The organism is Flavobacterium sp. N1719 (assembly GCF_025947045.1).
In the GTDB taxonomy this organism is placed as follows: Bacteria; Bacteroidota; Bacteroidia; order Flavobacteriales; family Flavobacteriaceae; genus Flavobacterium; species Flavobacterium stagni.
In genome coordinates this window covers 1,960,829-2,018,499 of record NZ_CP109993.1, presented here as the reverse complement: position 1 = coordinate 2,018,499, position 57,671 = coordinate 1,960,829, and the positions used below count along the sequence as shown (strand labels likewise).

The following is a 57,671-nucleotide window of genomic DNA, read 5'->3' as shown; positions in this document are numbered from 1 at the left end:
CAGCCATGGGAATTTTGATTTTAGATTTTAGAATTTAGATTTTAGAATATTGAGTGCAAAAATAAGGAATTGGGATTAGAGAAAAGAGAAAAGAGAAAAGAAGAAAGAGAAAAGAGAAAAGAAGGTGCTTGTTAAAAACAAGTAAGGATATCTAAGGAGTGATGAATTATGAATGATGAGTTATGAAAGATGACTGATAACTGACTACTGATGACTGAAACACGGTCTTGGATTTAGTCGTAAGTCGTAAGTGAATTAGTCGCAAGTCATATTTCGTTTTAAACTCTTGCTTCTTGCAGCGTAGCGGTCTTGCTTCTTGCAACGAAGTGGTCTTGTTTCTAGTAACACTATGTCCCACAAAGTAAGGCACAATGTAACACAATGGTTTTAGTCGTAAGTGAATTAGTCGTAAGTCGTAAGTGATTTGAGTCGTAAGTCATATTTCGTTTTAAACTCACGCTTCTTGCAGCGTAGCGGTCTTGTTTCTTTCAGCGCAGCGGTCTTGCTTCTTGCAGCGTAGCGGTCTTTTTTCTTGCAGCGTAGCGGTCTTTTTTCTTGCAACGAAGTGGTCTTGCTTCTTGCAGCGTAGCGGTCTTTCCTCTTTCAGCGTAGCGGTCTTTCTTCTCCCCCAAACACCTCTACTCTATTTCGTTCAATGCGTCGTTCCAATTCGCTGACATCCAGGTTGCGGTATTCGGCGGCTTTGGCATAGATGTCGGCGATGGATTCTTCGATCGTATCGGTTTCGAGGAAGATGCGGTTTTCGGGTACGGCAAGGAAAGCTGTTTTGAGTTCGGGATTGCGGAGTAAGTATTTCCCGAAGGACAGGTAAAACCCGTGGTTGACGAGTTCTTGGGCGAGTTGGGCATTTTTGGAAAAGCCGTGTACGATGAGAGGCACGGAGAGGCGGTGTTGCTTTTTGAGGGCAATCAATTCTTGAAAGGCGCCCACGAGGTGCAGCACTACGGGTTTTTGGTACTGTTCGGCCAAAATCAGATGCGCTTCAAAGACTTGCAGTTGGAGTTCGAACGGCACCTCTATCCGTTTATCCAACCCACATTCCCCGATGGCGAGGCAACCCGACTTAATCAAATGTTGCTCCACAATTTCCATGTGTAGTGGCCAAACCGTCGCGTCGATAAACCACGGATGTATCCCAATGGAATAGACAGGCGGCGCTGGATCAAACTCCCAGGGGTATTGATTCACGAGTTCGATACCATTCGGTGTGGCGGTGTAATGGTGGGTATGGAGGTTGAACATTTTAAAAAGTTATGAATTATGAGTTGTGAATTATGAGTTGGTCGATTAAAAATAGGAAATTTAGGGAGAAAAACAAATTATGTGATGGGTTTGAGCGTGAAACTACTGATGACTAATCACTGATCACTGAATACTGATGACTGATCACTGAACTCAAAGCTTGCTAAAAAACCTTCACACCCAATCTTGTCATTACGACCATCGGGAGAAATCCCATAAGATTGGCTCCTTTTTTTCGCTTAGCGAAAAACACACTTTTATTTTTAACCTATAACACCGTGAAAACTGCATGGGATTTCTCCTTACGTCGAAATGACAAAAGGACGGTTTTTTTTTTCGCTTAGCGAAAAATACATTTTTATTTTAACCCACAGCACCGTGAAAACTGCATGGGATTTCTCCTTGCGTCGAAATGACAATAGGACGGGGTGTTTTTTTCGCTTAGCGAAAAACACACTTATTTTTTTACCCACAACACCGTGAAAACGGTATGGGATTTCTCCTTACGTCGAAATGACAACAAGACGATGTATTTATTTGATTGATAATAAACCTTTACACCCAATCTTGTCATTTCGACCAGCGGGAGAAATCCCATAGGATAGTCCCCTTTTTTTCGCTTAGCGAAAAACACATTTTTATTTTAAACTTCAGCACCGTGAAAACTGTATGGGATTTCTCCTTGCGTCGAAATGACAACAGGACGGGGTGTTTATTTGATTGTTAAAAAACCTATACACCCAATCTTGTCATTTCGACCAACGGGAGAAATCCCATAGGATAGTCCCCTTTTTTTCGCTTAGCGAAAAACACTTTAATTTTTAACCCACAGCACCGTGAAAACTGCATGGGATTTCTCCTTGCGTCGAAATGACAATAAGACGGGGGGGGATTTTTTAGCGTGCTAAAAAACCTTTCTGCAAACAATAAAAAACCCAACCACTAAACGCAGTCGGGTCTTTAAAAGCAATTGTGGTGATAGTTACTGCACGGTTACACTTCCTAAGTAAATACTGGTCGAACAATCTTCGTCGGTGGTCATAGCGAATCCAACCCAAATGTGAATGGTTTTTCCATTATAAACGGAAGGTAAAACGAAACTGGCTGTAGTAGCACTACGTGTAGCTAGATTCAAATTACAAAGGGTATTGCCCAATTCGGGTTCATAAATTCCGATGAACAATCGATCGGTAGCCTGCGCTAAAACTTGCACACTGTTGTCGGTCCAATTCAACACCACAGTATTGTTAGCCTCTGCGGTTACGGAAGCGTTTTCAAGTCCTGGAAGTGTCCCTTTGCTCAAAATCACTTTATTGTATTGCATCACAAAATCGGGATCCACGAATTCTACTGCCTCTTTGATGTGGTATGCAAAGGCTTTATTTCCTCTTGTTTTTTCGCCAAGATCACCCCCAAAGTAGCGGCTGAGGATTGGATTAAAGGGTGTTAAAAAATCAATTACGGTTGTAAACTTCATGCGTTGTTGCATTTGCAATAGAGAAGGTTTTTTACCTGATTTACGAGGTAAACTGCGTAGGATTTCTTTACCGCGCCAATTGGCACCAATTACTGTTCCTACTTTTCCATTGAATGGACCTAAAATTCCTTTTTGATAGGTGGCCATAGTTTTTAAATTTAAAGATTAATACTGATTAAAATTGTCGTGGCGTTCGAACATCCATGAGTCAAAACTAGTAGAAAAAAAGGTCGATTGTTTACCTATGACGTTAGTTGACGTACATTGACGTATTGTGACGTAATTTGATGTCATCTGACGTAATTTTACCGAACAACTAGGGGTTTTGTTCGGTATTTGTTCGGTAATGCTTCGGTACCACCCGCGAAAATACTGAGGTTCCCGCAAGAAATACCGAAGAAAACTGCACGATGACTGCACGAAAACCCTATGCAGTGTTCAGTAATCAGTATACAGTATTCAGTGTACAGTATTCAGTGTACAGTGCCAACTGATCACTGTACACTGCCAACTGATTATTCAAGTCGTTTTCGGGAATCTTCGGCGATAAGTTGGGTAATGTAATGTTTGGGATAATAACATAATCCGCCGATTTGCGTGTAGGGAATTTTCTTGTTTTTCCGCAAGCGGTACAGTGTACTTTCACTGATGTTAAACTGGCGTTTGACTTGAGCACTGTCTAGCCAGACTTCTTCGTTTGGAATTTGACGGATGATTTGGAGTAAGGTGGCGGCGAGTTCATTGATTTGCTGTTGTAAGCTATTCAATCGGGCATCATAGGGGTCCATAGAAGATTAAAAAAATAAGCGTTGTTTTCATTTTTGTTTTCGGTTTTGGTTCTCAAAATAGTGTATTGACTTTTTTTCAAAAATCATTCCATTTTTTTTGGCATACTTATCCCTATTTCAAACCCAAAACAATAACTACCAGCGCCTTACTAATCTACTTTTTGCTGGATAAAAAATAAAAAGGCTTGATTTTATTGGTGTTTTACCATTCTAATCAGCTAAAAATTGTTGGATTCCGACCTGCATTTTACTAAGATAAATCGTTTGAAAAAATAAGAAATAGGAAAAATACTTTCGTAAAATAGGGTTTTTCCTATTGAAATAATTTTTTTACCAACAGACCAAAAACTATTTTTATGGCCTAAAGTTGGTTTTTACTCAAATAAAATGCTTTTGTACTGCTGCAGACATAAGGTATTATTAGTGAAAAACAACTTTAACAAAATGTACACTTTTTGTGTACCATTATCAAAAAGTAAGAAATTACTTTTACAAGTACCGGAATACATGCCGTTGACAGCCGAAACGATTTCCCTACAAAAAGAGTAAAACCCTAACAACTCGTAATATATGCGTTCGGCAACAATTCTTCTTGCAACAGCACTCAGCTGGAGCTTTTCTGCTTCCCTGAAGGCTCAAAAAATTTTATGGGATAAAAGTCTAGGTGGCAAACAATCCGATTACCTTATGGATGCCTTACCGACTCCCGATTATGGATTCCTTCTCGCCGGTTCGTCCCTGTCGATTAAATCCGGAAACAAACAACAAACCACTCAAGGTGATTTGGACTTTTGGCTCTGGAAAATGGACGAAAAAGGCGACCAAGAATGGCAAAAAAACTTTGGCGGTAGCGGGAGTGACCTCCTCTATAGCATCACCGCATCACCCGATGGCGGTTACCTCATTGCAGGCACCTCCAATTCACCCAAAAGCTTTGATAAAAAAACAGCCTCCCTCGGAGGGGACGATATTTGGCTCATCAAACTCAACCCTCGGGGAGAAGAAGAATGGCAACTGACCCTAGGGGGAATGGACCAAGAAAAAATTGCCCAAGTCATTCCCACACGCAATGGTGGTTTTCTTGTGGCAGGCTCTTCGGCATCCGAGCCCCGTCAAGACCGCAGTCCGATGGATCCCAAAGCCCCTTCTCGATTAAAATCCGGTGCCTTGTACGGGGATTTGGATTATTGGGTAATCCAATTGAATTCCAAAGGAGAAGTGGAATGGCAACAAACCTATGGCGGTCAGTATGTAGACGAATTACGCAGTGTAGCCACCACTGCCGACGGTGGTTTTATCCTTGGCGGGTATTCCAACTCACCCGTTTCAGGAACCAAAACCGAACGCAACCGCGGTATCGGAGATTATTGGGTGATTCGCATTGATGAAAAAGGAACAGTCTTGTGGCAACGCACCCTAGGGGGCGACCAAGACGATCAATTATATACCGTATTAGTAACCCACGATCAAAACATCCTCTTGGGAGGCAACTCCAATTCGGGCAGTAGTGACGAGAAAACAAGTTCGAACCAAGAAGGAACCGACTTTTGGTTGGTTAAATTGGATACTGCTGGAAACCTACTCTGGCAACAAACCTACAATTTTGGAAAGACAGATGTTCTAACCACATTGGTAGAAAACAAAGACCATAGCTTACTGCTGGGCGGATTTGCTCAAGGGGAATACAGTCTGTTGTCCAAAGGAAAAGGAAAGTTAGGATTGGGCAAAGGCGAACCCAAAGCCAAGAAAGGAACCGATGATTTTATTGCGTTAAAAGTAAACGAAAAAGGAGAGGAAATCTGGTCTCGCACAGTGGGTAGTAACGGTAAAGAAGTATTGCGCAAAGTGGTTGAAACCCGCGATGGCGGCTACCTCATGGCTGGAACTTCATTTTCAAAAGCCACAGGCGACAAAACCAGCTCGGTAGGACGCAACGATTTTTGGGTAGTCAAACTCAAAGACGAACAAAAACCCGATACACCCAAACTCACTATTGAAGCCTCTCCCAACCCAACCTATGGGTTTACTACTGTGGTAATTGGCTACGAATTTGAATCGGGAACCGCCACAGTAGTGGATTTATCGGGTCGTGTCTTGCAGCAATTTGCCGTTAATTCCCGAACCGTTCCTGTGGATTTAAGCAGCCTACCCGAAGGAATCTATGTCGTTAACATCAAAACCGATAAACAGAGCGACGGCGTAAAAATTATTAAACGAACTTCCAAAACTAACTAAGAGCCATGAGAAAATTCATCGTTACCCTTTGCTGTGCCTTCCCGTTCTGGGGTATAGCACAGAATCCAGAAATAAAAACAGAATTACCGAATATTGTACCTCCTTCACCTACAGTTGCTGCATTAATGAAATTTGAAGAAGTGCCCGTGAGTAATTATACAGGGGTACCCGATATTTCATTCCCAATATATAGTACAACGGCAAAAGACAATAAACTACCTATTTCCATATCAATTAAGTACCACACTGGAGGGATATTAGCTGATGAAAAAGCAGGTGAAATGGGATTGGGATGGAGTCTTTTTGCTGGAGGAACTATATCCAGAACTTCCAGAGGATTACCTGATGAAATCTATGTTTTACCGGGAATGAGTACAGATGGTTCGATAGGGATTTATCATGATGATTTGACCAATGGGCATCGCAATCAATTTACTTATTTTTTCGACAATGTATTGAATGAATATAAAAACTATTATAAACCTTTAACATCAATGACGCAAGCAAATATTGACATTGGTAATGAATTTTTATGGATGGTAACTAATAAAGGAAAATTTGATACGGAATATGATTTATGGCAATTTAATTTTATGGGGAAATCTGGTAGATTTTACATTAAAAAGAATGCTCAAAATCAACTAGAAATTGTACCTCTAGATGACTACAGAGTAAAAATAGTAAATACATATTCTACCGACTCTAATTCTAGATTTCAACCCTTGAGTTTTACCATTTATGATGAAAGTGGTTATAAATATGAATTTGATGTTATTGAGACCTCTACTAATTTTAATGCTACACAACAAACTATTATATCAGGAATTTTCACCGATATCTCATCATTAAGTTTAGTTGACAGTTCATCATTAAGTGTTGAAAGGCCTTTTTCTAGTGCTTTTCATTTATCAAAAGTTTATGATGTGAATAACAATTTACTTGTTGAATTATTTTATGATGAACCTAAATTAGAAGGATTTAATCAAGTCACAATTACCAATAATTATTACGCTGAATCTGATATTTTTACATTTAATGCTTTATTTGGAGGTTGTTTAGATTTACCTCCATTAAAACTAATCTCAAACTCTTCTACCAATGTAAATGTTCGAAAATTAAAAACAATTGATATTAAAGGAAAAGCATCCGTGACATTAAATCGTTCCGCAGAAAGACAAGATACCAATATTCGTTTTGCTAATACCACGGAAAAATTAGATGAGATAGTGGTGAAAGATTTACAAAATACTATCATCAACCGATTTACATTTGATTATACCTACACGACTGTTTTGGATACCCGAATGCAATTGGGTGCCTATCATGAATATGGCAAACTCAATAGTAACCCTAAAACAACTGCATTCAGTTATAAAATTAATGACTCCCAAGGAAAAGAAATTGCAAAAGACTATTGGGGCTATTTTAATTTAATAAACACCTGTTCTTTGACAACTGATTCCTATAAAAATCCTAGTCCTGAATTTGTGACTTCCGACGTGCTTTTTAAAATTAAGTATCCAACTGGCGGGTCTGTATTGTTTGACTATGAATCACATCAATTTAGTCATATCGGAGATGAACCCATCACTGATTTTAGCTCGAATTTATCAACTCATGTATATTTGGATATTGAAAATTATATTTTTCCTATCACTTCGGCAAATGCAGGAAATAATCAATTTAATGCTACAACAAGAAAAATTGAATCTGCTCCTTATCCAAGAAGAATTCAACTTTTAATGACTTTTGGTGATTACGGAAATACCAATTTTTCAATTGGAAAAATCATCAACAATTCATTTATACCCCTAGAAATGATTAATTGTTCAGAAACCAATCAAAGTTGCTGTATTGATTTTTACCTAGATGCTAATGTAATGTATGGAATACGTTGGAATAATCTAAATACGAATTACAATTTTACAGATGCTGTCGCAATTAAATTTTACAAAATTAATCCAGTTAATTTTTTATATGGTGGAGGTATTCGTATCAAACAAATTGGATACTTTGATACTGACATTACTGAAGTTTATTATGAAGATCAATTGACTTCACCATTACCTACAAAAGAGAAAAAATTTAATTATAATTTTTTTGAAAATTCTTCCCAAACCAGTGGGGCTTTAGCATTTCCATATCCTTTATATCATTATTCAGATAAATTTATGACAAGTATAAATGTTTTTCCATACTCAAGTTTACCTACTTATTGTGGGGAGAATAAAATGGAACATTTTTTTGATGTTTACACCGATTTTAACAATAGAGCAACTGTGAAAACACAAGGCTCTGAGGTAGGGTATAAAAATGTAACAGTATTTGAGTCTGCAAATGGGAAAACTGAGTTTACTTATACCTCACCCATAGATTTTCCTGAACAAGAAGTACCTACGGGAGTTCCATTTTTACCGACTAAAAATATAGACTTCAAAAGAGGTTTGTTATTAAAAGAAGAAGTTTTTACAAACAACAATTTAAAATTAACTTCAACTGTCAACAATTATACTTTTGACTATCACGAAGAGATAACTGGCATCCGATTTAAAAAACCAGTTGGTGAATGTTACACTGGGAAATTACCTGCACTTACCGCTAATTATGGAAATTATAAAGCCTATGTCGAAAGTCCTAATACTTGTGTTAAATGTGCAAATAATATATTCACCAGCACACTTTCACTTTGTGGATTACCTTTAGATTTAAACAAGCCTAAGATTCTACCTTTCCCAATTTATGAAACCTACGGCTGGGCAAAACTCGAGTCCAAAGAAACCAAAAACTACTTCTACGATGCCAACAATACACAAAGTGAGGTGGTTACTCGTGAGTCTTTTCAGTACAATCCACTAAACAAAATGATTGCCGAGCATAAAGTCATCAATAGTCTGGGCGAAGAAACCAAAACTACCTACAACTACCTTACTGATCCTGTTGCCTTAGCCCAAAACCGAATTGCAGAGATTGAAGAAATTCAGGTGGAAAAAGAAGGGGCTCCCGTTAGTCAAAGTAAAATTGTTTACAGCAACACCTTTGCTGGCAACCCCAATGTTCACCTACCCTCTGTGATTCAAACGGCCAAAGGAGGTCTCGCCCTGGAGAATAAAATTCGGTACAACCGATACGATACCTATGGCAATCCGTTGGAGGTGCAACAAGAAAACGGCATGCTGATTTCCTATATCTACGGCTACCACAACACCCAAGTGGTCGCTAAAATTGAGAATTTAGCTTATACGAGTATTCCGGCCAACTTGATTACCGCCATTCAAAATGCGACCGATGCTGCTACCTATTCAGAAAGTGCTGTACTTAGTGCTTTAGATGCCTTGCGCAACGATAGTGCGCTAGCCAATAGTATGGTGACCACAGTAACGCATATCCCACTAGTAGGCGTGAGTACCATGACTACCCCAAACGGTATTCGCATAAAATACCATTACGACAGCATGAACCGCTTGGAGAAAGTCACCGATCATGAGGGTAATATTGTTACCGAAAACAGTTATAACTATAGACCTTAATCCTAAACGCCATGAAAAAATACAGTCAACATCCAAAACCTTCTACAATGCGTACCCTAAGCATTGCGTTATTCGGTCTATTGTGCTCGGTAACTGCCCTAGGGCAAACCCCTTCAGAGAACTATGTAAAGACCAAAACCTATAAAAAACCCACTACCCTAGTGCCCAACCCGGGGCCTACAGAAGTGGTCGAACAAGTCACCTATTTTGACGGACTCGGACGAGCTATTCAAAAAGTAGACGGGCGTCAAAGTGAATCAGGTAAAGACATTGTCACCCACATCGAATACGATGCCTACGGTCGACCACAGTATGAGTATTTGCCCTATGCATCCAATCGTAATACCCTGGAATATGTGGATGGTGCTACAGCCAAACAAGAGACGGAATCTGAAGCTTTGTACAACGGTGAAATCGTATACAGTCGCAAGTTTTATGAACCCTCTCCGCTAAATCGGGTCTTAAAACAATCGGCTCCAGGAAACGTTTGGGAAGGTCATGACAACGATGATAACGACCATACCATCAAATTTGTGTACCGCGCCAATGAGGATAATGAAGTGCGCTTTTTTAAAGTAGAACTCACCTATGATTCCAATCACAAACTGTATGTCCCCACGCTCAATGAAGATGGATATTACCGTGCAGGGAGTCTATACAAAACCATCACACGGGATGAAAACTGGACTTCGGGAGACAACCATTCTACCGTGGAATTCAAAAATACAGAAGGGCAAGTGGTGCTAAAACGCACCTACAATGCAAACACCGCCCACGACACTTATTATGTGTACGATGTCTATGGCAACCTCACCTATGTGATTCCACCCAAAGCGAGTATAAGTCCCGCCATCAGTGCGACACAAATGGAAAACTTGTGCTACCAATACCAATACGACGACCAAAACCGTATGGTGGCCAAAAAACTACCGGGTAAAACATGGGAGTTCATCGTATACGACAAACTCAGTCGGGTAGTCGCAACAGGTCCTGCCTACAATCCTTTTGGTACCGGACATCTGGGTTGGATGCACACCAAATACGATGCCTTTGGTCGCGTGGCGTATACGCTTTGGAGAGAAGCAGAGAATGTAATTAATGAAGATAAACGGCATACTTTACAAGACCAATACGATAGTTCGACAACACTCTTTGAATCGCTCACGGGTTCCAACGTAGACAGCTATGCCAATCCCTATTCAAGTTCGGTCTTTCCACAATCCGATTACCTCTTACTTACGGTTAATTTCTATGATACCTATACCTTCCCTGGTGCGCCTGGGTCATTACCCGCACAGGTTGGAGGCAATACAGTACTCACCAATTGCAAAGGACTCCAAACAGGGTCATGGGTGCGCGTATTGCTTGACCCCGGGTCAACCATTGGAGAAACTTCCCATACGCTTTACAACTACCAAGGAAAAGTGTTGAAAACCCACCGCACAAATTACCTAGGCGGGTATACCATTACGGAAAATCAAATTGATTTTATCGGACAGCCACTGGAAACCAAAACCTGGCACCGCTTGTCGTCGATACAAAACCCCGTTAATGTGCAAGAAAAATTTGAATATACCCCCGAAGGCCGTCTCAAAAACCACACCCATACTATCAACAACCAACCCACCGAAATGTTGGTAGCCAACAAATACGATGCGCTAGGGAAGTTAATTCAGAAAAATGTGGGAGGTACCGACTTAGTCAACTACAACGGTTTACAAGTGGTAGATTTTAGCTATAATATCCTCGGATGGATGACGGGGATTAATGATGTGGATGCATTAGCCCAACCGAATGACCCGAATGACCTCTTTGCTTTTAAAATCAATTATACCGATGTAGAGGTAAGCGGTATGAACGGGGTACAACCCTTGTACAACGGCAACATAAGTGAAACTTTTTGGCGCTCGTACAACGACAATGTGAAGCGCGCCTACGGGTATACCTACGATGATTTGAACCGCATGGACGAGGCGTTTTACCAAAAACCCGGACTCACCGCTGCCAACATCAACAACTACCGGGAAAAGCTTACGTATGATGAAAACGGGAATATCCTAACCCTAAAACGCAACGGGAACTTGGACAATGGTATTCAAGAAATTGAGATAGATGATCTAACCTATACCTACCCGCAGGACAGTAACCAACTCCTCAAAGTCACCGATGAGACGTTGCACCCTTCGGGATTTGAAGACGATAGCACCGACGGGACGTTGGCTACCGACACCACCGATGATTATGCCTATGATAGTATGGGGAATATGGTCAGTGATGAAAACAAAGGGATTCAAGAAATTAAATACAACCACTTGAATTTACCTACCTACATTGACCTTGGCGGCAAAGGGAATATTTTGTACATTTACGACGCTACGGGGCGCAAAGTGCGCAAGCTCGTGCAAGATGACGTTCTTACACAAAACAAGCAAGTGGATTATGCCGATGGCTTTCAGTATGAAAACAACATCCTTCAGTTTTTTCCAACGGCTGAAGGCTATGCCTCACGCTTAACAACTAAAATTGAGCAAAGTGGCGTACTTATTAAAATCCCGATCGAAGAGTTACCCGAAGACCAGTTTAGTTATGTATATAACTATACCGATCATTTAGGCAACATCCGATTGAGTTATAGCTTAGATCCTGATACCCAACAGTTGAAAATTGTGGAGCAAAACCATTACTACCCCTTCGGGATGCGCCACACCAACTACAGCGGCGGCCGCATGGTCATGGTCAAAGACGAAGAACTCAAACGCATGGCACCGGCTACCGAAGAGTTTTTGACGTATAAGTATAAGTATAATGGCAAGGAGTTCCAAGACGAACTGGGGCTTAACTTCTACGATTACGGCGCACGGAATTATGATGCAGCGTTGGGGAGATGGATGAATATTGACCCGAAAGCAGAAACATCAAGACGATGGAATCCATATACCTATTGTTATAATAATCCTTTGCGTTTTGTTGACCCTGATGGGATGCAAGCCACATGGAAACCAGACAAAAATGGTAATTTGATTGCTGAAAAAGGAGATAATACTAAAACGTTAGCTACATATCTTGATACAACTGTTGATAAAGCTGCTAAGTTCAAAGAGATAAAAAATGGCAAAACTACCGATAAGGAGATGGGTAAAGATCATGACTATAAAGAAGGAGATGTCGTAGTTCTTGATAATAATATGACAGATGATATTAAACAATATCAAGAGACAGGGAATGTTGAGAATTTACAATGCCATGAAGCAGTTTATCCAGCTGTTAAAGGATTAGAAATTGACGAGAAAAATGCTAAAGTACATAACTCTTTAGATAGTATTGTTGAAGGTTTAAGTGGTAAAACTGCAAGTGATTTCGCAAGTGGATACAGTCAAAGTGATTCTTCTACTGGTGCTGTATTTGGTAAATCAATAACTGTTTTTGGAGACTCAGCACATTCAGCAGTATATTATGGTACTAGTAAAGATGGTACTAATTATTATTATTCCAAAAATGGTGGAGCGGGTCCACCGTCAATTGTAAAAGAAAACGAATTAATAAAACAATATGGAGAAGCTAAATACTTTCATCCTAAGTCTTAGTTTGTTACTAATAGGATGTAACAAACAAAAAAGCATCAGTGAAGATAAAGCATTACTGATTGCTTCAGGCTATAATTCTGAGAAAAAAATTTATAAATATAATTTTATTGACGGTACTATAAAAGACATTGATAGCATAAACTTTAATGATTCAAAAAATGAGTTTAAATTCAAATCTAATTTAAAAAGCTTATTGACTGAAAACAAAATTTTTTCATCATTCGGAGCTATTCTAGATTTGAATGAAAGAAAACTATCTTTAGTAGATTCATTAGGCTATAAGATTGCTAACAAAGGACTTCTTTTAAAAAGAGACAAAAACGTTATATATTTCTACAATTTCATTTCAAAAAATATTGTTAGATATGATTTGGAATCTAATAAATTACTTTTTGATGTAAATGTGAAGAAGTTTGAACTTCAATATTTCAATTCTTTTCCCTGTATTGATTATATTTCTACTGATTTAAAGCACTTGATTAAAGTTATCCCAACAGGAAATTTCGGTGCAAAAAAAATGCAGAACTCCTCTTTTAATATTCTTCTAAAAAATCTCTCTACAGGTGAAGAAAATAAAATCGTTAATTCTGTTAATGGAACTTTAATGTCAACTGCTTCAAGTACAATTTCAATGCCTTCTGTAAAATGGCTAAATGAAAATGAGTTTATTTTTTCAAATTTTAAAAGAAATGGAAATTCAGCTATGTGTTATATATTGAAGTTCAATATTTCAAATAATCAAATTACGAATATTGGAAAAATTGATTCCATTCCTTTTTCAACATCAAACTCTATTTTTGAATTTGATGTTTATGGGAACTTGTTTTTCTTTAGTCAGAAAGGGGTTTTTCAAGTAGATTTTATTAATAATAATTTGTCTCAAAAAATTAAATTTAACTTAGGTGATAATTTTTATGTCAATGTTAAAGATGGTCTTAAATGCATCTATTTCGATAACGAAAAAATTTATTCTGAAACAAAAAATGAAAAATTTGAATTATTTAACAATGATTATAAATCCGATAAAAACTATATTGCTTTAAAAGTAACTACCAATAATAACGATGTTAATTTAACTAAATCAAATAATTTAAAAATTTGGAGTAAAAGTACTGGAAAATGGACATTGATTAAAGAATCTGAAATAGTTTCGATATTGGGTTGGAAATAACACCCCGCTCCGCAAAGTGTTCATTTGATGCACAATGCTCTGCATCCCGATAGCTATCGGGACCCGACTTTGCGGAACAAATAATACAAAACCACCTTCACGGGTGGTTTTTGTTTTTATAAAGAAGGATTGAATGAAAGTCGGCACCCTAGCCCAGATCGAAATGTAAAGCCCGGAAGACGGTACCGTAGTTTTTTGTTGCCTAACGAAAGCGACCAACGGAAGCTATCGTATGGCTTACAAAAACACGGTAAAGGCTGAGGACTTGAAATGTAGAGCTGGAATAGCTTCAAAAAAACACAACATCCGCGGATGGATGACGGGGATTAATGATGTAGATGCATTAGCCCAACCGAATGACCCGAATGACCTCTTTGCTTTTAAAATCAATTATACCGATGTTGAGGTAAGCGGCATGAACGGGGTGCAACCCTTGTACAACGGCAACATAAGTGAAACCTTTTGGCGCTCGTACAACGACAATGTGAAACGCGCCTACGGGTATACCTATGATGATTTGAACCGCATGGACGAGGCGTTTTACCAAAAACCCGGACTCACCGCGGCCAACATCAACAACTACCGGGAGAAACTTACCTATGATGAAAACGGGAATATCCTAACCCTAAAACGCAACGGGAACTTGGACAACGGCATTCAAGAAATCGAGATTGACGACCTAACGTACACCTACCCGCAGGACAGTAACCAACTGCTCAAAGTCACCGATGCGACCTTACACCCTTCGGGATTTGAAGACGATAGTACTGACGGGACTTTAGCCACCGACACCACCGATGATTATGCCTATGATAGTATGGGAAATATGACAAGTGATGAAAACAAGGGAATTCAAGAAATTAAATACAACCATTTGAATTTACCCACCTACATTGACCTTGGCGGCAAAGGGAATATTTCGTACATTTACGACGCTACGGGGCGCAAAGTGCGCAAGCTCGTGCAAGATGACGTTCTTACACAAAACAAGCAAGTGGATTATGCCGATGGATTTCAGTATGAAAACAACATCCTTCAGTTTTTTCCAACGGCTGAAGGCTATGCCTCACGCTTAACGACAAAAATCGAACAAAGTGGACAATTAATTAAAATCCCAATCGAAGAATTACCCGAAGACCAGTTTAGCTATGTGTACAACTACACCGATCATTTAGGCAACATCCGATTGAGTTACAGCCTCGACCCTGATACCCAACAGTTGAAAATTGTGGAGCAAAACCATTACTACCCCTTCGGGATGCGCCACACCAACTACAGCGGCGGCCGCATGGTTATGGTTAAAGACGAAGAACTCAAACGCATGGCACCAGCTACGGAAGAGTTTTTGACGTATAAGTATAAGTACAATGGGAAAGAGTGGCAGGATGAGTTGGGGCTTAACCTATACGACTATGGAGCGAGAAATTATGATGCGGCGTTGGGGAGATGGATGAATATTGACCCGTTGGCGGAGAAGTATAGAAGGTGGTCGCCTTATAATTATTGTATGAACAATCCTATTTACTTCATCGACCCTGATGGGATGCAAATCTCAGATGGTATATATATTGATAAAAAGGGTGAAAAAATAGGAGAAGATTCTAATGGTATTTCTGACGGAAGGGTATATGTTGTAGATGGAAGTGCTAAAAGAGAAGTAGTAAGAAGTACTGAACAAGGAAAAACAATTGAAACTTCTGAATTAAATGGAAAAAATGTTTATGAATTAGCATCTAATGAAGATAGACAATCACAATATGAAGGTATTTTTAAAGATTCAGAAGGAGTAAATGATAGAGAATTTGCACAAGTAAATATAAAAGTTGAAGGTAAAGAAGATCCTGAAATTATTAAAAATGAAGGTGACGTGGTTAATCAAGGAGATACCGAAGCAACAGTTGAACCTCGTTATGGACCTCGCTTACGAGAAATAATAAAAAAATATAATACAAATGCATATGTAACCTCCATAGTTCATACACATAATGTTGATTTTGTAAAAATCAATGGCGACTCCTCAATGAATGGAGAAGGAACTCCTAGTTATCCAAACGACATTCAAAAAGCTAAAGATAATCCAGATATTAAATATTCAGTAATAAATAGGAGACAAAATGAAGTACATGTTTTAAATTCTTACGGCAATTACATAACCATTAGTACAGATGTTTATTTCAAAAAATATTAAAATTATTTACATGACAAGGTTCTATTTTTTTTCTTTGATAATGTTGATGAGTGCTTCTGCTATTTCACAAAATATCACACAAATATATTCTAGCGATTTTGCAAAATTACAAAGTGAAATACGTAAAGAAGTAGGTGTAAAAAATATACCAATCATCAACTATCGTAATTTAACAAAAGATGATCAGCCCTATTTTTTACTGATTGTAGGGAATGATGATTATCAGAAGTTTTTGCAAAATGTCAATATATATGATACTATTCGAATAGTTTATTTAGATCAAATTGATTTCAAAAAAATAGAATTTCCAGTATTCAAAAAATTGATAAACTTAAAAGCTATCAAGATAAACAATTGTAAAAATATTGACCCCGAAAAGTTAATAGCTAACTTGGTAACAGCTGAAAAACTTGTACAATTACATTTTAAAAATTTGAATTTTAAAGATTGGAAACTCGATGTTAATCCGTTAGTTAAATTAAAGGTGTTATCTTTTGAAAATTGTAATTTGAAACATTATGGCACTATTTTATTGAACTTGGATGAATTTTCAATTTTAAATACAAAGAAAACACTTGACCTAAGTAATTTATTCATCAAAAGCGTCAAAAATGTAATTATTCAAGGATGTAAATTAGAGTGTTTTCCATATAGTTTATCGACTTCACAAGGATTGGAATACTTAGTATTGTATAACACTAGAATAAAAACAGAAATGGTATCGGAAATAAGTGGTTTCAACGATTTAAAATGTATAGAAATCACTTATTGTAATTTAAAATTTAACAACATAAAATTTTTAGACACCAATGAAGAAGTATACCTGATTGATAATTATAAAGTTACAATAATTGATTAGGATATAAAAAATATTGACTAAGTCTGCGCTACCCCCGATGGCGCGGATTTATTGCACGGAAGATCGCCCAGATGGCGCGGATTTATTGCACGGAAGATAGTGCGGATTTAATGCACACACGATAGCGCGGATTTTCAATCCGTGCCCACAAAGTGAAGAAACAAAACCCCGATGGCGCGGATTTACTTCGTCTGTTCGGCTAAAGCCTCGAGTGCAATCCGTGCCCACACAGTTAATTAAGTAACAATTGTAAATAAACCACCTTCACGGGTGGTTTTTGCTTTTATAAAGAAGGATTGAATGAAAGTCGGCACCCTAGCCCAGATCGAAATGTAAAGCCCGGAAGACGGTACCGTAGTTTTTTGTTGCCTAACGAAAGCGACCAACGGAAGCTATCGTATGGCTTACAAAAACACGGTAAAGGCTGAGGACATGAAATGTAGAGCTGGAATAGCTTCAAACCATACTCCTAAACCGCTGTACCATCTCCAACATTTGAGACCTAAACAGGTATGAAACGATTCAATGTGTTTGCTGTATTAATTTGATAAATCGCATAGTGTAAAAAAAATCAAAACTATTCACTACCTTCCCTTCATGGTACAATACAAAAAGCCAATCACCTATCTCATTGTGGGACTCGCCGTATGCCTCAACATATTGTTATTGGATCGGTTGGTGCTTCCCCGCAAGTTTGTGCCCGCGATTGTGGAAGCAACCATGATGTTGGAATACGAACATGAGTCGCGCTATGGTGGACATTCACGCACCTTTATTGGGGAAATGTATTTTACGGATCTAGGGCAAACGTTTAGCTTGGAACGAGGCAATATTGACACACCTTTTGTTGAAGTAGAAGAAACCTTTTTATTTCACAATATTACCGGAGTTAAAACGATTAACGAAGATTATTCGGAGGGATTGATCTCAGGCTTCAACGGATTAAAATTATATTTTCTGGGGATACTTGCGTTGTCGCTGAATATTTGTGCGGGACTGCTGTTGGGGTACAAAAAGGCCAACGAGAATATTCTGTGGAATTCGATTTTGTTTAACGGATTTCTGCTATTTGTCTTGTCGGTTTTGTATATTTATGTCAGTTAAACAAACCCTAAACCAACTTCCCATGAAAAAAAACAAACTAATTTACTGGACTACCACTACACTTATCGCCCTATTTGAAGGTGTGATGCCGGCACTGACTTCACAAACGGAACTGGCCAAGGAAGGGATTCGCCATTTGGGCTATCCCGAGTATTTCGGAAATGCCTTGGTGGTTTTTAAAATCTTGGGCGTACTTGTTTTGGTCATTCCGCAAGTCCCCAAACGTTTGAAAGAATGGGCCTATGCCGGATTCACATTCAACTTTCTATTTGCAGCCATCAGCCACGGTGCAGTTGACGGCATGAACGGGCAAACGTTTTTCCCATTGGTGGTTTTGGGGATATTGCTGCTTTCGTATCGCTCGTATCATCAATTGGAGAGATGAGCTGCTGAGTTGCTGAGCTACTGAGCTACTGAGCGTTTGAATGCCAATTCAAACATAAATCGTGAATATAATCCAATTATGAAAAATTGTATCTTACTTCTTATTTTTTGCTTTATTTCCTGTAAAGAAACTAGTCAATCAGAGATTGAAGTGACTTCAGCTAGTGAAAAAAAAGAAGGAAAAAAAGTATTTGAATATTACAAAGATGATGATTTAGAGAAAAAATTAGAATACATTAATTTATGTAATAAGTTGTATCTAAATCAGGGCTGGTATTACAATGAGAAAAAGGAATTAGTCCTTGAAAAAAGTAATTTCTTTAAAACTACTATTGGGAAAACCAAACTTAAAGTAAAGGATACAACTTTAGTTAAATTTTATTTTAAGCCGATTATAAAAAATAGCATTCGTGTATTGTTATTATGTCAGAAAAAAATTGACAATTATTGTGAAATAACCACATGTAAAAAATTTGACACCCTATATTTTAAAAATAATAGACTTGAATATGTGCATAGTTTTGCAAAACCTGGAAAACGTAATGTTGGAGGCTATATTTTAGAGATCAGTCGTACAATGAAAAAGAAAAAAGGGAAAGATTACTTTCAGGAACGTAGGGTTTATTTCAAAATCCCTTTTGAAGTTGTGGATTAACCTACCACTCTGCAAAGTGTTTATTTTATGCACGATGTTCAGCATTTCGATTGTAATTGAGATGCACAGAGAGGGGACATAATTTAAGACGATAATGAAGAATATTGTAGAAGATTTAATTTACATAATGCGTTCTGAAAATGAAGACAAATCTAAGTCTGCAATTACCTATTTAGGTTTGTTAGTTGAAAGACACATTCAAGATAGATATAGCGATATAGATTATCTACATCTATTCCATAATGATATTCAAATCTATAATCTTAAACTTAGTGAAAATGATATTAATTCTATCTTAGAAACTGTGTTATTCGAATTATTTCATCACGTTAATAAAAACGCTGTTTCATTAGCATGGTGCCTTGGTAAATTTCATGATAAAGACATTTTATCAGATTTTTTAAAGCTTTTTGAAATTTATAAAAATGATGATGATGTTTTTTTACAATTATTGTTTTCATTAAATTCAATTTACGATTTAAGAGAAATAATGAATACTTTAAATTTAGAATTAAAAAAAATTGATTTAAGTAAATTAGAGAAATCAAAAGAATATCTTATAGAGTTATCTTCAATTTTCCAAAACTTAAAACCTTTTTATTCTGACACCCACGGTGGCGCGGATTTAATTCACAGACGATAGCGGGGATTGTGAAAGTTGAATTAATTGAAATACAAAAGTAAATACGCTAAAACCTTCTTCTTTTGAAGAATATAGTAAATAATGTTGCTCAAAGTCAGCTCCCGATAGCTATCGGGATGCGCAGTGAGTAATTATAAAAAAACTCTAATGAAAAATATACAAGTCTTCATCTTACTTTTAATAGTATTTAATTCAGGATACGCTCAATTAAATGTCCAAAGTGTATTTAAATCCCTACTGGTCATTGATGGTTCTATTGGAATGAAATCTGATTATACACTTAAAAAGTGCTTGGATTTGGTATTGGATGATAACATTCAACTGGATATTAAAGAATTAAATTCGTGTGTTAAAGATGACTATTTAAACCGCTATTCCCTTTATTTATTAGATGTTGAAAAAGATACTGTCATTTCCAATTCCAACACCTTATTTTATGTAAAAAACAGTTGTACAAAATATGCACTGGTGATTGATCATATTACCAAAACATATTATCGAATTGGTGGGTTTAAAGGAAATGATTTATTGCAACTTCTATTTAAACTTAAACAAAGTAGTGGAAAAAGTTACAAAAATGTAATTGCTGACTTGGATGAATGTCAAAATAGTGAGATCAATTTTAAATGTATGTTTGAGGGCTTGAACGATAGTCCGAAAAACTTATGGAAATACCCCTGTTTAATTCCTTGTACAGCATTTGTTATTTCTCATGATAGAGTAAAATAATGTTGATTCATAATTAAAAAAGAGCTACTTCTTTAGCATACACCTTTCATGAATACCCCACCCAAACGACCTAACAAAAAGAATACCTCACTTTGGGATAATGCATTGTTTCTCTTTTTCATCGGACCGTTGTTGTATTTATTTATTGTGGCGTTGACGGGAAATTCGATATTTTATGAGAAAAGAAATACTTCAATACACAGCAAACGGAAAGTCTTTTTACTTTCAGGTGGTGCTCTTTTTTATTTTATCCTCCTTTTATTGCTTTTAGGAGATGAATTTAAACAAAGTAGATAATCTTGTTTGTTGTTGGATAGTACCATTTCAAATTTGAAAATTGTTTTTAAATATAAAAAAAGTTAAATTTGAAATAAAACAAACACCTATGATACGACGAATCGGTGCCGTACTCTCCGGAATAATAGCGGCAGTACTCTTATTTATGGTCGCGGAATCCATTAATAATTCGCTCCATCCCTTTCCTAAAACATTAGATCTAAAGGATACGAAAGCCGTTGGCGCTTTTATGGAAGCCCAGCCCATCGACTTTTGGTTATTGGTTTTGGGTGGCTGGCTTGTGGGTTCGATCGTTTGCGGCCTTTTAATTCGGATCATCGGTCGCACCACTTCATTACGCTCACCTTTGATTGCGGGCATTGTATTAACGCTTTCGGCGGTGCTGAATTTTGTGCTATTGCCCCATCCCACTTGGTTTATTGTATGTGGTTTGGTGTTATTTATTCCGGGAACGCTGTTGGGCTTTCGTTTGGTGAAACAGGGAGAGTAAACACATTCACATATACCCGCTTTTAGTTTGGAAACACCTTTACGCCATTCCCGTTCGTTGAATGCCATAGTCTACATCACTTTTGGATGCATACTGTTGCTGTATTTTGATTTTTTTCATCCTGAGGCAACCGTCCTACCTGAACAATCGATTCAGTATTATGAATACCAAATTAGTGGAGCAAGTTACCGTTCGCACAGAAGTTATGAAAATGTTTATCTCGTGACGACAGCAAGTGGAGAAAAATACCGCTTTTTCTTTCCACCCGATTTGCCTGAAATCAATCCACAAGCCCCTATTGCACTGGTAAAAACAGCATGGTTGGGCAAACTAAAAACGATTCGTATTGCTACTACCGACTATTCGGTTTCTTTCCTCACCCATCCCGCTTGTCTTTTCGTGATGGCTCTCTTTTTGGGTATTAGTTTTGCCTACCGGGTGCGACCCAACAATAGAAATACTGCTTTTTTAGGCATTGCCGTGACTTTTGTATATTTGGGTATGTTTGCCTATTTGTATTTTAACTAAAATCAATTTTTACAAGATGACACCCCACTCCTTTTGGACCCTAGTATTAAAAATCATCGGCATTTGGATGATTGTAAACGGTTTATTCTTTTTACCCCAATTCGTTGGTCCCTTTTTGTATGGCCACAGTGGTTACGATTTCGAGGATTTGAAGTTACTTTTGGCCGTCAATTTACTCATCGTGGTGATTTTTATCGCCGTCATTCGGTTGTTTTTGTTTAAAACGGACAGCCTAATTCGTTATTTTCGATTGGATCACAACTTTCAAGAAACCACCTTTAGCCTAACGCTTTCAGAAGTGACCGTACTCCGTATCGCGCTGATTGTCATGAGCGGCATGGCCTTGCTTGACAGTATTCCCGACTTTTGCCGCAACTTGTTTGAATTTACACAACAAAAAATACTGTTTAAAGACTATCCCAACGCCCATTGGTTGGTATTTCAATTCATAAAAAGTGGTCTTGCTTTATGGGTACTCAGCAATTCACGTAGGGTTGCAGGATGGGTAACACAAAAAGCGAGGGAGGATTAAGCGGGGGATTGACTTAATGTCTGGAGATGATAGCTATCGGGATGCGCAGCGGTTTCAGTCCGCATTATCGGGGTTTAGCTTGGCTTATGTCTAAAAAAAAATTAAATATGGTAGTTAGAGAAATAGCAATATATCAAAAAGAAGGTGATAAGCATATTGAAAGTTTCGAAATTGATTTATCAGTTGAAAAACTAATAAATATTTTAGATGTAGATACCGATAAAGACCCAAATGTTTATATGGTTTATGCTATAAACAAAGCACAATTATTACAACTGCAAAAGTTAATCCCAAATTTAAAAGAGATTAACTTTGAAAATGTTGAATTGTTTTATGAAAGTTTTCAAACAAAATAATCAATCAATGTTGTAAAGATGTATAGGAGACGGGAGGCAATACTCGTCTTTTTTAAATTCATTCCCCTAGTCCCGATGGCGCGCATTTCACTTGCATCAAAATGAAAAGGACGGGATAATTTCTTCACTCCTTTTCTCATTAAATTTCTGGCACGGAAATTGTGTTTGGTTTTGCAATTAAAAATTACACTAAACCACTGAAAACCAATCTTTATGAAAACCTTTACTTTATCCATCGCCTTCTTTATTTCCGGTTGGTTTACTTGCCAAGCCAACGGGTACCAATGTTATAATTACACCGGTACTGTAGGCAAAGCTTCCATCAACTTATCGTACCAAATCACACCCGATTATTTTGGTGAAGCGGCAAAAAAGAACTTTAACATTAACGGTGTATACAGTTATACCCAATACAATACTCCTATCCGTTTGGAGGGCATACTGGATGCAAACCAACAAACGGTAACCTTGTATGAAATGAACAAGGAACAACGCACTGCCACATTTATTCTTTCCTTACAAGATCAAAAAATTAGTGGTACGTGGACTAAAGTTGGAACTACCACTTCCCTACCCGTGCACTTGCAATTGACAACTTCACTCAACGACACTGCAACGAACGCAACCGAAATCCCGCAATTTGATTCGCTTCCCGACTATTATTTCGTGGGTGTTTATACTAAAAAAGTGGGAGCCACTCAGGCTGAAATGACATCCCTGAAAATCATGCGTAAAAGAGACCACCGCCTTTTTCAAGAAATTTCATTTACCGATGCTACGGTTCCAACCGGGAATTTAATGACGGTGATTTATGATCAAATTGAGGTGACTTCGCCCAAGGCTAAAAATTTTACCGTAGCCAACCAATACGGCCGTACAGGTGGCTATTGGAACATTGTTTGGAATTCCAAAACCCAACGTTTTGAGAAAGCAGTTGAACCGATTGGTGATTAAGAGCTGCTGAGCTACTGAGCTGCTAAGCTACTGAGCTTTTGTACTGTCTATAAAAATACTACCACCTACACGGGTGGTTTTTTTATATAGTAGTATGGAGATCTCTATTTTATTTCACGATGTATGGCATTTTTTTAATCTATGCATACATTACTAAAGACTACGGTCTAACGTCTAAAGACTAATTGCTATTCACTACCTTTGCCTCATGTTGCAAAAAGCCCTTCAAAAATACCTTGCTAACTTTAAAGGATTTTCCCGAGAAATATGGATCCTGACGCTGATTACCTTTATCAATCGCGCGGGTACCATGGTCTTACCGTTTTTATCCAAATACTTGAAAGAAGACTTGCATTTCAATTACGAGCAAGTTGGATGGATTTTATTTTGGTTCGGTGTGGGTTCGATGGCCGGCTCTTGGTTAGGCGGCAAACTCTCTGACAAAATCGGGTTTTATAAGATTATGGTGTTTAGTTTATTCACCAGTGGCTTGGCCTTTTTTGTGTTGCAATACGTCAAAACCTTCAACGCTTTATGTGTGGCTATTTTTGGCATCATGGTGATTGCGGACATGTTTCGTCCGGCCATGTTTGTATCGATCGGTACGTATGCCAAACCTGAGAATCGCACACGGGCACTGACCTTGGTACGTTTGGCCATTAACTTGGGCTTTGCTGCGGGTCCGGCACTGGGCGGACTCATCATTATGGGGATGGGCTACCAAGGTTTGTTTTGGGTTGATGGCGCTACGTGTATTCTTGCTATCGGAATTTTTGCTGTATTGGTCAAAGAGAAAAAAGCGATCAAACTCCACCCCGATGAAAAGGCTGCCTTGGAAGCGGAGCGCAAATCGGTGTTTACGGACGGACCGTTTTGGTTGTTCTTGTTCTGCTGTGTGATTACGGGTATTTTATTCTTTCAATTGTTTACCACGATTCCGCTGTACCATCGCATCCAATTTGGACTTACCGAATTGCAAACGGGATTGCTACTCACCTTTAACGGTGTGCTTGTTTTCTTTTTGGAAATGCCCATTGTTAGTGCGGTGGAGCGCAAAAAACTGGATAAAGTTAAGATTGTCACTTGGGGTTGTTTCTTTATGAGTATAAGTCTGTTTTTACTTTTAATTCACCAATGGGCGGGCATCTTACTCGTCATGATGGTGTTTATGACTTTTGCGGAAATGTTTGCTTTCCCCTTCTCCAATTCGTTTGCGATAAGTCGGGCCCCCAAAGGACACGAAGGCCGCTATATGGCGATATTTACGATGAGTTATTCGGCGGCCCACATACTCAGTGCCAAAATTGGAATGACCGTTGTGGACCATTACGGCTATGCCACAAACTGGTTAGTCATGGGTATTTTAGGATTGGTTGGTACGGCCTCTGGCTATATAGTCTACCGCATGGTACAGCAAGAGAAAGCGAGTCATCCAGAGCAGGTTCGTGATATCCCGGCAAATTTTGAACATCCTGCGGAAGGTGGCGAGCGGGAGATATAAATTTTAGAATTTAGAGTTTAGAATTTAGAGTTTAGAGTTTAGAATTTAGAATTTAGAGTTTAGAATTTAGAATTTGGGATTTTATTATTGGAATTTCCTAATTGGAATTTGAGATTTTAACAATTGGAATTTCCTAATTGGAATTTGGGATTTTAACTATTGGAATTTAAAACTTGAGTAAACTCCCACTTATCACAAGTATTTCCTTTTTATACCCTCCAAGGATGCATGGCTAGTATTCCATTCCGTTAAGATTTGTTGGCGGAGGGTGGCTGGGTTGCCTGCATAGTAGCGCAACCAATTGTCTTCTCCTAAATGCTGGCGCACGATTTTGAGTCGTTTGAGGGTTTCTGGCGCGGTACGGAAAACCGTTGACTCAGGAAACACTTTGCTGTCTTTATGGTAATAATGAGCGGTGCGGAGATCAAAATCAATTTCGATAGCATACAAACAATCGGTATCATTATCGGGTAAAAAAGCGGTCCAAGGTGCGTAGCCGACTACGTTGCCCGAATAGCGTTTGGGACCTTGGGTTTCTAAACGCCATTTGCAATTGGCTGCCCTTCCCCAATGGTTGGCCACACGATAAACACCCTCTTCTGTAAAATAATACCGACTCCCCGACTTGCTGGTGTATTGGAGCTGGAGCGACTCCAAAACAGTGGCATCCACTTCCTGAAACACGCAATAGGTATGTTTGTGAAAATTATGTCGGGTATAGGTTTTACGGGTCATGGCGCAAAGATACACAATCCGTTCAAACCCCTATTTCTAAAAAAATAGTTAAATAACTATAAAATTAGTTTGTCAACTAAAAAAATAGTTGTAAGTTTGATTCATCAATTAAAAAACGAAATCCATGCAAAAGTTAACCAACAAGGAAGAAGAGATCATGCACATTTTATGGAAGCTTAAAAAAGCTTTCGTAAAAGAAGTGATGGCGGAAATTACCGAAGACCAACCGCATTACAATACCTTATCGACAATCATCCGTAACTTGGAAGACAAAGGGTATGTGGGACATACAGCCTTTGGGAACACGCACCAGTACCATCCGATCATTTCTTTGGAAGAATACCGCAAGACGTTTATGAAAACGGCTTTAGCGAATTACTTTGACAATTCGTACAAACAAATGGTTTCCTTTTTTGCAGAAGAGGAAAAAATTTCAGCGGAAGAGTTACGGGAGATTTTAGCTTTAATCGAAAAAAAGAAATAGTATGGAAGCGCTTTTCATTTACTTATTGAAATCGGGCGGACTCTTGGCTACCTTTTTCCTGTTTTATTATTTGTTTTTGCGAAAAGAGACCTTTTTCAAAAGCAACCGTTGGTTTTTGTTGTCAGGTTATGCGCTATCAATGCTCCTTCCTTTATTGACCATTACCAAAACGGTTTGGATTACCCGACCTAAACTGACAATAGACCAACTCATGGCTATGGCAGCGCCGGGTGTAGCAAAAACGACTCCCCCACCTACTATGGATTGGAGTTCGGTTGTATTAGTCATTTACATAGGCATCGCTATGGTATTTATTGGTCGTTTGGTGTTCCAACTCTTTTCTGTTTTCTCTTTTTTAAAACGAAGAAATAGTGCCCAACAAGATGCTGTTAAATTGGTGGATGTCAATGAATCGGTAGCTCCGTTTTCCTTCTTTAATTATATTGTGATTAACTCCCAATTGTATACCGAAGAAGAACGTCAGAGTATTTTACTTCATGAGCAAATTCACAGCCAACAGCGCCATTCCATTGACGTACTTATTGCCCACATTATTTGTGGTTTATTTTGGTTCAATCCCTTTGTTTGGGCCTACAAAAAAGTGCTTTTACAAAATTTAGAATACATTGCCGATCGCGAAGCTATGGCGTTATCTGGCAATCCAAAAGCGTATCAAAAAGCTTTATTGAAAGTGGCGATTCCCACCCATCAATTGGCCATTACGAATCCCTTTTATCAATCATTAATCAAAAAACGAATTCTTATGTTACATCAAAATCAATCCCACCAACGCAATTCTTGGAAATACACATTGATGATTCCAGCCCTAGTTGCATTTATTTTCTTGTTCCAAATTAAAACAGTTGCCCAAGAAAAAGAGACTCAAATTATTGAGCGAAATGACAATCAAAACATCATTCAAATGCGTTGGGACAAAAACACCCCCGACTCAGAAATGGAAAGTGATGTGAAAGCCATGAAGGAACAGGGCGTAACGGTTAAATATTCCAAAGTTAAACGCAACGAAAAAGGGGAAATCACAGGTATCAAAGTGAGCTACGAAGATAATAAAGGAAAAAAAGGGCAAACCCAAGTAAGTGGTGACGAACCCATCGCTCCAATCGTGTTTTTCAAATCGGACGATCACATTGGTTTTGGCACTCCAAAAATGAAAACCATAACGGTAACCAAAACTTTTTCCCAAGACGAACCAGGTGATGTTCGCATAGAAAAACGCATTATCCGTTCTGATGACGGCAGTGAAATCATCACCCTGAATGGACCGGAAGACATTGATGCTTCAGTAAACGAACATAAAATTGTGGTTCGAGCGACTAATTCTGACAAACCGATGATTATAGTTGATGGCAAAGTGATGGAATTGGGATATGATGTAAATGCCATCAATCCTGAAGATATTGTCACCGTTGAAGTCTTTAAAGACGGAGATGTAGTTAAAACCTATGGCGCAGAAGCAAAAAATGGAGTGGTAAAAATTAATACTAAAAAAATCAAGGCCATTCGTGCTGAAGCGATGGAAGAAGGACGCAAAGCCATGGAAGAAGGACGCGAAGAAATGCGTGTAGAAATGAAGCGTGCGAAAGAGGAAATGCGTAAAGCCCGTGCTGAAATGGATGCCCAACAACCGGAACTAGAAAAAGCACGTCAGGAAATGTTGAAGGCCAAAGAGGAAATGCTAAAGGCAAAAGCCGAAATGGAAAAAGCCAAAGCCGAATTTGAGAAAGCGAAAGCTAACTTAAAAAAGGGATAAGCGTTAAAATACTGTAAAATACGCTCCATCGAAATTGCACTTTCTCTTAAGTTTGTAGTACCATAATAAACAACCAAAAAATTAAAGAAGTATGTCAGTAATTGTTCGATTTTTTAATTTGATTGCGGTGATTGCCGCGACATTGTTATCGCATGTTTTGGGGGCACAAAACCAACCCAAATTGATGCAAGACCGTCAGGATGATATTGTGATGACCTGGAAAAAAACAACTCCAGATCAAGAAATGAAAGACGACGTGAAAGCTTTAGCAGAACACGGTGTTACGGTTAAGTATTCGGGAGTAAAACGCAATGCCAACCAAGAGATTACGGCCATTAAAATTGAATACAAAGACCGCAAAGGCAATAAAGGTGCATTGGAATACAGCAATGAACAGCCGATTGCCGATATTGTTTTGTTCCAACAAAATGGCGAAATCGGATTTGGGAAACCGAATCAAGGCAACGACATCTTTGCCATGAATGACATCTTTGGACGTTCTTTTGGTGGAGACAACCTCTCGCCTTTTGGCAAAGGATTCCAATTGGATCAACTCCCTGATATGAAACAATACAATTTCAGCTTTGGTGACGGTGAGGGTTTTTCGGGAAAATCAAAAATGATAATCCAAGAAAACGGAAAGAAACCGTTGGTTATTGAAGATGGAAAAGTGGTTGAAGGCGGTGATGATTACACGAAAGAAGAGTTGGACGAAATTTTGAAAAACAATAAAATGGAGTTCAAAGGACTTGGTAATATGGAAAATTTAGAATTCGACTTCCGCAACGAAGAAGGCTTGGAACAGTTCAAAGAAAAAATGAAAGCATTGAAAGGTGACCTCCAAAAAAATCAAAGCGACGAAGACGATTTGGAAAAAGCAAAAGCCGATATGGTGAAAGCCAAAGAAGAAATGGTAAAGGCCCGCGAAGAATTGGAAAAAGCGAAAAAAGCGCTGGAAAAAGAAAAAGCACCTGCGAAAACGAAAAAAGGATAAATGAAAAGACCACGAATTACGTGGTCTTTTTTATTTTTGCCTAAAATCAAACCGCATGTTTAAAGTTTTGGCTAAAGTTAATAAATGGTGCTTACCCAGTTTTACCAAGCAGCAATTGGATCCAGCGAAAGCCAAAAAATGGCAATTGGCAATTTTAGCTTGGCGGTATTATGTGACGACACGCGCGCTCGATTAATAAGTGAGCACGGCAGCCACGGGATGCGGCTTCAATTTTTCGCTACCGTTTAAAAAAGAAAGTTCCATCAGGAACGAACACTGTACAATCGTTCCTCCTAGCCGCTCGACCAATTCACAAACCGCTTTGGCCGTTCCACCCGTTGCCAACACATCATCGTGAATAAGAATACGATCGCCGGGCTGAATAGCATCGGTATGGATCTCTAGACTATCCGTACCGTATTCAAGCGCATACGAGGCTGAAATCGTGGCATACGGCAATTTGTTAGGTTTCCGCACGGGAATGAATCCGGCACCCAATCGATCGGCCAACAAAGTACCAAAAAAGAAGCCCCGACTTTCCACGCCGACAACTTTATCAATGGGCTGCTGGTCCAATAAATCAACTAACGCATCCAAACATTTTGCGCGCGCTTCGGGGTGTAATAAAAGCGGCGTGATATCTTTAAATAGAATTCCCTCTTTTGGAAAATCCTGAATATCACGAATATAGTTTTCGAGTTGCATTTTTTTAATGATTTTTACAAATATACGCTTGCAATTTACACATTTATGTCTATATTTGCACCCGCAATAAAGCACTAGTTCAGACGAATGCTTTACGCAAACGGCCTCGTGGCGCAACTGAATAGCGCATCTGATTACGGCTCAGAAGGTTACAGGTTTGAATCCTGTCGAGGTCACGAATAAATCGTATAAAACAAAAAAAACGCCAAGTTTACTTGAGCGTTTTTTTTGTTTTATATGATTTTCAAAGCGGAGCTTTGAAGGATGTTGCGCAGCAAAATCCTGTCGAGACCAGCACAAATTTGAACACCATTTTCAAAAACAACCCTTTGAAGGATATTGCGCAGCAAAATCCGTTCGTGACCAGCACAAACTTGTACATCATTTTCAAAGCGGAGCTTTGAAGGATGTTGCGCAGCAAAATCCTTTCGTGACCAGTACAAACTTGCACACCATTTTCAAAGCGGAGTTTTGAAGGCTATTGCTTAGCAAATTCATCCTTTACTTTTTCACCCTCCGCTTCACTGCTTTTACCTCTTGCTTTGCAACGGGTTTAGGAACGGGAATTTTTTTGGGTATTCTTTGAGGTCCGTAGCTTTCTTCCAAAGGTTTTGCGGGTTGCAATTGCAGGGTATCCTTTATAGTTTTTACTGCAACATTTTTTGTGAGATAACCCATACTTTGAAATTCGAGTGTATCAATGGATCGGGCCTTGATGGCAAAGTGCCCATCTGCGTCGGATTGTAGCACTTGTTTTTGGTGTCGATTCACGACCAATACAAACGGAATCGGTTGGTGTAATGAATCAACAACTGTTCCTTTGACCACGGCATCGCGCTCTTCTTTTGCCAAAACAATGAGATTCACCTTAACGCGAATGGGCACTTCTGATGCATTGGTGGTAATGGATACCATCTGAGAAGTCGTTGTGGGAACGCTTGTAGGCCATTTAAAAATAACAACCCCATTTCCTGTAGCAAGAATCGGCTCTTTGGTCCAATCGAAAGTTGGCGTTCCACTTCCTTGAACAGCCGTAATTAATAAGGGTTGGTTGCCCGAATTGCGAATGGGAATAAAAGTTTGTGCCGTTTCGCCCACATACACTGGGGCTATTGTAAAGTTTCGTTTGTCAACCACCGCGATGGGTTGGGCAGAAAGCACCGCCTTCGCGAATAAAAATAGTCCGATCCATAACCGCTGCACAAAACACTTCATATCAAATCGCTTATTTACAATACCGCTCTCCAATCACGGTTCGAATTGAAATAAAACCTATAGCCTCCAAATCCATGGTTTTGGGATCAATCCATTGAATGTCTTGAATTTCATCGGGCGCAACGATGGCGATTTCAGCGGAATCCAATTCGTATTCAAAAAACAAATCCAAGGTTTTATAAGGAACTGTTTTGTACAAATAATTATTGGCTGCCGAAGTCACGTATTTCATTTTCCGCACATCAAGTTGGAGTCCGAGCTCCTCTTTCAACTCCCGACATGCTGCCACTTCTCCCCGTTCACCCGGATCCACAAATCCGCCGGGTAAATCCAATTTGCCTTTATCGGGTTCCATATTGCGCACCGTGAACAGTACTTTGTTTTCAAATTTTAAAACTACAGCGACAGCCGCGGCGACATTGTGAAAATAGGTAAATCCGCAATGGCGGCATTCCACTCGGTAGTTGTTTTCGGTATACAATTTGGCTGAAGTACAGCGCGGACAAAAGTTAAAAATCATACGGCTTGTTTGCTCAAATATAAAAAATGTAGGCTAGATTCTGTACCTTGTGACCAAAAATACGCCATGAGTTATCATTTCGTCCACGACCAAACAATAACGGATAAAGTACTCACCCAAGAAGACATTCAGGATACCGAGTTTGAACATTGCACCTTCAAAGACTGTGATTTCACGCAGTGTTTCTTTCGCAATGTGACGTTTGTGGATTGCAATTTTATCCAATGCAATTTTAAAGAAACGAAGATCAATCATACTTCGTTGCGGGGCGTTTGGTTTACGGGATGTAACCTCACTTCGGTCAATTTTGCAATGACGGACCAAGTGATTTATGAGTTTCATTTCAAAGACTGTTTGTTGGATTACAGTCAATTTTACAAACTCAAATTAAAAAACATCCAGTTCATCCATTGCAGTATGATAGCGGTGGATTTTATGGCATCCGACTTATCCGGCGCTTTATTTGATTCCTGTAATTTGCGTCGGGCCGTATTTAGTGAAACCAATTTAGAAAAAGCGGATTTTTATACGAGTTACGACTTTATCATCGACCCTGAAAAAAACAAAGTCAAAAAAGCTATTTTTCATGAAAACGGTTTGCGGGGCTTGTTGGAAAAATATCAGTTGGTGGTGAAGAATTAACTTTTTGAACTATATTTGGATGTAATCATTTATCTAAATCCTTTCCTTTATGAAATCTTTATGCACTTTCGTATTTGTACTTTTCTTTTTCACTGTAAATGCACAAACCATTTATTTTAACAACAACGAATTCCTACCCGCACTTATCGAATTAAATTCGGGTGAAAAAATGGAAGGTTTTGTCAAGGATTTTAAACAACCGCGCGGATTTATGGTCTCTCCTATGGGCTCGTTTGGCAAATTAGAAGACAATTTGACGGTAAAAAACAATAAAATTTCATTTAAAAAAGAGGAAAAAGGTTCGGTTGAAAAAGTAGATGTTTCAACCATTAAGCGCATTGAATTTAAAGGTGAAATGGACAATGAAGTCTTTGAACACCTCAAAATAAAATCCATCAAAAAAGGAAAAATCATGGATGATTACCGGGATGTATTTGTGCCGTTAATTCGTGAAGGTAAACTCAATTTGTATGGTGCTTTCATTTCGGTGAGTCAGGGTGGACAAAGTCAGGTGGTGATGGTTATGACCTACATCAAAAAGCCGGGTGATGAATTTGGCTATGCTCCAGTTGATTTTGAAAATTTGACACTTTTCAGTGGGCAAGAAGCCGCACAAGAAGGATTTTCAAGAGCAATTGAAACAGTTGGTCGTGATTGTCCAGCGTTTGTTGAAAAAATGAAATTGGAGATGGAAAAAATGAATTCCAAAGAAGAGCGCAAAAAAATGTTAGCAGATTACGCAACTACCCAAAAAGAAATTGCAGAGGCCTCCAAAAAAGGAAAAACGAAAGAGGATCGTGAAGCCATTGCGAACGAATACCAAATGAACTACATGCTCAAAGGCTATTTGGAAATGATGCATACGTATGAGACCACTTGTCCTTAAGACATCTATTTGACATCAAACTATCCGCCCATCTTCCATGGTCACAATACGATGGGTTCGAGCGGCAAAGTCGGGATCATGGGTAACAATCAATAAGGTTTGTTGGCGTTCTTGTACCAATTCATTGAAAATTGCAAATACCAAGTCGCTGTTTTTCTTATCGAGATTTCCCGTAGGTTCGTCCCCCATAATAATCAATGGATCATTAATTAAGGCCCGTGCAATTGCTACCCGTTGTTTTTGTCCGCCACTTAATTGATTGGGCATTTTTAAAGCTTGTTCGTGCATACCGAGTGTTCGCAAATGCTCCATGGCGCGGAATTCAATTTCATCTTTGGTGTATTTCCCTAATTTCATTCCGGGTAACATGACATTTTGCACCACATTGTATTCCGTCAACAAATAATGAAATTGAAAGACGAATCCGATTTGTGAATTACGGATGAGGGCCAATGAAGCATCCGACTTTCCAGTAACCAACTCGTTATCAATATAAATTTCCCCTTGATAATCGGTATCCATGGTTGACAACAAATACAGTAACGTGGATTTTCCACAACCGGATTTCCCGACAATGGATACAAACTCACCCTGATGGATTTGCAAATCAATTTTTTTCAAGACTTCAAATGGAGCTGGATCATAAAATGATTTGGTTAACTGACGGGTTTCTAATACAAGTGCTGCCATATCTTATTTCCCTCTAATGATTTCAACGGGGTCTACTTTTCCCGCTTTCCGTGCAGGGAACCAACCAGCGATGAAGGTTGTGGTTAATGCAAAAGTGATTCCGATACCATAAAACAACGGTCGAAAACTGATGGGATAAGTCGTAATCGTAGGTAAAGCGGGCGTATTAAACGGAATCACATCAATAATTGAGGTAAAAATATAACCGAATAACAATCCGCAAATACCCCCCGTAAATCCAATAATCATGGATAGTATAATAAAAATCCATTGCACATCGCGTCCTGAAAATCCGGTGGCCTTTAAAATGGCAATGCTGTCCATTTTCTCAAAAATCATCATGTTTAAGATGTTGTAAATTCCGAATCCTGCCACAATCAAGAGTACGATTCCAACAGCATAGGATATAATACTTCGAATGGTACTTCCGGTTTCAAACTGCGAATTGGTGGTTTGGTAATCCATACCGTCTACCTCGTATTTTTTACTAAATTCTTTGGTCAAGGCAGGGGCTTGTTGAATGTCAAATAATTTGACTTGAATATCGGTGATGTAGTTGGTGGGTGCACCCAATAATTTTTGGGCCGAACTCAAGGAGGTATAACTCATGGTATTGTCCAATTCAGCGATACCGATTTGCAAAATACCTACAATTTTAAACGTGGAAAGATTGCCTTTGGCAGTGGTGACTTTAACCACATCCCCTATTTTCATCAGCATTTTATCCGCCAAACCTTTACCGATAATAATACTGTTGCTTTGGTTTAAATCAGCTACTTTCCCCGCAATCACATAATCACTTAACCGAAATAGCTTTTCTTCAGCGGCCACATCAACGCCATAGACAACACCAGAAATTTCGATGGTTCCCGAATTAAAAAAAACAGGAGCAGTAATTTTGGGCGCGACATCGACCACGCGTTTGTCTTGTTTTAAATCATGGATGATGGCTTTTCCATTGTAAATCGACTTGCCGCGATCTTTGGGTTTTACGGAATTAATAATTACCGTTTGATTGCGATACTGGGGATCAAAATCGACAGGTTGGTGTTTGGAAGGTTGAATTTCGTTATACAAGCGTACATGGGGCGTTCGATTCAACATTAATCCATCCAATAAGTCGTTTAATCCGTTCATGAAACTAACTAATGAAATGAACATCGCAATTCCAAACGTCACCCCCACAGCAGCCACAAGCGACTGTTTGAAGCGCGCCCGCAATAAATGCAAAGCGATATTGAAAAGGAGTTTAACGTTCATTATTTGGGCAAATAAATGGTTTCGCCCGCTTGTAACCCTGCGGTAATTTCGACATGTTGATAATCGCCAATTCCCACCGTGACTTTACGTTTTTCGTCAGTATTCACCAAAACATACGCACCATCCACCAAATAATTTCTAGGAATGCTGATTACATTCGATTTGGATTGAATAATAATCGTCGCTTCTGCAGTTAGGTTGGGATACAAACGGGATGGCAATTGTATAAAATGAGCCTCAATGCGGAAGGTTCGCGATCGTTCGTCCATCATCGGATAAATTCGGTCAACTACTGCGGTAAATGACTTGCCTTTGTAACTGTCTAAAGTGACTACCAATTTTTGGCCTAAGGCGACTTTGACCATATCGTTTTCATCGACTTCCAATTCGAGATAAAATTGATTTTTTTGTCCAATGATAGCCAATGGAACTTGCGGATTAACTACGGTTCCTTCTTTCACTAAAATATCATAAACTGTCCCCGATACTTCACTTTGAATGGAATAATCGCGTTGGGACTTTTGACTTAAAGCCACCGCATTGGCATTGCGTTGGGATTCATTTTTTAATTGAGCACGGTATTGTGCTAATTGTTTAATTGCCATTTCATAGTTGGCTTTCGAACTTTTGTACGCTTGTTGTGTTTTTTCAAAATCGACTTCGGATAAAATATTTTGAGAATGCACGCGTTGACTGCGTTGGTAAATGGATTCATCCAAGGCTAATCGGTCTTTGGCTGATTGTACTTTCCATTCCAGTTCACTGATTTTGTCTTGAACAAACCGACTGTTGTCGGCGCTCAACTGTTGGGCAAGCAATGCACTCTGCGTGGCTAACGCGGCCTTTTCTTGATCCAAAACAAACAACAACTGTCCCAATTTTACGGCCTGCCCAGCTTGCACGTCAATAGATTTTAAAGTGCCGCTAACGGTAGGATAAACGGTATATTGTCCTGTGGCTTTAATGACACCTGAGGCATAAACCCCTTCAGTAACGGTTCCTTTTTGGACAACTATTGATTCATTCTGTTCCTTTTGACAAGAAACAAAAAACGCCATCGTGAAAACCGATAGCGTGACAAAGTGTTTACGAATCATAAACTTCGGTATTACCTATCAAAGGTACGAAATACCCTAGTGAATAGCGTAACATTAGTTACTTTTTTCATTCCAAACAAAGGTGTCCCACTGTTCTAAATCTTGGTGCCAAAGATGCCCTTCTTTTATCGTTAAAGGCGATTGAAAATTATTACGATAAAGACTGCCCGTTCCTAATCCTTGGGGCATCGAACTTCCTAATGTAAAGGTATACTGCGCAATCGCATTCAAGCCCACATTGCTTTCTAGAGCCGAAGTAATCCACCAGCCAATATTGCGTTCGTTGGCTAGATCAATCCATTCTTGGCTACCTCGAAAACCGCCAACAAAACTGGGTTTTAAGATGATGTATTGGGGTTGGATGGTATCCAGCAATTTTACTTTGTCTTCCCGATCAAAAACACCAATCAATTCTTCATCCAAAGCAATGGGAATCGGACTCGTTTGACACAAATCACGCATTAAATCAATTTGCTTGGGTCGAATCGGCTGTTCGATACTATGAATCGAAAATTCGGTCAATTGCGCCAACCGTTCTTCTACATTTTCTGGTGTAAAAGCACCGTTCGCATCCAAACGAATTTCCAGTTGGTCCGGCGGATATTGTGCACGGAATTCCGACAGCAAATCCAATTCAGTTTGAAAATTCAAGGCGCCAACTTTCATTTTTACACAGGGAAAATGTCCGACTTTAACTTCAAATTGTTGTCGGATTTCGGTGGGTTTTCCCATCCATAATAATCCATTGATGGGAATGGATTTTTTTCCTGTTGTAAATTCAGATGGGAATAATAAGCCCGGGTGCGGACTGTGAAACGAAAGAAAAGCCTGTTCAATTCCGAATTGAATGGCTGGATATTCACGCATGGCTTGATACAATTGGGTTTCGCCTAAATGAATATGATCACAAACCCATTGCAACTTTTCTTCAAAATCAGGAAGATCGTCACAACTCAAGCCCTTTAACATCCCACATTCCCCCATACCCAAACGGCCGTTATCTTTGATAAATAAAAACCAGGTTTCACGCACTTCCATCGTACCCCGGGAAGTTCCCACGGTATTGTAAAAATTCATCAGGTATCGAACAAAATTGGCTTCCATTATTCAAGTATGCGTCTTATTTTTTTAAAATCCCCATTGGGTAAACCCGACTTTTCAAAAAGTTGTAAGTCAGCTAAAACTTGTGCTTTCCACGATTTTCCGCCGGGTAAGTTTTGATCGTTGTATTTTTTATATAATGCTTTTGCCTCACTCACTTTATCGGTGAATAAATAAACGTGTGCTTCTTCTAGTTTAAGTTGAAGATCTTCTGGATTGAATTTTAAGGCATCCTTTAAGCAGATTTCCGCTTTGGAAAACTGACGGGTTTGAAGAAAACAATGAATGAGCGAAGCAAACAAAACAGCATCGGTAGCACCTGCATTGATTTCGGCTTGTAAAGCGCCCATGCCCAATTCGGTTTTCCCTTTTTGGAAATCGGTCATGGCTTTTTTGGCAATAAACTGACTTCTTAAATTGCTTTCCCCTGTTTCTTTCAAAGCTGCTTTTTCAGCCGTTTCAACCAATTGATTACGTTCTAATTCACTAATTTTCTTGAAATTAGAATAGGTAGTTGCACCCATCAAATTCTTCGTCAAAGCAACAAGGTAAGCTTCTTTTTTGGCTAACAAAGCATATACACCTCGCTTTTTGCCCAATTCTACAATTTCTTTACGGGCTACATCAGTCCATCCTGTACTCGCTTGACTATCTACCCACGGCACCACTTCCACGACAATCTTCTGTTTCATCAACCAATTGTCACTTTGGAATCCGAACCACAAGGCCGACTGCGGGTTTTTCACACACAAATGATCCGAAGCTAACAATCGGGCTTCTTTATTGACGGGCGTATTTTGCACATAACAAGCAGCTGTTGTTTTACCTGTCGTTAAATATGAATTTGCCTCACTTTCTGAAGAAAATATGGCAAATGTAGCTTTATCATCCCCACTGATTGTAGACGCCAAAAACACGGCACCTGCTGCGCCTTGCGAAATTCCCGTGGGATCAGGAATGGCTTTTAATACAGAAACCAAACTACCAGACAATTTTTGATTGTCGTCCAACAACGTGATGCGGTACACCAATTCGGTTGTCCCTTCGGGTAAAGCATTGGTTTTGATTACTTTTTTTTCACCCGCACGCAATTCAATCGTTTCCGTTGTAGTGCGCATGGTATCCCAATACCCGGATTTCTTAGTTTGGGCAAGAAGTGGCGTTACCAATAAAGCGGCTAGCCACAAATAAGCATTTTTTTTCATTGTTAATTTCATAAAAAAGTCCCTTTGAATGGGACTTTAAACGGGCAATAATTAGGCCATTAAACGTCTATACTTTGAGCAATATCTAATAACAGTAGCTCTTTTCCTGCTTTGGCAAATGTATTTTTTGCTGCGGCATGGTCTATTTCAATGTATCCAAAGGTATCGTAGTGGTAACCTAAAACGCGGTTACATGCTAGAAAATCGGCGGCAATTACGGCATCTTCAACATCCATGGTAAAGTTACTTCCAATGGGTAAAATGGCTAAATCAAGTGTTGTTCGCATCGGGATGAGTTTCATATCCATAGTCAGCGCCGTGTCGCCAGCGATGTACACATTTTTATCGGCTTCAATCACAAATCCGCCGGGTTGACCCCCATAACTACCGTCAGGAAAGGAACTGGTGTGCAGCGCATTTACATATTTCACCGTACCGAAATCAAACTTCCAGCTTCCTCCATGATTCATAGGATGATAAGCAATTCCTTTTGCACCGTAATGGGATGCAATTTCATAATTGGAAACGATGGTAGCGCCTGTATTTTTAGCAATCGCTTCAGCATCCAAAATATGATCCTGATGGGCATGCGTTAGCAAAATATAATCCGCTTTAAAGGAATTGATATCCAAATGAGCGGCATTAGGATTCCCAGAAATAAAAGGATCAACTAAAATGGTTTTTCCTCCTGTTTCTAGGGATAGACAAGCATGTCCGTAAAATGTAATTTTCATATAATTGCGTTTAGAGTGTTTCGTTTAATTTGAAAATAATGAACTCAAAAGATAAAGCGTTTCATCTGAAAAGAAGAAAATCAATTGCAACGCCATTACCAACGAAATGAAAAACGTACTCAAGGCTACTTTTTTCAATTCCGGATCCAATAATCGGGGTTCTGTATTGGCATTTACTCGTTTTAAATGCAAGATTAAAGGCAAATAAAACACCATATAAAAGTAATTATCAATATTGAAATGATCGGGGTTGGAATCGTAATTCATGTCAAAAATGTAAGCAAAAACAAGAAACAACACCATGGCCGTTACAATTAAGAAATAATGGTACTTTTTACCCCAAGCACCGCCATTTTTAACAATCAACGTATTTTTCCCCACTTTTCTATCCGATTCTTCGTCCCGCATATTGTTTAAATTCAGCACGGCTACACTTAAAAAACCGATGGCTGTTGCAGGAAGAAATAGTACGGGATCTAATTCTTTTAAAATCATAAAAGAAATTCCTACTGTACTGACCCATCCAAAGAAAATAAAAACAAAAACGTCTCCTAATCCGCGATAACCGTAAGGATTTTTACCCACGGTATAACGTATAGCAGAAGCGATGGCTAGTATTCCGAGTACAAAATAAATCATGGAATACAGAAAATTGGAAACTCCAAAAGCTTTGTAGATGAGTAACATGGCCGATACCAACGTTAAAAATGCGGTTACAAAAATGGCGTACCGCATAGCACCTGGTGTAATGGCACCCGATTGAATGGCGCGTTGTGGTCCAACACGATCGTCGTTATCTGTACCTTTAACGCCGTCGCCGTAATCGTTGGCAAAATTGGACAACACTTGGAGTCCGATAGTCGTAGACAACGCCAAAAAGACAATTTTCCAATTAAAATGGGATTGGGACATAGCAAAAAAACTTCCCACCAAAATTCCCGATACAGAAAGTGGTAAGGTTCGTACGCGAGCGGCTTCAATCCATTGTTTCATAGTGTTTTATTTTAAATTACATCCAATTGTGATCCTGACTTTCTACTTGATAAAGCCATCCGTTCACATAGTGTTTTAGTGTTTCAAAGTTAGCTAAATAAAAACTGATATTTCCAGCGGCGGTGTGTAAAGTTACCGAGCCTATATTCAGGGATTTGTGCCAAAACAGTTGTGAGGTTGTAATGGCTTGAATTTTATCGGTTTCCAAAATATCATTCGCGATATCCCACGCTCCGGTTTGACGCATGATGTAGTTTTCGCCTACAAAAAATCGGTAGGTTTTGTAAGCAAAAAATTGATAAGTCGCCATTAACAAAACATAGCCCATAATGACACCATAGACTTCCGACACTTGCAATTCAGGGGAATTAATCACAATCGGAATAAGAATACAAAGTGGAATAACGATGGTCAAGAATAGGGCAAAAACCAACCGGCGCCAATTGGATTTCAGCAGCAAGCCTTGTTCAGGTTGTTTCCCGTAGATCAATTTCAAAATCGCTTGCTTTTCTTGTTGATTACAACCGGGTACTTCAATGCGGTCTTTATGATGGTTCTTTTCGTCGGTTACCGCTTGTTTAATTTTCAATTCGAGTACATCCAATTTCTTTTGAAAATAATTTTGAGAAAAGGTAACAAACTGAACGCGTGAGGGTCTGAGTATTGTATTTTTTGTATTGATTAAACCAAAAGAGATCAGTAGTGACCCTTTTTGTTCGGTCATGGTATAGTTAAAATAACGAATGACTGTTCGCACCACATTCATTAAAAAAACCACCGTAAAAAGCACCAAGAATCCGAATAAAATGGAATAGGCAATGGAATTTACCCTCCAATCTTGTTCACTGATTTTATCTTCCAACCATTCTTCTTTTCCAATTTCGTGCAATTTCCCCCAAACAGAAAAAAAGAAGGTTAGGATCAAACCCACACTTTTGATATAATTCGACGTAATCCCTACTTTAAACAAACTTATCAAATTGATTTTTAGAAAAGTAGACGACTTTATTTCTGAATTTTGTTCATCTACTTCTGTAGTTGAAGATGCGGTCCCCACTTTGTGTGCATCCAACAATTTGGCTTTCAGTTCCAAGGCCAATTCGTGAGAAATCGCTTTGATCTCCGACTCGTGTTTATCCGATCCTGCGGTATCCACTTGGACCCCATAAACCCGAATAATACGTTGGATAAGATTTTGAGTGATATTCACCTGCTGAATTTTTTGCAACTGAACGACTGTTTTTGTTTTGGATAAAATGCCGTCGTATACAATAAATTCATCGGTATTGGGATCGATATGAAAGGTAAAGTTGGTATACCGCAAATAAGCCACACAACTCACAATTAATAAGGTTCCCACTAACCCCATGAATAATAAGAACATACTGATTTTTCCCCCATTGATAAAGACAACCAAAAGCAGCGGCGCAAATCCGCGGAGTATCTTATACAAGGTATCCAAAAACAGGACGAGAACTCCAATTTTGGATTGTCTTTGGGGTTCGTGAAAATTGACTGCCATTACAATTCTTTTTGAATTTTACCCATCAACAATTGTTTGATTCGTTCGGCATCGTCTTTCAATAACCCTGGAATCTTAATATCGCCTCCTTGCACCCCAGCCGTGTAGATTTCAACCTGAGCCAATCCTAAGTAGCGTGAAATCAAACCTTCATGCAACGCCACATGTTGTACCCGGTTGTAGGGAATGATTTTCGTGTTGGTCGCAATCACCCCGTATTGGAAAATCAAATCGTGTTCCCGAAAGGCGTAGCCCTTTTTTCGAAAACCCAAAAACGTAAGCCATATAACACAAAAGCCAATAAATCCTCCGCCTAACCAAAAGAAGAGTATATCCCTAGCAGACAGTTCTTCGGGCTTGAACGTAAGAATGAGTAAAATAATGAGTTCGATTAAAAGCACAATGCCAATATTCACCGCCAAAACTCGTCGGTATTTCGAATGCAAACGGTGTAAAGTAACCGATTCAAATTGAGGTAAGTCGACAATATTGAGTTCGTTATTGGTAAAATTTTCCATGGGAAAGATGATGTTTGGCTTTTTGGGTTAATTGCTATTAAAATCCTTAGAATGACAACGAATCACTAGTCACTAATCACTAGTCACTAATTACTAGTCACTAATCATTCTTACGGCAACCACTTTTTATCAAAATTCGGTTTGCGTTTTTCCAAGAAGGCATCACGACCTTCTTTGGCTTCGTCCGTCATATATGCCAATCGCGTAGCTTCCCCGGCAAATACTTGTTGGCCAACCATACCATCATCGGTGAGGTTCATGGCAAATTTCAACATTTTGATGGAAGTTGGTGATTTGGCTAAAATCTCTTGTGCCCACTGGTAAGCCGTACTTTCCAATTCGTCATGCGGAACGACTTCATTCACCATACCCATTTCAAAAGCTTCTTGCGCAGAATAATTGCGACCTAAGAAGAAAATTTCACGGGCTTTTTTCTGTCCGACCATTTTAGCCAAATAGGCCGAACCGTAACCGCCGTCAAAACTGGTAACATCGGCATCGGTTTGTTTAAAAATGGCGTGTTCTTTACTGGCTAATGTCAAATCACAAACAACATGAAGACTGTGACCGCCACCCACGGCCCATCCAGGAACAACGGCAATTACCGCTTTGGGCATGAAACGAATAAGGCGTTGCACATCCAAAATATTCAATCTGTGGTACCCGTCATCGCCTACATAGCCTTGATGTCCGCGTGCTTTTTGATCGCCTCCTGAACAAAAGGACCAAACCCCGTCTTTGGAAGACGGACCTTCCGCAGACAACAACACCACGCCTATCGACGTATCTTCTTGGGCATCGTGAAACGCCATCAACAATTCGGAGGTCGTTTTGGGTCGGAACGCATTACGCACATCGGGGCGATTAAACGCGATTCGGGCCACGCCGTTGCATTTTTTATAAGTGATATCTTCGAATTCACGAACGGTTTTCCAATTGATCTCGCTCATTTTTAGTAGTTTATAAGTATGTTATTAATCGATAAGAATAAATTCTAAAGTAGTGTAAATTTAGGCCATATTTGCAGAATGTTGAACCTATTTTTTCACAATAATACAGTGTTTATTAACTTTAGAATACAATAAATTCTTTTTGTTTTGACTTTGATATGTTCAAAAAGCTGCAAAAATGTGCCCCTTTTGTTCGCTAATTTTCATTGGCACATTCAAACTAATTGTCTACATTTATACCCACCAAATTTTAGTTACTAACCTACATTAGTTGCCATGAACCGTTATTTCTCTTCTCAAAACCGTTTTACTACGCTAATTCTCTGGGGATTGGTAGTAGGAATGACCTTTTTACTTATCAACGCTTACCGCGAAAACACGCTTACCTGGCCTGCTGGAATAGTTATGGGATTGGTAACGTTGTTTATACTTTGGGTTTTGTTAGATACGCGCTATGTACTTCGTAATAATGTTTTGTTGTATCGTTCCGGACCCATTCGTGGTAAAATAGCGATTGATCACATCAAAAAGATTCGCAAGCATTCCGGACTTTTCGTTCCCGTTACGTTGAAACCCGCTTTGGATGTGAAAGGATTTATTATCACATACAACCATTTTGACGATATTTTTATTTCGCCAAAAAACGCAGAAGAATTTCTCGCTACTTTACAGAAAATGAATCCTGAAATCGAGGTGAATTAAACGAACAATTAGCCAATTTTCACGGAAGTCATCGTCAATGAACCGCCTACTGTTCTATCATTGAAGAATTGAATGGCATCTTTTTCTGTTTGCAAACCCAAGGTATACAATAAGGGATAGTAATGATCGGGAGTTGGAATGGCCAATAGAGCAGCGGAACCTAATTTTTGATACTCAATCAAGGACTTGTGGTCTTTCCCTACAATTTTATCTTTAAACGTTTGGTTGATTTCCAAAGCCCAATCGTAACCGTATTCGGGTTCGTTTAACTTATCCCAAGCGACTTTTCCTAAATTGTGTACCATATTTCCACTACCGATAATCAACACGCCTTTTTTGCGTAAAGCACTCAATTCTTTGGCTAAATCATAATGGAATTGCGGCGACTTACTGTAATCGATACTCAATTGCAACACCGGAATATCCGCTTTGGGGTACATATGGCGTACCACGGTCCAAGTACCATGGTCTAAACCCCATTCGTGATCCAATTCGACCGGAACTGAAGTAATTATTTTCTGTGTTTCTATAGCGAGTTCAGGGGAACCAGGGGCGGGATATTGCACCCGAAACAATTCATCGGGAAAGCCACCAAAGTCGTGTATGGTTTTGGGTTGTTCCATAGCCGTAATGTGCGTGCCGCGGGTTAACCAATGCGCCGATACCACGAGTACAGCTGAGGGTTTGGGTATACTTTGTCCCATGGCGGCCCAACTTTTTGAAAAATCATTGTCTTCTATGCCGTTCATGGGCGAACCGTGGCCTATAAACAATACAGGCATCACTACCCCATTTTCTTTTAAATCTTGTGACCAACTGTATAATGGACCTAATGCTGACATAACAACTCCTCCTGCGGCTAATTTGATAAATTGCTTGCGTTGCATACTACAATATTTGTATATACAAATGTAAGTTTATTTTTTTTTATTTCAGTTTAAAATGAAGTTAAAATACGATTGAAAATAAAATCGTGTTTTTTAGCCCCGATAGGAGCGGTATCCCCGTAACGCAGTGAAGGGATAAAGCGGATAGCGGGAGGAAATGAGAGCGAGGCACTAGCTTGTGCTCCTTTTATCAAAAATAAAATAACTAAAAAATCTTGAAATAAAAAAAGGGATTCCATTAGAACCCCATATATTTCTTCTTTATTTCAAATAAATTCCGTTCTCCCGGATTTCGATGCGGCGGTCTTTATAGAGTTGGCCCACCGCTTTTTTAAACGTTTTTTTACTCATCTTCAAGACTGTTTTAATGTCTTCGGGATGCGAATTGTCGTGTAAGCCCAAAAAGCCGCGATTGGCATTGAGTTCGGCTAAAATTTTCTGCACTGCGGCATCAATTTGTTCCAAGCCTTGTTTTTGAAATGAAATGTCGACCTTTCCATCGGGGCGCACTTGTTTCACATAGGCTTTGTAGGTTTTTCCAAATTTCAGCGTTTCATCAAACACTTGATTTTGAAACGCAAGTCCGCGAAATTGATGTTCGATAATCACATTGACGCCCGCATCTGAGAAATGGGTAATCATGACCTGAACTTCCTGTCCGGGTTCGAGCGTGACATTTTCCTCTTGAATAAAGCGGTGAATGCGACTGGAAGCCACGAGTCGGTTGGTTTTTTCATCTAAAAAGACATAGACCAAATAGCGTTTCCCGGTTTCCATCCGTTGGGCTTGTTCCCGAAAAGGGACAAACAAATCTTTTTCCAATCCCCAATCCAAAAATGCTCCGTATTCGTTCATGTAATTCACCTTCAAGTGGGCAAATTCGTTTAACTGCACGTACGGCCGCAAGGTAGTCGCAACGGGACGTTCTTCGTGGTCCAGATAGAGAAACACGTCGATTTCCTCCCCTACTTCATACACTTTGGGCATGTATTTTCGCGGCAATAAAACGTCTGTAGTTCCGTCAGTTAAAAATAGTCCCACTGTGGTTTCGCGGGCAATGGTTAGGGTATTGGTCTTTCCGATGTTCATGAGGTATGGTTATTACTTTTAAACCAGTGATTTAAAAAATTGAAGTAAATAATGATCGTTTTCGAGTGTAGGTGTAAAAACTTCCAACAATTGGGGTTGTGCTGAATTTGTGAATACAGTTATTAGTGCTGCTTCTAAACTTTCTTCATTTGAAGCGGTATGGTATTCGAATCCGAACATCGCGGCCAAATGTTGGGCCGTAAAGCAATGTGAGGTTTCAAAAAAGGTATTGAATACTGGTGTTTCCTCGTGCCCGGGCAAAATACGAAAGATGCCGCCACCACCATTATTCAAAAGTAGGATTTTAAAATTTTTAGGAATATAGGCGTTCCAAAGTGCGTTACTATCGTATAAAAAACTGATATCGCCAGTGATTAAAATGGTGGGTTTCCCGCTTGCGACAGCTGCACCAATGGCAGTTGATGTACTTCCATCAATACCGCTGGTTCCGCGATTACAATACACTTCGATACTGGGATCAATATCAAAGAGTTGAGCATAGCGAATGGCCGAACTGTTACTGATTTGCAATTGCGAATGTTCGGGTAAGGCGGGTAATACCTTTTCAAACACTTTAAAATCACAAAAGGGAATGGATGCTAAATAAGCCGTTGTCTTTTCACGACGGTGTTCGCGAATCGTCAATGCGTGTTGGCGGTACGAACTTTCAATTGTCGTCGTAAAATTGAAAAACGATTGAAACCAAGTATTGGGATGCACTTTTCCATGATAGGACAAACAGCCAAATGTATCGTAGGCCCGAAGCGGATCAATATGCCAATGGTGTTGGGGTTGGTATTTTCGCAAAAACGCTTTGATGCGTTTGGACACAATCATGCCGCCAAACGTAATCAAAATATCCGGTTGAAAGGCTTTAAAGTCGGCTTCCGTAAAGGGAGTGATGATGGTATCGATGGTATTAATAAGATCCGGATGGTGCAAGTTGGACGTAGTTTCAATCATCACCACCACCGATGGGTCTTGGGCTAAACGATTCACGATTTCTTGGTCCAGTTGATGGGGGTCGTTTACGCCAACAAGTACTAATTTCTTGGTAGCGGCATTCCAAATTTGGGCCAAATCCGCAAAAGGTTCGTTAACCACGGTATCTTTTACTGTAGAAGAAATGATTTGCACCTCAACAGATAACTCACTGACTGTTTCATACAAAGGTTCTTCAAAGGGTACGTTGATGTGCACCGGACCTTTTTGACGAATTGCCGATTCAATAGCTTCGTGAATTAACAAGTCGTTATCAGCGTTAGCATCCTCAGTTAAATTGGCATTGAATACGGTATGATTGGCCAAAACATTTTGTTGACGAATGGTTTGTCCGTCGCCGATATCAATTTTTGCTAAAGGTCGGTCGGCTGAGACTACAATTAATGGAATCTGACTGTAAAAAGCTTCTGCCACAGCGGGATAATAATTCAATACTGCCGAACCGGATGTACAAACCACCGCCACGGGTTTACGCAGTTGTTGCGCGAGTCCCAAGGCGAAAAAAGCCGCAGAGCGTTCGTCTGCAATGCTGTAACATTGAAAATCGGGATGCTGAGCAAATCCGATGGTTAACGGCGCATTACGCGAACCCGGAGAAATCACGATATGTTGAATGCCTTTGTGTCGGAAAAGTTCAATAACCGACTGGGCCAAAGGAATTTTAGGATAGACCATGTGTATTACTAATGGAGTACAAAGGTACGAAGCCCACTTCGAACGAAAACTATTTTTTGAAAATATTAATAAGGATTACTTAGCGGGTAATATCCGAAAAAAACCAATGAAAAATAATAAGCAGTATAAGAACATAAAATAAACGTGCCAAGATTCGGCAACGTTCGGCATGTGTACCGTCGCATTTTTTCCATGCGTAATAACTTAGAGAGAGTACTAGAACCAAGCCAAAAGTCAGTAAAGCCGGTCCCAGATACTGCCCCTCCAACAAAATTGATACCCAAAGTATCGCCTTTGGCATGATCCAAGCTATCAGTGTGTCTAGTGGTTTCATACAGGACGAAATTACGACCTAGGGTCAAAACAACACTACGTAAAAACACCTGATTTATTTGTATTTTTGAACATGGAAATTTCGATTCGACCTTATAAAGCACAGGACTTACCTCCTATTTTGGAGATAATCAATCATAACATTCTCCATTCCACGGCCTTGTATGATTATACGGTGCGTTCTTTGGAGCAACAAGCGGCTATTTTTCAAGATAAAATAGACAAAGGGTTTCCCATTTTTGTAGCAGTTTGTGAGTCACATGTGGTGGGTTTTGGGTATTATAGCGAATTTCGGTTTCGGGAAGCCTATAAATTTACGGTTGAACATTCGGTCTATGCCCATCCCGACTGGCAAGGAAAAGGTATTGGTAAACTACTATTAGACGAATTAATAACATCGGCCAAAAAACAAAACATCCATACATTAATTGGTGTCATTGATGCTGAAAACGAAGGCAGTATAGCTTTTCACCAACGCATGGGATTTGAAGTTAAAGGCACTTTACAGGAGACAGGATTTAAATTTAACCGTTGGTTGCACAGTGTATTTGTGCAGCGAATTTTAAAATAACACCTAATAAACATGCATTACCCAATCACGTATTATATTAAAACTGGAGCCTTTTTACTCCAAGGAATCGTTCTTTTTTGTGGCTATTATTATGGAATATCTTTGCTGTTTACAGTGAGTTATGTGCTAAGCTTATTGTATAGTGTTGCGGCATTCATGGCCCCCATTTTATTTCCTGAAAAACCAAAACCCAATACGTTACCCATTCAACGACAAACGCATCATTCAGTTGTATCATTAAGTTTGGTAGCGGGTATGGCTTTGTTATTTTTTACAGGCTTTGGACGCTTATTTTTTGAGAACACCTATCATGTTGAAACCATCACGGTCTTTTTCAGTCTTGTTTTTATTACACAGGCGTTTGAAAAACCAGCGGCAACAGAATTGCGCTGGGAAAACGATGGTTTATTGATTTTGGGCGAAAAATTTTCAAATACACTTCCCCATGGAAGCATTACTCATTTTGAAATCGAAGAAGATGCCATTATAATACACACGCAAGATGGCATCACCCACCATATCGAACATATTATTTGGGATGAAAAAGGTCAACAAGAGGCTCAAAAGTTCTTAACAGAAAATCTAAACGTGTAATTTCAATGCACTTAAGCCTCACCGGCTACCGAAAAATCCACATAATAATTGGATTTAAAAATGATCACAAATGTGACATTGCATTTCCCGCCATCATTCATAAGAATGGTGCGGTACTTGAATCCGTTGGGATCTAGTTTGTCTTTGCAGAACATATTGACTCGAACTTCCAATTCTCCTTTTTTGTTGCGGTATGGAATCAATTGCTTGATGTAGTCTTGATCGAATTTGAGATTCGCTTTTTGCTCTTCAAAAACACAATGGATGAGCTCACGTACTGTTTCAAATTCGGCCGGACTCAAATCATAGGGGGTATTGCGGTCTCTTTTTTTACTGGGATAATACGTAAAAAGGGCATAATCGGGGTGATTATGGAGACTAATAACCGATTTCAAAGGCGTATGATTTTCGACAACTTCCAATCGAAAGCTATCTGTCCCATCGGCAAACTCCAGCATTCCGTTTTTCAAAACCGCTTTACTACCTGCGCCATTCATATCGTTCCGACTGAAATGTAGGGTGTCGTTTTGAATAAAAGCTATGCCCTCAAATTTTTCATATTTGGAATGTCCATGGTCTTTTTCTTTGGAATCATAAACAAATGTACTGTCGGTATATAGGGTTAATTCATGACGGTATTCCACCAAATCTCCAGATTGATGCAGCGCTTTAAACCATACTTTTTTTTGGGAACGAACGGGTTCGTGCGCTTCATGTTTACAGCCCATTGAAAGTCCCAATACAATTAGGAATCCTAATTTAAATTTAGAAATGCAGTCCATCCGATTGAACAAAAATGATGAAACCATATATAAGGCCTAAATAAATAGCCGTGTAAATTAATTCGTTTCGAAGAAATGAAAAATTAGAAGTCCTTTTATATAGTTGATAGCCACGGTGAACATAATTGAGGCGTATCCCAATAAATAGTACGATCAAAATAATGATATAATTCGGTAAATGCATCACATTTAGGTTTTACAATACTCCTTTTTAAGTTTTTCCGCTTCCACTTGACCCAAATCAATTAATTGTTGCCAAACTTCACAAGCCTTATCATTTTTCCCCATTTCCAAATAGATGGCTGCCACATTATACAAAGGTTCGATATTGGTTTCATTTTCTTCATAAGCTTCTTTAAAATAAGAAATGGCGCTGACAAAGTCTTTCAATTTATAGGCATCAATTCCCTTTTTAAAAGCTTCATCCGCTTTTTGTTTGGATTTAAACGACACGAAATTTACCTTTTCAATGGCGGCATACGTAGATTCAAAAAAATGAAATTGATGATAAATAATATTATAGTTGGGATGCTTTAAATGTTGATATATAAAAGGTATTTGAATTTCATCATAGTTATCCATAAATTCCCAATTCCAATACTTATACGATTTTTCTAGACATTTTTTAAAACGTCTTAATGTGGTAGAATCAGCAATTGTAGCATCCGTTAAATCACAAGAAACAGTTTTTGTATGCGTATTTATCTTTAGTTTACCGATACAATCAAATCTTCCTTGGTAGGAATATAATGAATGTCTTATATCTTGATAAAGTGGTTGTAAATCTATTTTTGGTGAAAAATAGGGATTTGCCGTAACACTTTTCGAATCTTTGTATTTAATACGATTTTTTTCAATTAACAGGCGTTCATTAACCATAAAAAATTGTGGTGTTTCAGCGGGAGTCCAACCTTCTACTTTAAAGGTAAACACTAATGTGTCTATGGAAACATAATCCAATTGGTAATGGGCGAGATTTGAGATTTTCAGGATGCTGTCATTCAGCACTGCTGCCATACAATTGGCTTTATTTTGTTTTGCAATAGGAATAAAATTTTTACATACTGAAATAGAATCTCCTGTTTTGGTCAATCGAAAAGCTACATAGGTTGAATCGTGGAATTCTGGTTTTATGGGTTTACTACCATCTTCCATTCGTATTTTATATTTCACCCAATTCCCATAAATAAATGACTTCGTTGTTTGAGCAGGAAGCGAAGAAATCGAAATGGCGTAGAGTACAAAAAGAGAAAAAAATCTAATCATCACTTATTTAAAATTGCATCAAAATTAGGTTTAAAATAATTGGGGCCTTTCATCACTTTTCCGTCTTCGCGGTAAATAGGTTTTCCATCTTCACCCAATTTACTCATGTTGCTGCGTTGAATTTCGTCAAAAACCGCTTCAATCTTGTGTTGCAATCCGTGTTCGAGAATGGTGCCACATAATATATACAACATATCCCCTAAAGCATCGGCGATTTCGACCAAATCATTATTTTGAACAGCCTCCAAATACTCTTCATTTTCTTCTTTCATCAGATTAAAACGAAGTAAATTGGTTTGTGCTCCTAAGTCGGCTTTTGGAGATTCACTCACCCCTAGTCCAAATGCAGTATGAAATTCTTTAACTGCGTTTAATTGTTTTTGCATACCTTTAAATTTGTACTCGAAAATACAAAGAATCGTGATGTTTCGCTACCTTTGTTAAAAACTATTGAAAACCCATGTTTACTAAAGGTCAACTTATTTTTGCGGTCATTTTCATTATAGCATTTGTAACGGCAATGGTAATTGCTTATCGAAAAGATAAAGCATTACATCAATTATTTTACAGAGGAAATTATAAAATTTTATTAGCGTTTTTTGCTTTTGTCTTGTTTCTTTTTGTCATAAAATTTGTGACAAAACATTGATCATCGTTCGGTTATTTTCTTACTTTTACAGCGAATGCTCCTAAAATGAAGATTTTACAATACCTTTTACTCCTTTTGGTGCTTTTTGCTTTTGGTACGGCTGTATTTGTAGCCACCCAAAAGCCCACGTATACTGTAACTCGTAGTATCTTCATTAAAAATCCGAGACAAGTCGTTTTTGATTATGTGGATAACATCCGTAATTGGGAAACCTTTGCCTCATGGATTCTTGACGACTCAGGGGTCAACTATACTTACCCCGGAAATGCCGCAGGTAAAGGAGCAACAGCAAAATGGTCAGGCAATCGCGAAGGAACACTTTTAACCAAAAACGCGGTAGATCAAAAGTACCTCTTCAACGAAATGAATGAAGAAGGTCGAATTACTACAATTCAATGGCAGTTTAAAGACTCGGCAGGAGGAACAAAAATCACCTATACAATCAAAGGTCATTTGGATTTCAATTCCAAAGCCAAAGCTTTTTTCAAAGGTGGCGTTCAATCGACTATGGGAAATGTATATGAACGCACTTTACTCAATTTAAAAAACGCCATTCAAAAAGAAATTAATACCTATTCAATTAAAGTGGATAAAGCGGTGGATCGACCACGAATCATGTGCTTAAAGCAATATGCGCGATGTTCTGATAAAGACGTTACCCGCACAATAAAGACCTTGCTTCCGCGCATGCAGTATTTTTTTGATAAAAATAAAATCACACGTAACGGCAAACCTTTTATTGTATACCACCAATACGATCGAGCTACCCATCAAGTCGCCCTTTCTGTGTGTATGCCAGTTCGGGACAGCATTCGAATTGAAGAAGGAAGTGACATCACTTTTATGGTGTATCCTCCATTCAAAGCGTTGAAAACAACACTCAAAGGGGATTATTCCCACAGCCAAAAGGCTTGGAAGAAAGGATTGCATTTTATCAATCAAAAAAAATGGTTGCGCCTCACGCATTTAAACATTACTGAAGTCTACCAAAAAAGCATGGAAGATACGCCGCATCCGTCGGAATGGGTGACGGAAGTTTATATTCCGGTGCAACCCACCACTGCACGAGTAGCAGCACCTATTATTTCGGATACGAGTCGAACCCAAGTATCCAAACCTCCGGTAGTAGAATAAAAACGATTAAACCTTTTTCGTTTTTTGTCATCTTAAATACAAATACGGCATTTTGAAAGATGAAAAAGCATTCATACGGGAATTGCTCGATCCAAAAACGCAACAACAAGCGTTTGGGGTGCTTTTGCATACGTATCAAAAACCGTTGTACTATCATATTCGGAATATTGTTTTAAATCATGATGATGCGGATGATGTATTGCAAAATACTTTTGTCAAAGTTTTTCAATATTTGAAAGATTTCAAAGGAGAAAGCAAACTTTTTTCTTGGATGTACCGCATTGCTACCAATGAAGCGATTACGCATCTGAATCAAAAAGCAAAACGACAAGGTTTTACATCTGCAGAATTTCAGGAAAAAGCAATTCAACAATTGGAAAGTGATGTGTATTTTGAAGGGGATGCTTTTCAAATTCAATTGCAAAATGCGATTGCTACGCTACCCGAAAAGCAACAATTGGTTTTTAAAATGAAATACTTTCAAGAGTTGAAGTACGAAGAAATATCGGAAATACTCGGCACTTCGGTGGGTGCATTGAAAGCATCTTATCACCATGCTGTAAAAAAAATTGAAGATTATATTAATACCCATTAAACCTTATAAAAAGGATAAAGTCAAAGTAGTATGAAACCATTTCAAATAGATGAGCAAAACAAAATCAAATCGGGGTTTACTGTCCCAGAGGGCTTTTTTGAAGCCAATGCTCAGAACCTATTGAATCTAATTGATGACACGCCTGCTCCTATTTCTTTATGGGATCGGTATAAAAAACCCCTGATGTCGATTGCTGCCATTCTTGTTATAGGATTGGGAATTGGATTTTATTGGAAAATACAAGTTCAAAAAGATGAGGAAGCGCATTGGGCAGCTGTGGAATCCTATGTAGCAGAACATACGGATTTAACGGATGAGGCCTACATCGATTACCTCAATGCAACGGCTTTGGATAGTTTACATCAAAACACTACAGAAGCTAAAATTTTAGAAGAAGTTTTAATTGAAAATGGTGATTTAGAACAATACATCACCGAATAAATTTAAGAATACTTATGAAAACAAACACAAACAAAACGATTTACACAACTTTACTTTTACTATTCTTTGCTCTATTTCAAGTACAAGCACAACCTGGAGCACGTTTAAAGGAACGCATCAAAGAGAAAAAAGAACAAGTGAAATCGCAAAAGGTAGCCTTCATTACGCAAGAACTCAATTTGACACCGGATGAAGCCGCAAAATTTTGGCCCATCTACAATGCTTTTGAAGAAAAGCAAGCTGAAATTCGAAAACAAAAAGTAAAATCCTACATGGATCGTCAAGACGATGAACAATTGGATAAAATGAGTGAAAAAGAAGCGCAAGCAGCCCTAAATCAAATGGAAAGCACCGAAGACGAACTCTATAAATTGCGTAAAAAGTTTGTTGCCGATCTAAAAAATGTGCTCCCTGCTGTAAAAATATTAAAGCTAAAACGTGCTGAAGAAGAATTTAACCGTAAATTAGTAGAACAATTGCGCGACCGTCGTGCAAGAAATTAAACATAAGAGTGTGAAACCTGTAACGATTACTCGTTACAATATGAAAGCAGTTTGTCCTAGATAAACTGCTTTTTTCATTTTCCTCTTACTAATGAAAACTTCACTATTTGATTTTTACCCGCAGCAAAATAGGTATTCTTATCTAAAAATCGCAAGGTATAAAATGTAGCATCGGCATCCAGTTGTATCCAATGCGCGCCTTGATCGGCCGAATAGTATGTTCCTCCCGCTCCTGTGGTTACTAGATCATTCCCTTGACTTCCCGGAACAAATTGAATACAAGAAATATAACCAGGCCCTTCTGCATACGTTATTTTTTTCCAAGTAATTCCCCCGTCTAAGGTTAGTACAAGATTGCTATCCTTTGCATTTTGTTGGCTGTAATCACCTCCAGCTACCACTCCAATTTTAGAATTGTAGAAAGCCGCACTGAAGGCTCCGGTCATTTCTCCACCTTGTTTAATAGGAATCTCGATACATTGCCAATGATTTCCAAAATCAATGGATTTCCATATTCGCGATTTCTTTCCACCGGTAATCACCCAAATGGTATTTTTTTGGGTAATAATATTGGTATTACTTGCCGCAAAGGCTGCTTCACCTTCGGCAAGTAAGGGCGCATCGCTTTCGGGAATTCTGTGCCAATTTTTACCACCATCTGAGGTTAAAAGCACTGCTAACGCTTTATCTGTTGGGTCACCAATTGCAATACCGTGTTGGGCATCACTAAAAGCGATGGCATCGTAAAAGACTTTTTCATGGGACTCGTTATAGACTTCGTGAAGATGATGCAACTGATCCGTACCAGCAAACAATTGTGCAGGATTACCAATGGATAAGCAAAACACATCGCCATTATTATAAGCTAACGATCGAAACTCAACTTTTTTTGGGGTAGGCAAGTGTACTTGTTTGTGTTCTTTGGTTTCCAAAAATAGCGTTCCCGCTTTGGACAGACTTCCGGCATACCAAAGCTGCTTTTTGGATACTGCTAATGCCCGAATACTTATGGTGTCTTTGAGTACAACTTCTTTTTGTACGGATTGTACCCTATTTTGGATTGAACTACACGATTGAAAAACGATAACCGTCAATATTGAAAAAATAATACTACGCATAAACCCCTGATTTTTCTACGAAAATAGGAAATTCATCACCAATCTTTACCTTGTACTCACTTTTTTGGCACAGTGTTTGGTTTTCCCAATTCAAATCATAAACAGATATAGTTATGAAAGCAAATTTACTTTTTAGCATAATGATGAGCGGACTTTGCTCATTGGGTTGGTCCCAAGACCGAACAACGGTAAGTGCCACCAATTCGGAAATAAGTGACAATTTAGATTTACGAGCTGTGGCATCCATTTTTGGAGATTCACGAGATTTAGAAGACTTTGAACGCCGTTTGAATGACCCAAAGACTCCCATTTCAAATTTAGATTTAAACAATGATAATCAAGTGGATTATTTGCGCGTGGTGGAATCTATTGAAGGCAACCAACATATTATTGTCTTGCAAGCCGTGCTCGCCAGAGACCAATATCAAGATGTTGCTACCGTTGAAGTGGAAACCAATCCGAGAACAAAACAAGTTCAAGTTCAAGTAGTCGGTGATGTTTATATGTATGGCCCAAATTATATTTATGAGCCGGTTTATGTGAGTACACCTATTATCTATAACTATTTTTGGACTCCCTACTACCGTCCTTATTGTTCCTCCTGGTACTGGGGATATTATCCAACTTATTATTATGCTTGGAATCCCTTCCCTATTTTTAGATACCGTCACCACATCGGCTTATGCATCAATTTTAATTACTATTACAATTATGTGAATTATCGTCGTTGTCATGTAGCATACAACCATTATTATGGACGTCGTTGCAACTATTACGAACGTCAATATCCAAATCGCTCTTTTGCTTATCGTAACCAAGGCATAGCTAATCGTTATGAATTGGACCGCACCCGTCCTACAAGAAATGTTGCTTATCCAGATACCCGCGATGCTTTAGCAGGAACAAGGGATGTCAATAATCCTAGAGGAAATTCCAATGTGCGTGGAAATGATAATGTACGTCCGACAAACGAAGGAAATGTTCGTGGAAATTGGACAAATGCAGCAAATCCACGACCTGTTCGTCAAGACTATTCCAATTCAACAACAAACAGTCCACGACCTATTCGACAAGATTATTCCACTACGACAGAATCACCTCGTCCTATTCGTCAAGACTATACAAGTTCGTCAACAAACAGTCCGCGACCTATTCGTCAAGACTATTCTGTGACCAATGAAACGCCAAGACCCATTCGTCAAGACTATTCAAATACGACAACAAGTAATCCACGACCTATTCGTCAAGATTATTCTATTACCACAGAAACGCCTAGACCTATCCGTCAAGATTATTCTAGTTCGACAACAAGTAGTCCGAGACCCATTCGTCAAGATTATTCAAGTTCGACAACAAGTAGTCCAAGCCCCATCCGTCAAGACTATTCAAGCTCGACAACAAGTAGTCCAAGACCCATCCGTCAAGACTATTCAAGCTCGACAACAAGTAGTCCAAGACCCATCCGTCAAGACTATTCAAGCTCGACAACAAGTAGTCCAAGACCTATACGTCAAGATTATGCAGTACCCACGCCACGCGTAGAAACACCCCGTAGTTATGGTGGTGGTCGACAAGATTATTCAGCTCCCTCAGGAGGAGGTCGTTCTATGGGAAGTTCGCCCTCCTACAATGGAGGTGGTGGAGGTCGATCATCAGGTGGAGGTCGTCGCTAATAATCCATAAAATAAGCATCGAATTATTTCGGTGCTTTTTTATTTTAGAATATTGAAAAGTAATACCTTTGTACACTTTTTTAATATTTTTTTATGAGTTCGCATTCGCATCAAAATCTCCATGGCAAACTTTCTGCTGCGGGATTATTGGTAACCCTGGGGATAATCTATGGAGACATTGGTACTTCCCCATTGTATGTAATGAAAGCCATTATCGGCGACAGTCCGATATCACAAGATTTAATTTTAGGTGGTCTATCCTGTATTTTTTGGACCCTAACATTACAAACTACATTAAAGTACGTTATTCTGACCTTGGGAGCAGATAATCATGGTGAAGGCGGTATTTTTGCCTTATATGCCTTGGTGA

Annotated in this window: 58 protein-coding genes and 1 tRNA gene (2 of these 59 running past the window's edge); 33 read left to right on the top strand and 26 right to left on the bottom strand. The window is 38.9% G+C overall.

The window, feature by feature from the left end:
• The 4 genes from OLM45_RS08665 to OLM45_RS08650 form a co-directional block, all read right to left on the bottom strand.
• Nucleotides 1-7, bottom strand: the 5' end (the start) of a protein-coding gene (locus tag OLM45_RS08665) for a tRNA threonylcarbamoyladenosine dehydratase (RefSeq protein WP_264509590.1). It extends 710 nt beyond the left edge of the window; only the first 7 of its 717 coding nucleotides appear in the window; it begins with the start codon at nt 5-7; the stop codon falls past the left edge of the window.
• Between the two features lie 596 nt (nt 8-603).
• On the bottom strand, nt 604-1,263 hold the full coding sequence (locus tag OLM45_RS08660) for a TatD family hydrolase (RefSeq protein ID WP_264509589.1): 660 nt from the start codon (nt 1,261-1,263) through the stop codon (nt 604-606).
• A 982-nt stretch (nt 1,264-2,245) separates the two neighbouring features.
• Nucleotides 2,246-2,887 (bottom strand): DUF6266 family protein, encoded by a 642-nt coding sequence (locus OLM45_RS08655; RefSeq protein WP_264509588.1) that lies wholly within the window; start codon nt 2,885-2,887, stop codon nt 2,246-2,248.
• Nucleotides 2,888-3,255: 368 nt separating this feature from the next.
• Nucleotides 3,256-3,528: a helix-turn-helix domain-containing protein gene (locus OLM45_RS08650; protein WP_129462208.1), complete on the bottom strand. Its 273-nt coding sequence runs from the start codon at nt 3,526-3,528 to the stop codon at nt 3,256-3,258.
• Nucleotides 3,529-4,098: 570 nt separating this feature from the next.
• Between OLM45_RS08650 and OLM45_RS08645 the strand changes: the two genes are divergently transcribed.
• From OLM45_RS08645 to OLM45_RS08565, 17 genes are all read left to right on the top strand, one after another.
• The gene (locus OLM45_RS08645; RefSeq protein WP_264509587.1) at nt 4,099-5,763 is read left to right on the top strand and encodes a T9SS type A sorting domain-containing protein; all 1,665 of its coding nucleotides are present in this window, start codon (nt 4,099-4,101) and stop codon (nt 5,761-5,763) included.
• Between the two features lie 5 nt (nt 5,764-5,768).
• Nucleotides 5,769-9,290, top strand: a complete 3,522-nt coding sequence (locus tag OLM45_RS08640; RefSeq protein ID WP_264509586.1) for a hypothetical protein — start codon at nt 5,769-5,771, stop codon at nt 9,288-9,290.
• Nucleotides 9,291-9,301: 11 nt separating this feature from the next.
• On the top strand, nt 9,302-12,874 hold the full coding sequence (locus tag OLM45_RS08635; RefSeq protein WP_264509585.1) for an RHS repeat-associated core domain-containing protein: 3,573 nt from the start codon (nt 9,302-9,304) through the stop codon (nt 12,872-12,874).
• Entirely contained in the window at nt 12,840-14,045 is a 1,206-nt protein-coding gene (locus tag OLM45_RS08630; RefSeq protein ID WP_264509584.1) for a hypothetical protein, read from the top strand. The genes OLM45_RS08635 and OLM45_RS08630 overlap by 35 nt, the downstream gene beginning before the upstream one ends.
• Nucleotides 14,046-14,277: 232 nt before the next feature.
• Nucleotides 14,278-16,233, top strand: a complete 1,956-nt coding sequence (locus OLM45_RS08625) for an RHS repeat domain-containing protein (protein ID WP_264509583.1) — start codon at nt 14,278-14,280, stop codon at nt 16,231-16,233.
• A gap of 10 nt (nt 16,234-16,243) precedes the next feature.
• A complete protein-coding gene (locus tag OLM45_RS08620; protein ID WP_264509582.1) occupies nt 16,244-17,092 on the top strand; it encodes a hypothetical protein in 849 nt (282 codons plus the stop codon).
• 597 nt (nt 17,093-17,689) lie between these two features.
• Nucleotides 17,690-18,196 (top strand): hypothetical protein, encoded by a 507-nt coding sequence (locus tag OLM45_RS08615; RefSeq protein WP_264509581.1) that lies wholly within the window; start codon nt 17,690-17,692, stop codon nt 18,194-18,196.
• Nucleotides 18,197-18,218: 22 nt separating this feature from the next.
• A complete protein-coding gene (locus OLM45_RS08610) occupies nt 18,219-18,581 on the top strand; it encodes a DoxX family protein (protein WP_264509580.1) in 363 nt (120 codons plus the stop codon).
• Nucleotides 18,582-18,659: 78 nt separating this feature from the next.
• Entirely contained in the window at nt 18,660-19,235 is a 576-nt protein-coding gene (locus OLM45_RS08605) for a hypothetical protein (protein ID WP_264509579.1), read from the top strand.
• Between the two features lie 94 nt (nt 19,236-19,329).
• Nucleotides 19,330-19,878, top strand: coding sequence for a hypothetical protein (locus tag OLM45_RS08600; protein ID WP_264509578.1), 549 nt, complete (start codon nt 19,330-19,332; stop codon nt 19,876-19,878).
• 147 nt (nt 19,879-20,025) lie between these two features.
• Nucleotides 20,026-20,607, top strand: a complete 582-nt coding sequence (locus OLM45_RS08595; protein ID WP_264509577.1) for a hypothetical protein — start codon at nt 20,026-20,028, stop codon at nt 20,605-20,607.
• Between the two features lie 385 nt (nt 20,608-20,992).
• Nucleotides 20,993-21,394, top strand: a complete 402-nt coding sequence (locus OLM45_RS08590) for a hypothetical protein (RefSeq protein ID WP_264509576.1) — start codon at nt 20,993-20,995, stop codon at nt 21,392-21,394.
• Nucleotides 21,395-21,421: 27 nt separating this feature from the next.
• The gene (locus OLM45_RS08585; RefSeq protein WP_264509575.1) at nt 21,422-21,922 is read left to right on the top strand and encodes a hypothetical protein; all 501 of its coding nucleotides are present in this window, start codon (nt 21,422-21,424) and stop codon (nt 21,920-21,922) included.
• A 16-nt stretch (nt 21,923-21,938) separates the two neighbouring features.
• Entirely contained in the window at nt 21,939-22,454 is a 516-nt protein-coding gene (locus OLM45_RS08580) for a hypothetical protein (protein WP_264509574.1), read from the top strand.
• A gap of 107 nt (nt 22,455-22,561) precedes the next feature.
• Nucleotides 22,562-22,810 (top strand): hypothetical protein, encoded by a 249-nt coding sequence (locus OLM45_RS08575; RefSeq protein ID WP_264509573.1) that lies wholly within the window; start codon nt 22,562-22,564, stop codon nt 22,808-22,810.
• 213 nt (nt 22,811-23,023) lie between these two features.
• Nucleotides 23,024-23,764, top strand: coding sequence for a hypothetical protein (locus OLM45_RS08570; RefSeq protein WP_264509572.1), 741 nt, complete (start codon nt 23,024-23,026; stop codon nt 23,762-23,764).
• A 208-nt stretch (nt 23,765-23,972) separates the two neighbouring features.
• Complete coding sequence (locus OLM45_RS08565; protein WP_264509571.1) at nt 23,973-25,265, top strand: MDR family MFS transporter; 1,293 nt, start codon at nt 23,973-23,975, stop codon at nt 25,263-25,265.
• A 192-nt stretch (nt 25,266-25,457) separates the two neighbouring features.
• Here the strand turns inward: OLM45_RS08565 and OLM45_RS08560 are convergent, their stop codons facing one another.
• On the bottom strand, nt 25,458-26,000 hold the full coding sequence (locus OLM45_RS08560) for a hypothetical protein (RefSeq protein ID WP_264509570.1): 543 nt from the start codon (nt 25,998-26,000) through the stop codon (nt 25,458-25,460).
• Nucleotides 26,001-26,124: 124 nt separating this feature from the next.
• On the opposite strand from OLM45_RS08560, the gene OLM45_RS08555 reads away from it, so the two are divergent.
• The 4 genes from OLM45_RS08555 (at nt 26,125) to OLM45_RS08540 (ending at nt 29,445) form a co-directional block, all read left to right on the top strand.
• The gene (locus OLM45_RS08555) at nt 26,125-26,484 is read left to right on the top strand and encodes a BlaI/MecI/CopY family transcriptional regulator (protein WP_129462233.1); all 360 of its coding nucleotides are present in this window, start codon (nt 26,125-26,127) and stop codon (nt 26,482-26,484) included.
• Between the two features lies 1 nt (nt 26,485).
• Nucleotides 26,486-28,255 (top strand): M56 family metallopeptidase, encoded by a 1,770-nt coding sequence (locus tag OLM45_RS08550; RefSeq protein ID WP_264509569.1) that lies wholly within the window; start codon nt 26,486-26,488, stop codon nt 28,253-28,255.
• A 91-nt stretch (nt 28,256-28,346) separates the two neighbouring features.
• A complete protein-coding gene (locus OLM45_RS08545; RefSeq protein ID WP_264509568.1) occupies nt 28,347-29,249 on the top strand; it encodes a hypothetical protein in 903 nt (300 codons plus the stop codon).
• A 55-nt stretch (nt 29,250-29,304) separates the two neighbouring features.
• Nucleotides 29,305-29,445: an SsrA-binding protein gene (locus tag OLM45_RS08540; RefSeq protein ID WP_129462236.1), complete on the top strand. Its 141-nt coding sequence runs from the start codon at nt 29,305-29,307 to the stop codon at nt 29,443-29,445.
• Here the strand turns inward: OLM45_RS08540 and OLM45_RS08535 are convergent.
• On the bottom strand, nt 29,442-29,954 hold the full coding sequence (locus tag OLM45_RS08535) for an adenine phosphoribosyltransferase (RefSeq protein ID WP_129462237.1): 513 nt from the start codon (nt 29,952-29,954) through the stop codon (nt 29,442-29,444). The two genes, OLM45_RS08540 and OLM45_RS08535, sit on opposite strands and share 4 nt — an antisense overlap.
• 102 nt (nt 29,955-30,056) lie before the next feature.
• Here OLM45_RS08535 and OLM45_RS08530 point away from each other — a divergent pair.
• Nucleotides 30,057-30,130: transfer RNA gene (locus OLM45_RS08530), tRNA-Arg, on the top strand.
• Between the two features lie 325 nt (nt 30,131-30,455).
• Here the strand turns inward: OLM45_RS08530 and OLM45_RS08525 are convergent.
• Nucleotides 30,456-31,169: a DUF1573 domain-containing protein gene (locus tag OLM45_RS08525; RefSeq protein WP_264509567.1), complete on the bottom strand. Its 714-nt coding sequence runs from the start codon at nt 31,167-31,169 to the stop codon at nt 30,456-30,458.
• A gap of 10 nt (nt 31,170-31,179) precedes the next feature.
• Entirely contained in the window at nt 31,180-31,689 is a 510-nt protein-coding gene (locus tag OLM45_RS08520; protein ID WP_264509566.1) for an NUDIX hydrolase, read from the bottom strand.
• Between the two features lie 66 nt (nt 31,690-31,755).
• On the opposite strand from OLM45_RS08520, the gene OLM45_RS08515 reads away from it, so the two are divergent.
• Together OLM45_RS08515 and OLM45_RS08510 are read left to right on the top strand one after the other, a co-directional pair.
• A complete protein-coding gene (locus OLM45_RS08515) occupies nt 31,756-32,331 on the top strand; it encodes a pentapeptide repeat-containing protein (RefSeq protein ID WP_264509565.1) in 576 nt (191 codons plus the stop codon).
• 49 nt (nt 32,332-32,380) lie between these two features.
• A complete protein-coding gene (locus OLM45_RS08510; RefSeq protein WP_264509564.1) occupies nt 32,381-33,217 on the top strand; it encodes a hypothetical protein in 837 nt (278 codons plus the stop codon).
• 15 nt (nt 33,218-33,232) lie between these two features.
• On the opposite strand, the gene OLM45_RS08505 is transcribed toward OLM45_RS08510, so the two are convergent.
• The 10 genes from OLM45_RS08505 to OLM45_RS08460 form a co-directional block, all read right to left on the bottom strand.
• Entirely contained in the window at nt 33,233-33,907 is a 675-nt protein-coding gene (locus OLM45_RS08505; protein ID WP_264509563.1) for an ABC transporter ATP-binding protein, read from the bottom strand.
• A gap of 3 nt (nt 33,908-33,910) precedes the next feature.
• Nucleotides 33,911-35,167: an ABC transporter permease gene (locus OLM45_RS08500; protein ID WP_129462245.1), complete on the bottom strand. Its 1,257-nt coding sequence runs from the start codon at nt 35,165-35,167 to the stop codon at nt 33,911-33,913.
• Nucleotides 35,167-36,264, bottom strand: coding sequence for an efflux RND transporter periplasmic adaptor subunit (locus OLM45_RS08495; RefSeq protein WP_264509562.1), 1,098 nt, complete (start codon nt 36,262-36,264; stop codon nt 35,167-35,169). Before OLM45_RS08495 ends, OLM45_RS08500 begins: the two co-directional genes overlap by 1 nt.
• Before the next feature lie 54 nt (nt 36,265-36,318).
• Nucleotides 36,319-37,368, bottom strand: a complete 1,050-nt coding sequence (locus tag OLM45_RS08490; RefSeq protein ID WP_264509561.1) for an o-succinylbenzoate synthase — start codon at nt 37,366-37,368, stop codon at nt 36,319-36,321.
• Nucleotides 37,368-38,570 (bottom strand): tetratricopeptide repeat protein, encoded by a 1,203-nt coding sequence (locus OLM45_RS08485; RefSeq protein ID WP_264509560.1) that lies wholly within the window; start codon nt 38,568-38,570, stop codon nt 37,368-37,370. Before OLM45_RS08485 ends, OLM45_RS08490 begins: the two co-directional genes overlap by 1 nt.
• Before the next feature lie 59 nt (nt 38,571-38,629).
• Entirely contained in the window at nt 38,630-39,304 is a 675-nt protein-coding gene (locus OLM45_RS08480; RefSeq protein WP_264509559.1) for a metal-dependent hydrolase, read from the bottom strand.
• A 24-nt stretch (nt 39,305-39,328) separates the two neighbouring features.
• On the bottom strand, nt 39,329-40,297 hold the full coding sequence (menA, locus tag OLM45_RS08475) for a 1,4-dihydroxy-2-naphthoate octaprenyltransferase (RefSeq protein ID WP_264509558.1): 969 nt from the start codon (nt 40,295-40,297) through the stop codon (nt 39,329-39,331).
• Between the two features lie 16 nt (nt 40,298-40,313).
• Nucleotides 40,314-41,819: a PH domain-containing protein gene (locus OLM45_RS08470; protein ID WP_264509557.1), complete on the bottom strand. Its 1,506-nt coding sequence runs from the start codon at nt 41,817-41,819 to the stop codon at nt 40,314-40,316.
• Nucleotides 41,819-42,337, bottom strand: a complete 519-nt coding sequence (locus tag OLM45_RS08465; protein ID WP_264509556.1) for a PH domain-containing protein — start codon at nt 42,335-42,337, stop codon at nt 41,819-41,821. The genes OLM45_RS08470 and OLM45_RS08465 overlap by 1 nt, the downstream gene beginning before the upstream one ends.
• 110 nt (nt 42,338-42,447) lie before the next feature.
• Nucleotides 42,448-43,287: a 1,4-dihydroxy-2-naphthoyl-CoA synthase gene (locus OLM45_RS08460; protein WP_129462252.1), complete on the bottom strand. Its 840-nt coding sequence runs from the start codon at nt 43,285-43,287 to the stop codon at nt 42,448-42,450.
• 276 nt (nt 43,288-43,563) lie between these two features.
• On the opposite strand from OLM45_RS08460, the gene OLM45_RS08455 reads away from it, so the two are divergent.
• The gene (locus tag OLM45_RS08455; protein WP_264509555.1) at nt 43,564-43,989 is read left to right on the top strand and encodes a PH domain-containing protein; all 426 of its coding nucleotides are present in this window, start codon (nt 43,564-43,566) and stop codon (nt 43,987-43,989) included.
• Between the two features lie 8 nt (nt 43,990-43,997).
• On the opposite strand, the gene ygiD is transcribed toward OLM45_RS08455, so the two are convergent.
• The 4 genes from ygiD to menD are packed head-to-tail and all read right to left on the bottom strand — an operon-like array spanning nt 43,998 to nt 47,642.
• On the bottom strand, nt 43,998-44,876 hold the full coding sequence (gene ygiD, locus OLM45_RS08450; protein ID WP_413614181.1) for a 4,5-DOPA dioxygenase extradiol: 879 nt from the start codon (nt 44,874-44,876) through the stop codon (nt 43,998-44,000).
• A 50-nt stretch (nt 44,877-44,926) separates the two neighbouring features.
• A complete protein-coding gene (locus tag OLM45_RS08445) occupies nt 44,927-45,115 on the bottom strand; it encodes a hypothetical protein (RefSeq protein WP_264509554.1) in 189 nt (62 codons plus the stop codon).
• 22 nt (nt 45,116-45,137) lie between these two features.
• Complete coding sequence (locus OLM45_RS08440) at nt 45,138-45,965, bottom strand: S1 RNA-binding domain-containing protein (RefSeq protein WP_264509553.1); 828 nt, start codon at nt 45,963-45,965, stop codon at nt 45,138-45,140.
• A gap of 18 nt (nt 45,966-45,983) precedes the next feature.
• Nucleotides 45,984-47,642 carry a 2-succinyl-5-enolpyruvyl-6-hydroxy-3-cyclohexene-1-carboxylic-acid synthase gene (gene menD, locus OLM45_RS08435; protein ID WP_264509552.1) on the bottom strand — a complete coding sequence of 553 codons (1,659 nt, stop codon included), beginning with the start codon at nt 47,640-47,642 and terminating at the stop codon, nt 45,984-45,986.
• A 406-nt stretch (nt 47,643-48,048) separates the two neighbouring features.
• On the opposite strand from menD, the gene OLM45_RS08430 reads away from it, so the two are divergent.
• A complete protein-coding gene (locus tag OLM45_RS08430) occupies nt 48,049-48,546 on the top strand; it encodes a GNAT family N-acetyltransferase (RefSeq protein ID WP_264509551.1) in 498 nt (165 codons plus the stop codon).
• Nucleotides 48,547-48,558: 12 nt separating this feature from the next.
• A complete protein-coding gene (locus tag OLM45_RS08425) occupies nt 48,559-49,140 on the top strand; it encodes a hypothetical protein (protein ID WP_264509550.1) in 582 nt (193 codons plus the stop codon).
• An 11-nt stretch (nt 49,141-49,151) separates the two neighbouring features.
• Here OLM45_RS08425 and OLM45_RS08420 read toward each other — a convergent pair whose 3' ends face one another.
• From OLM45_RS08420 to OLM45_RS08410, 3 genes are all read right to left on the bottom strand, one after another.
• Nucleotides 49,152-49,922, bottom strand: a complete 771-nt coding sequence (locus tag OLM45_RS08420) for a hypothetical protein (protein ID WP_264509549.1) — start codon at nt 49,920-49,922, stop codon at nt 49,152-49,154.
• 189 nt (nt 49,923-50,111) lie between these two features.
• Nucleotides 50,112-51,188, bottom strand: coding sequence for a tetratricopeptide repeat protein (locus OLM45_RS08415; RefSeq protein ID WP_264509548.1), 1,077 nt, complete (start codon nt 51,186-51,188; stop codon nt 50,112-50,114).
• Nucleotides 51,188-51,574: a nucleoside triphosphate pyrophosphohydrolase family protein gene (locus tag OLM45_RS08410; RefSeq protein WP_264509547.1), complete on the bottom strand. Its 387-nt coding sequence runs from the start codon at nt 51,572-51,574 to the stop codon at nt 51,188-51,190. Before OLM45_RS08410 ends, OLM45_RS08415 begins: the two co-directional genes overlap by 1 nt.
• A 308-nt stretch (nt 51,575-51,882) precedes the next feature.
• On the opposite strand from OLM45_RS08410, the gene OLM45_RS08400 reads away from it, so the two are divergent.
• From OLM45_RS08400 to OLM45_RS08385, 4 genes are read left to right on the top strand one after another with little or no spacing between them, the layout of a single operon-like run.
• Nucleotides 51,883-52,971: a GyrI-like domain-containing protein gene (locus OLM45_RS08400; RefSeq protein ID WP_264509545.1), complete on the top strand. Its 1,089-nt coding sequence runs from the start codon at nt 51,883-51,885 to the stop codon at nt 52,969-52,971.
• A 52-nt stretch (nt 52,972-53,023) separates the two neighbouring features.
• The gene (locus OLM45_RS08395) at nt 53,024-53,566 is read left to right on the top strand and encodes an RNA polymerase sigma factor (RefSeq protein ID WP_264509544.1); all 543 of its coding nucleotides are present in this window, start codon (nt 53,024-53,026) and stop codon (nt 53,564-53,566) included.
• A gap of 30 nt (nt 53,567-53,596) precedes the next feature.
• Entirely contained in the window at nt 53,597-54,007 is a 411-nt protein-coding gene (locus tag OLM45_RS08390; protein ID WP_264509543.1) for a hypothetical protein, read from the top strand.
• A gap of 14 nt (nt 54,008-54,021) precedes the next feature.
• The gene (locus OLM45_RS08385) at nt 54,022-54,510 is read left to right on the top strand and encodes a sensor of ECF-type sigma factor (RefSeq protein ID WP_264509542.1); all 489 of its coding nucleotides are present in this window, start codon (nt 54,022-54,024) and stop codon (nt 54,508-54,510) included.
• Nucleotides 54,511-54,584: 74 nt separating this feature from the next.
• Here the strand turns inward: OLM45_RS08385 and OLM45_RS08380 are convergent, their stop codons facing one another.
• Nucleotides 54,585-55,628 (bottom strand): WD40/YVTN/BNR-like repeat-containing protein, encoded by a 1,044-nt coding sequence (locus OLM45_RS08380; protein WP_264509541.1) that lies wholly within the window; start codon nt 55,626-55,628, stop codon nt 54,585-54,587.
• Between the two features lie 113 nt (nt 55,629-55,741).
• On the opposite strand from OLM45_RS08380, the gene OLM45_RS08375 reads away from it, so the two are divergent.
• The gene (locus OLM45_RS08375; protein ID WP_264509540.1) at nt 55,742-57,301 is read left to right on the top strand and encodes a hypothetical protein; all 1,560 of its coding nucleotides are present in this window, start codon (nt 55,742-55,744) and stop codon (nt 57,299-57,301) included.
• Nucleotides 57,302-57,394: 93 nt separating this feature from the next.
• Nucleotides 57,395-57,671, top strand: the 5' portion of a protein-coding gene (locus OLM45_RS08370) for a KUP/HAK/KT family potassium transporter (RefSeq protein ID WP_264509539.1). Its footprint extends 1,721 nt past the window's final position; 277 of the gene's 1,998 nt are visible here — the first part of the coding sequence; it begins with the start codon at nt 57,395-57,397; the stop codon falls past the right edge of the window.

Coding starts and splice junctions, on each gene's coding strand:
- OLM45_RS08465 (WP_264509556.1), bottom strand. CDS start 42,337: ATGGAAAATTTTACCAATAACGAACTCAATATTGTCGACTTACCTCAA.
- OLM45_RS08380 (WP_264509541.1), bottom strand. CDS start 55,628: ATGCGTAGTATTATTTTTTCAATATTGACGGTTATCGTTTTTCAATCG.
- OLM45_RS08490 (WP_264509561.1), bottom strand. CDS start 37,368: ATGGAAGCCAATTTTGTTCGATACCTGATGAATTTTTACAATACCGTG.
- OLM45_RS08400 (WP_264509545.1), top strand. CDS start 51,883: ATGAAGATTTTACAATACCTTTTACTCCTTTTGGTGCTTTTTGCTTTT.
- menD (WP_264509552.1), bottom strand. CDS start 47,642: ATGGTCTATCCTAAAATTCCTTTGGCCCAGTCGGTTATTGAACTTTTC.
- OLM45_RS08390 (WP_264509543.1), top strand. CDS start 53,597: ATGAAACCATTTCAAATAGATGAGCAAAACAAAATCAAATCGGGGTTT.
- OLM45_RS08520 (WP_264509566.1), bottom strand. CDS start 31,689: ATGATTTTTAACTTTTGTCCGCGCTGTACTTCAGCCAAATTGTATACC.
- OLM45_RS08485 (WP_264509560.1), bottom strand. CDS start 38,570: ATGAAAAAAAATGCTTATTTGTGGCTAGCCGCTTTATTGGTAACGCCA.
- OLM45_RS08535 (WP_129462237.1), bottom strand. CDS start 29,954: ATGCAACTCGAAAACTATATTCGTGATATTCAGGATTTTCCAAAAGAG.
- OLM45_RS08500 (WP_129462245.1), bottom strand. CDS start 35,167: ATGAACGTTAAACTCCTTTTCAATATCGCTTTGCATTTATTGCGGGCG.
- OLM45_RS08545 (WP_264509568.1), top strand. CDS start 28,347: ATGTCAGTAATTGTTCGATTTTTTAATTTGATTGCGGTGATTGCCGCG.
- menA (WP_264509558.1), bottom strand. CDS start 40,297: ATGAAACAATGGATTGAAGCCGCTCGCGTACGAACCTTACCACTTTCT.
- OLM45_RS08425 (WP_264509550.1), top strand. CDS start 48,559: ATGCATTACCCAATCACGTATTATATTAAAACTGGAGCCTTTTTACTC.
- OLM45_RS08505 (WP_264509563.1), bottom strand. CDS start 33,907: ATGGCAGCACTTGTATTAGAAACCCGTCAGTTAACCAAATCATTTTAT.
- OLM45_RS08510 (WP_264509564.1), top strand. CDS start 32,381: ATGAAATCTTTATGCACTTTCGTATTTGTACTTTTCTTTTTCACTGTA.
- OLM45_RS08550 (WP_264509569.1), top strand. CDS start 26,486: ATGGAAGCGCTTTTCATTTACTTATTGAAATCGGGCGGACTCTTGGCT.
- OLM45_RS08655 (WP_264509588.1), bottom strand. CDS start 2,887: ATGGCCACCTATCAAAAAGGAATTTTAGGTCCATTCAATGGAAAAGTA.
- OLM45_RS08580 (WP_264509574.1), top strand. CDS start 21,939: ATGACACCCCACTCCTTTTGGACCCTAGTATTAAAAATCATCGGCATT.
- OLM45_RS08375 (WP_264509540.1), top strand. CDS start 55,742: ATGAAAGCAAATTTACTTTTTAGCATAATGATGAGCGGACTTTGCTCA.
- OLM45_RS08615 (WP_264509581.1), top strand. CDS start 17,690: ATGGTACAATACAAAAAGCCAATCACCTATCTCATTGTGGGACTCGCC.
- OLM45_RS08575 (WP_264509573.1), top strand. CDS start 22,562: ATGGTAGTTAGAGAAATAGCAATATATCAAAAAGAAGGTGATAAGCAT.
- OLM45_RS08560 (WP_264509570.1), bottom strand. CDS start 26,000: ATGACCCGTAAAACCTATACCCGACATAATTTTCACAAACATACCTAT.
- OLM45_RS08515 (WP_264509565.1), top strand. CDS start 31,756: ATGAGTTATCATTTCGTCCACGACCAAACAATAACGGATAAAGTACTC.
- OLM45_RS08630 (WP_264509584.1), top strand. CDS start 12,840: ATGGAGAAGCTAAATACTTTCATCCTAAGTCTTAGTTTGTTACTAATA.
- OLM45_RS08455 (WP_264509555.1), top strand. CDS start 43,564: ATGAACCGTTATTTCTCTTCTCAAAACCGTTTTACTACGCTAATTCTC.
- OLM45_RS08440 (WP_264509553.1), bottom strand. CDS start 45,965: ATGAACATCGGAAAGACCAATACCCTAACCATTGCCCGCGAAACCACA.
- OLM45_RS08420 (WP_264509549.1), bottom strand. CDS start 49,922: ATGGACTGCATTTCTAAATTTAAATTAGGATTCCTAATTGTATTGGGA.
- OLM45_RS08525 (WP_264509567.1), bottom strand. CDS start 31,169: ATGAAGTGTTTTGTGCAGCGGTTATGGATCGGACTATTTTTATTCGCG.
- OLM45_RS08635 (WP_264509585.1), top strand. CDS start 9,302: ATGAAAAAATACAGTCAACATCCAAAACCTTCTACAATGCGTACCCTA.
- OLM45_RS08540 (WP_129462236.1), top strand. CDS start 29,305: ATGTTTAAAGTTTTGGCTAAAGTTAATAAATGGTGCTTACCCAGTTTT.
- OLM45_RS08495 (WP_264509562.1), bottom strand. CDS start 36,264: ATGATTCGTAAACACTTTGTCACGCTATCGGTTTTCACGATGGCGTTT.
- ygiD (WP_413614181.1), bottom strand. CDS start 44,876: ATGCAACGCAAGCAATTTATCAAATTAGCCGCAGGAGGAGTTGTTATG.
- OLM45_RS08415 (WP_264509548.1), bottom strand. CDS start 51,188: ATGATTAGATTTTTTTCTCTTTTTGTACTCTACGCCATTTCGATTTCT.
- OLM45_RS08445 (WP_264509554.1), bottom strand. CDS start 45,115: ATGGAATCCCTTTTTTTATTTCAAGATTTTTTAGTTATTTTATTTTTG.
- OLM45_RS08430 (WP_264509551.1), top strand. CDS start 48,049: ATGGAAATTTCGATTCGACCTTATAAAGCACAGGACTTACCTCCTATT.
- OLM45_RS08660 (WP_264509589.1), bottom strand. CDS start 1,263: ATGTTCAACCTCCATACCCACCATTACACCGCCACACCGAATGGTATC.
- OLM45_RS08640 (WP_264509586.1), top strand. CDS start 5,769: ATGAGAAAATTCATCGTTACCCTTTGCTGTGCCTTCCCGTTCTGGGGT.
- OLM45_RS08650 (WP_129462208.1), bottom strand. CDS start 3,528: ATGGACCCCTATGATGCCCGATTGAATAGCTTACAACAGCAAATCAAT.
- OLM45_RS08480 (WP_264509559.1), bottom strand. CDS start 39,304: ATGAAAATTACATTTTACGGACATGCTTGTCTATCCCTAGAAACAGGA.
- OLM45_RS08570 (WP_264509572.1), top strand. CDS start 23,024: ATGAAAACCTTTACTTTATCCATCGCCTTCTTTATTTCCGGTTGGTTT.
- OLM45_RS08470 (WP_264509557.1), bottom strand. CDS start 41,819: ATGGCAGTCAATTTTCACGAACCCCAAAGACAATCCAAAATTGGAGTT.
- OLM45_RS08410 (WP_264509547.1), bottom strand. CDS start 51,574: ATGCAAAAACAATTAAACGCAGTTAAAGAATTTCATACTGCATTTGGA.
- OLM45_RS08645 (WP_264509587.1), top strand. CDS start 4,099: ATGCGTTCGGCAACAATTCTTCTTGCAACAGCACTCAGCTGGAGCTTT.
- OLM45_RS08600 (WP_264509578.1), top strand. CDS start 19,330: ATGAAGAATATTGTAGAAGATTTAATTTACATAATGCGTTCTGAAAAT.
- OLM45_RS08460 (WP_129462252.1), bottom strand. CDS start 43,287: ATGAGCGAGATCAATTGGAAAACCGTTCGTGAATTCGAAGATATCACT.
- OLM45_RS08385 (WP_264509542.1), top strand. CDS start 54,022: ATGAAAACAAACACAAACAAAACGATTTACACAACTTTACTTTTACTA.
- OLM45_RS08590 (WP_264509576.1), top strand. CDS start 20,993: ATGATACGACGAATCGGTGCCGTACTCTCCGGAATAATAGCGGCAGTA.
- OLM45_RS08565 (WP_264509571.1), top strand. CDS start 23,973: ATGTTGCAAAAAGCCCTTCAAAAATACCTTGCTAACTTTAAAGGATTT.
- OLM45_RS08605 (WP_264509579.1), top strand. CDS start 18,660: ATGAAAAATTGTATCTTACTTCTTATTTTTTGCTTTATTTCCTGTAAA.
- OLM45_RS08625 (WP_264509583.1), top strand. CDS start 14,278: ATGGCTTACAAAAACACGGTAAAGGCTGAGGACTTGAAATGTAGAGCT.
- OLM45_RS08595 (WP_264509577.1), top strand. CDS start 20,026: ATGAAAAATATACAAGTCTTCATCTTACTTTTAATAGTATTTAATTCA.
- OLM45_RS08610 (WP_264509580.1), top strand. CDS start 18,219: ATGAAAAAAAACAAACTAATTTACTGGACTACCACTACACTTATCGCC.
- OLM45_RS08555 (WP_129462233.1), top strand. CDS start 26,125: ATGCAAAAGTTAACCAACAAGGAAGAAGAGATCATGCACATTTTATGG.
- OLM45_RS08620 (WP_264509582.1), top strand. CDS start 16,244: ATGACAAGGTTCTATTTTTTTTCTTTGATAATGTTGATGAGTGCTTCT.